Annotated in this window: 55 protein-coding genes and 1 tRNA gene (2 of these 56 running past the window's edge); 35 read left to right on the top strand and 21 right to left on the bottom strand. The window is 34.4% G+C overall.

The window, feature by feature from the left end:
* The 3 genes in view from ACTF54_RS04795 to ACTF54_RS04805 are tightly spaced (each overlapping or abutting the next) and all read left to right on the top strand, a layout consistent with a single transcriptional unit that may run on beyond the window.
* Nucleotides 1-47, top strand: partial view of a UDP-glucuronic acid decarboxylase family protein gene (locus ACTF54_RS04795; RefSeq protein ID WP_347202415.1) — the 3' portion only. 943 nt of this gene lie to the left of the window's left edge; only the last 47 of its 990 coding nucleotides appear in the window; its start codon lies beyond the left edge, outside the window; the stop codon is at nt 45-47.
* On the top strand, nt 10-1,401 hold the full coding sequence (locus ACTF54_RS04800) for an exopolysaccharide biosynthesis polyprenyl glycosylphosphotransferase (protein WP_347195315.1): 1,392 nt from the start codon (nt 10-12) through the stop codon (nt 1,399-1,401). Before ACTF54_RS04795 ends, ACTF54_RS04800 begins: the two co-directional genes overlap by 38 nt.
* Complete coding sequence (locus ACTF54_RS04805; RefSeq protein ID WP_347195314.1) at nt 1,402-2,175, top strand: glycosyltransferase family 2 protein; 774 nt, start codon at nt 1,402-1,404, stop codon at nt 2,173-2,175.
* 21 nt (nt 2,176-2,196) lie between these two features.
* Here ACTF54_RS04805 and ACTF54_RS04810 read toward each other — a convergent pair whose 3' ends face one another.
* The gene (locus ACTF54_RS04810) at nt 2,197-3,495 is read right to left on the bottom strand and encodes a phenylacetate--CoA ligase family protein (protein WP_438968855.1); all 1,299 of its coding nucleotides are present in this window, start codon (nt 3,493-3,495) and stop codon (nt 2,197-2,199) included.
* Nucleotides 3,496-3,558: 63 nt separating this feature from the next.
* On the opposite strand from ACTF54_RS04810, the gene purD reads away from it, so the two are divergent.
* Nucleotides 3,559-4,827: a phosphoribosylamine--glycine ligase gene (gene purD / locus ACTF54_RS04815; protein ID WP_438968856.1), complete on the top strand. Its 1,269-nt coding sequence runs from the start codon at nt 3,559-3,561 to the stop codon at nt 4,825-4,827.
* A gap of 12 nt (nt 4,828-4,839) precedes the next feature.
* Here the strand turns inward: purD and ACTF54_RS04820 are convergent, their stop codons facing one another.
* On the bottom strand, nt 4,840-5,061 hold the full coding sequence (locus ACTF54_RS04820; protein WP_347195311.1) for a DUF6341 family protein: 222 nt from the start codon (nt 5,059-5,061) through the stop codon (nt 4,840-4,842).
* 46 nt (nt 5,062-5,107) lie between these two features.
* Between ACTF54_RS04820 and ACTF54_RS04825 the strand changes: the two genes are divergently transcribed.
* The 3 genes from ACTF54_RS04825 to ACTF54_RS04835 are packed head-to-tail and all read left to right on the top strand — an operon-like array spanning nt 5,108 to nt 7,690.
* Entirely contained in the window at nt 5,108-5,998 is an 891-nt protein-coding gene (locus ACTF54_RS04825; RefSeq protein ID WP_347195310.1) for a hypothetical protein, read from the top strand.
* Nucleotides 5,999-6,046: 48 nt separating this feature from the next.
* Nucleotides 6,047-6,655: a DUF4254 domain-containing protein gene (locus ACTF54_RS04830; RefSeq protein ID WP_347195309.1), complete on the top strand. Its 609-nt coding sequence runs from the start codon at nt 6,047-6,049 to the stop codon at nt 6,653-6,655.
* A 3-nt stretch (nt 6,656-6,658) separates the two neighbouring features.
* Entirely contained in the window at nt 6,659-7,690 is a 1,032-nt protein-coding gene (locus tag ACTF54_RS04835) for a glycosyltransferase family 9 protein (protein ID WP_347195308.1), read from the top strand.
* 105 nt (nt 7,691-7,795) lie between these two features.
* On the opposite strand, the gene ACTF54_RS04840 is transcribed toward ACTF54_RS04835, so the two are convergent.
* The 3 genes from ACTF54_RS04840 to ACTF54_RS04850 form a co-directional block, all read right to left on the bottom strand.
* Nucleotides 7,796-8,317, bottom strand: a complete 522-nt coding sequence (locus ACTF54_RS04840) for a GRAM domain-containing protein (protein WP_438968857.1) — start codon at nt 8,315-8,317, stop codon at nt 7,796-7,798.
* A gap of 21 nt (nt 8,318-8,338) precedes the next feature.
* Entirely contained in the window at nt 8,339-8,641 is a 303-nt protein-coding gene (locus ACTF54_RS04845; RefSeq protein ID WP_347195306.1) for an antibiotic biosynthesis monooxygenase family protein, read from the bottom strand.
* Between the two features lie 211 nt (nt 8,642-8,852).
* Nucleotides 8,853-14,375, bottom strand: a complete 5,523-nt coding sequence (locus ACTF54_RS04850; RefSeq protein WP_438968858.1) for an alpha-2-macroglobulin family protein — start codon at nt 14,373-14,375, stop codon at nt 8,853-8,855.
* Nucleotides 14,376-14,606: 231 nt separating this feature from the next.
* Between ACTF54_RS04850 and ACTF54_RS04855 the strand changes: the two genes are divergently transcribed.
* Both ACTF54_RS04855 and ACTF54_RS04860 read left to right on the top strand, forming a co-directional pair.
* Nucleotides 14,607-15,305, top strand: coding sequence for a hypothetical protein (locus ACTF54_RS04855; protein ID WP_438968859.1), 699 nt, complete (start codon nt 14,607-14,609; stop codon nt 15,303-15,305).
* A gap of 9 nt (nt 15,306-15,314) precedes the next feature.
* Nucleotides 15,315-15,518, top strand: coding sequence for a hypothetical protein (locus ACTF54_RS04860; RefSeq protein WP_438968860.1), 204 nt, complete (start codon nt 15,315-15,317; stop codon nt 15,516-15,518).
* A gap of 342 nt (nt 15,519-15,860) precedes the next feature.
* Here ACTF54_RS04860 and ACTF54_RS04865 read toward each other — a convergent pair whose 3' ends face one another.
* Nucleotides 15,861-16,475 carry a hypothetical protein gene (locus ACTF54_RS04865; protein WP_438968861.1) on the bottom strand — a complete coding sequence of 205 codons (615 nt, stop codon included), beginning with the start codon at nt 16,473-16,475 and terminating at the stop codon, nt 15,861-15,863.
* A 102-nt stretch (nt 16,476-16,577) separates the two neighbouring features.
* A complete protein-coding gene (locus ACTF54_RS04870) occupies nt 16,578-18,722 on the bottom strand; it encodes a TonB-dependent receptor (RefSeq protein ID WP_438968862.1) in 2,145 nt (714 codons plus the stop codon).
* A 358-nt stretch (nt 18,723-19,080) separates the two neighbouring features.
* On the opposite strand from ACTF54_RS04870, the gene ACTF54_RS04875 reads away from it, so the two are divergent.
* The 10 genes from ACTF54_RS04875 (at nt 19,081) to ACTF54_RS04920 (ending at nt 28,754) form a co-directional block, all read left to right on the top strand.
* Nucleotides 19,081-20,943, top strand: a complete 1,863-nt coding sequence (locus ACTF54_RS04875) for a M1 family metallopeptidase (RefSeq protein ID WP_347195300.1) — start codon at nt 19,081-19,083, stop codon at nt 20,941-20,943.
* A gap of 199 nt (nt 20,944-21,142) precedes the next feature.
* Nucleotides 21,143-21,517 carry a ribonuclease P protein component gene (gene rnpA / locus ACTF54_RS04880; RefSeq protein WP_347195299.1) on the top strand — a complete coding sequence of 125 codons (375 nt, stop codon included), beginning with the start codon at nt 21,143-21,145 and terminating at the stop codon, nt 21,515-21,517.
* Nucleotides 21,518-21,776: 259 nt separating this feature from the next.
* A complete protein-coding gene (locus tag ACTF54_RS04885; RefSeq protein WP_347195298.1) occupies nt 21,777-22,022 on the top strand; it encodes a hypothetical protein in 246 nt (81 codons plus the stop codon).
* A gap of 191 nt (nt 22,023-22,213) precedes the next feature.
* Nucleotides 22,214-23,857, top strand: coding sequence for a S41 family peptidase (locus tag ACTF54_RS04890; RefSeq protein WP_347195297.1), 1,644 nt, complete (start codon nt 22,214-22,216; stop codon nt 23,855-23,857).
* On the top strand, nt 23,857-24,915 hold the full coding sequence (locus ACTF54_RS04895) for an OmpA family protein (protein ID WP_438968863.1): 1,059 nt from the start codon (nt 23,857-23,859) through the stop codon (nt 24,913-24,915). The genes ACTF54_RS04890 and ACTF54_RS04895 overlap by 1 nt, the downstream gene beginning before the upstream one ends.
* 44 nt (nt 24,916-24,959) lie before the next feature.
* A complete protein-coding gene (locus ACTF54_RS04900) occupies nt 24,960-25,292 on the top strand; it encodes an ArsR/SmtB family transcription factor (protein WP_347195295.1) in 333 nt (110 codons plus the stop codon).
* A 49-nt stretch (nt 25,293-25,341) separates the two neighbouring features.
* Nucleotides 25,342-25,809 carry a DUF6428 family protein gene (locus tag ACTF54_RS04905; protein ID WP_438968864.1) on the top strand — a complete coding sequence of 156 codons (468 nt, stop codon included), beginning with the start codon at nt 25,342-25,344 and terminating at the stop codon, nt 25,807-25,809.
* An 11-nt stretch (nt 25,810-25,820) separates the two neighbouring features.
* Entirely contained in the window at nt 25,821-26,435 is a 615-nt protein-coding gene (locus ACTF54_RS04910) for a protein-tyrosine-phosphatase (protein WP_347195293.1), read from the top strand.
* Nucleotides 26,436-26,438: 3 nt separating this feature from the next.
* Nucleotides 26,439-27,467: an ACR3 family arsenite efflux transporter gene (arsB, locus tag ACTF54_RS04915; protein ID WP_347195292.1), complete on the top strand. Its 1,029-nt coding sequence runs from the start codon at nt 26,439-26,441 to the stop codon at nt 27,465-27,467.
* 330 nt (nt 27,468-27,797) lie between these two features.
* Nucleotides 27,798-28,754 (top strand): L-threonylcarbamoyladenylate synthase, encoded by a 957-nt coding sequence (locus ACTF54_RS04920; protein ID WP_438968939.1) that lies wholly within the window; start codon nt 27,798-27,800, stop codon nt 28,752-28,754.
* A gap of 7 nt (nt 28,755-28,761) precedes the next feature.
* Here the strand turns inward: ACTF54_RS04920 and ACTF54_RS04925 are convergent, their stop codons facing one another.
* The 7 genes from ACTF54_RS04925 to ACTF54_RS04955 all read right to left on the bottom strand — a co-directional run bounded on the left by ACTF54_RS04925 (nt 28,762) and on the right by ACTF54_RS04955 (nt 32,314).
* Nucleotides 28,762-28,968, bottom strand: coding sequence for a YgaP family membrane protein (locus ACTF54_RS04925; protein WP_347195291.1), 207 nt, complete (start codon nt 28,966-28,968; stop codon nt 28,762-28,764).
* Nucleotides 28,969-29,032: 64 nt separating this feature from the next.
* On the bottom strand, nt 29,033-29,464 hold the full coding sequence (locus ACTF54_RS04930; RefSeq protein WP_347203270.1) for a Crp/Fnr family transcriptional regulator: 432 nt from the start codon (nt 29,462-29,464) through the stop codon (nt 29,033-29,035).
* Nucleotides 29,465-29,660: 196 nt separating this feature from the next.
* Nucleotides 29,661-30,101 (bottom strand): GNAT family N-acetyltransferase, encoded by a 441-nt coding sequence (locus ACTF54_RS04935; RefSeq protein WP_347195289.1) that lies wholly within the window; start codon nt 30,099-30,101, stop codon nt 29,661-29,663.
* On the bottom strand, nt 30,102-30,362 hold the full coding sequence (locus ACTF54_RS04940) for a hypothetical protein (RefSeq protein WP_347195288.1): 261 nt from the start codon (nt 30,360-30,362) through the stop codon (nt 30,102-30,104). It abuts the gene before it with no gap.
* Between the two features lie 115 nt (nt 30,363-30,477).
* The gene (locus tag ACTF54_RS04945) at nt 30,478-30,753 is read right to left on the bottom strand and encodes an acetyltransferase (RefSeq protein WP_347195287.1); all 276 of its coding nucleotides are present in this window, start codon (nt 30,751-30,753) and stop codon (nt 30,478-30,480) included.
* A 109-nt stretch (nt 30,754-30,862) separates the two neighbouring features.
* Nucleotides 30,863-31,294 (bottom strand): ribose 5-phosphate isomerase B, encoded by a 432-nt coding sequence (gene rpiB, locus ACTF54_RS04950; protein ID WP_347195286.1) that lies wholly within the window; start codon nt 31,292-31,294, stop codon nt 30,863-30,865.
* 855 nt (nt 31,295-32,149) lie between these two features.
* On the bottom strand, nt 32,150-32,314 hold the full coding sequence (locus ACTF54_RS04955; protein WP_347195285.1) for a hypothetical protein: 165 nt from the start codon (nt 32,312-32,314) through the stop codon (nt 32,150-32,152).
* A 155-nt stretch (nt 32,315-32,469) separates the two neighbouring features.
* Here ACTF54_RS04955 and rnr point away from each other — a divergent pair, with 155 nt between their 5' ends.
* From rnr to ACTF54_RS04975, 4 genes are all read left to right on the top strand, one after another.
* On the top strand, nt 32,470-34,668 hold the full coding sequence (rnr, locus tag ACTF54_RS04960) for a ribonuclease R (RefSeq protein WP_438968865.1): 2,199 nt from the start codon (nt 32,470-32,472) through the stop codon (nt 34,666-34,668).
* Nucleotides 34,669-34,852: 184 nt separating this feature from the next.
* The gene (locus ACTF54_RS04965) at nt 34,853-35,020 is read left to right on the top strand and encodes a hypothetical protein (protein ID WP_347195283.1); all 168 of its coding nucleotides are present in this window, start codon (nt 34,853-34,855) and stop codon (nt 35,018-35,020) included.
* 512 nt (nt 35,021-35,532) lie between these two features.
* Entirely contained in the window at nt 35,533-36,213 is a 681-nt protein-coding gene (locus tag ACTF54_RS04970; RefSeq protein ID WP_438968866.1) for a head GIN domain-containing protein, read from the top strand.
* 146 nt (nt 36,214-36,359) lie between these two features.
* The gene (locus tag ACTF54_RS04975; protein WP_347195281.1) at nt 36,360-37,112 is read left to right on the top strand and encodes a LysE family translocator; all 753 of its coding nucleotides are present in this window, start codon (nt 36,360-36,362) and stop codon (nt 37,110-37,112) included.
* A 257-nt stretch (nt 37,113-37,369) separates the two neighbouring features.
* On the opposite strand, the gene ACTF54_RS04980 is transcribed toward ACTF54_RS04975, so the two are convergent.
* Nucleotides 37,370-37,440: transfer RNA gene (locus ACTF54_RS04980), tRNA-Cys, on the bottom strand.
* Nucleotides 37,441-37,516: 76 nt separating this feature from the next.
* Nucleotides 37,517-37,876: a dihydroneopterin aldolase gene (folB, locus tag ACTF54_RS04985; RefSeq protein WP_347195280.1), complete on the bottom strand. Its 360-nt coding sequence runs from the start codon at nt 37,874-37,876 to the stop codon at nt 37,517-37,519.
* Between the two features lie 70 nt (nt 37,877-37,946).
* Here folB and ACTF54_RS04990 point away from each other — a divergent pair, with 70 nt between their 5' ends.
* From ACTF54_RS04990 to ACTF54_RS05005, 4 genes are all read left to right on the top strand, one after another.
* Nucleotides 37,947-39,626 carry a glutamine--tRNA ligase/YqeY domain fusion protein gene (locus tag ACTF54_RS04990; RefSeq protein WP_438968867.1) on the top strand — a complete coding sequence of 560 codons (1,680 nt, stop codon included), beginning with the start codon at nt 37,947-37,949 and terminating at the stop codon, nt 39,624-39,626.
* A 263-nt stretch (nt 39,627-39,889) separates the two neighbouring features.
* Nucleotides 39,890-40,300 (top strand): YtxH domain-containing protein, encoded by a 411-nt coding sequence (locus tag ACTF54_RS04995; protein WP_347195278.1) that lies wholly within the window; start codon nt 39,890-39,892, stop codon nt 40,298-40,300.
* Nucleotides 40,301-40,309: 9 nt separating this feature from the next.
* Entirely contained in the window at nt 40,310-40,696 is a 387-nt protein-coding gene (locus tag ACTF54_RS05000) for a phage holin family protein (RefSeq protein WP_347195277.1), read from the top strand.
* Complete coding sequence (locus ACTF54_RS05005) at nt 40,680-40,892, top strand: DUF6327 family protein (protein WP_347195276.1); 213 nt, start codon at nt 40,680-40,682, stop codon at nt 40,890-40,892. Before ACTF54_RS05000 ends, ACTF54_RS05005 begins: the two co-directional genes overlap by 17 nt.
* Nucleotides 40,893-40,967: 75 nt before the next feature.
* Here ACTF54_RS05005 and ACTF54_RS05010 read toward each other — a convergent pair whose 3' ends face one another.
* On the bottom strand, nt 40,968-41,963 hold the full coding sequence (locus tag ACTF54_RS05010; RefSeq protein WP_347195275.1) for an SPFH domain-containing protein: 996 nt from the start codon (nt 41,961-41,963) through the stop codon (nt 40,968-40,970).
* 340 nt (nt 41,964-42,303) lie between these two features.
* Between ACTF54_RS05010 and ACTF54_RS05015 the strand changes: the two genes are divergently transcribed.
* Nucleotides 42,304-42,465 carry a hypothetical protein gene (locus ACTF54_RS05015; RefSeq protein ID WP_347195274.1) on the top strand — a complete coding sequence of 54 codons (162 nt, stop codon included), beginning with the start codon at nt 42,304-42,306 and terminating at the stop codon, nt 42,463-42,465.
* Between the two features lie 319 nt (nt 42,466-42,784).
* On the opposite strand, the gene gltX is transcribed toward ACTF54_RS05015, so the two are convergent.
* Together gltX and ACTF54_RS05025 are read right to left on the bottom strand one after the other, a co-directional pair.
* Nucleotides 42,785-44,302 carry a glutamate--tRNA ligase gene (gltX, locus tag ACTF54_RS05020; RefSeq protein WP_347195273.1) on the bottom strand — a complete coding sequence of 506 codons (1,518 nt, stop codon included), beginning with the start codon at nt 44,300-44,302 and terminating at the stop codon, nt 42,785-42,787.
* 72 nt (nt 44,303-44,374) lie between these two features.
* Nucleotides 44,375-45,427, bottom strand: coding sequence for an alkane 1-monooxygenase (locus ACTF54_RS05025; protein WP_438968868.1), 1,053 nt, complete (start codon nt 45,425-45,427; stop codon nt 44,375-44,377).
* A gap of 196 nt (nt 45,428-45,623) precedes the next feature.
* Between ACTF54_RS05025 and ACTF54_RS05030 the strand changes: the two genes are divergently transcribed.
* From ACTF54_RS05030 to ACTF54_RS05045, 4 genes are read left to right on the top strand one after another with little or no spacing between them, the layout of a single operon-like run.
* Nucleotides 45,624-49,085, top strand: coding sequence for a coiled-coil domain-containing protein (locus ACTF54_RS05030; protein ID WP_347202049.1), 3,462 nt, complete (start codon nt 45,624-45,626; stop codon nt 49,083-49,085).
* Nucleotides 49,078-49,497 carry an rRNA maturation RNase YbeY gene (ybeY, locus tag ACTF54_RS05035; RefSeq protein WP_347195218.1) on the top strand — a complete coding sequence of 140 codons (420 nt, stop codon included), beginning with the start codon at nt 49,078-49,080 and terminating at the stop codon, nt 49,495-49,497. Before ACTF54_RS05030 ends, ybeY begins: the two co-directional genes overlap by 8 nt.
* A 3-nt stretch (nt 49,498-49,500) precedes the next feature.
* Complete coding sequence (mnmG, locus tag ACTF54_RS05040) at nt 49,501-51,372, top strand: tRNA uridine-5-carboxymethylaminomethyl(34) synthesis enzyme MnmG (protein WP_347195219.1); 1,872 nt, start codon at nt 49,501-49,503, stop codon at nt 51,370-51,372.
* Between the two features lie 6 nt (nt 51,373-51,378).
* Nucleotides 51,379-52,230: a class I SAM-dependent methyltransferase gene (locus ACTF54_RS05045; RefSeq protein WP_438968869.1), complete on the top strand. Its 852-nt coding sequence runs from the start codon at nt 51,379-51,381 to the stop codon at nt 52,228-52,230.
* A gap of 127 nt (nt 52,231-52,357) precedes the next feature.
* On the opposite strand, the gene ACTF54_RS05050 is transcribed toward ACTF54_RS05045, so the two are convergent.
* Both ACTF54_RS05050 and ACTF54_RS05055 read right to left on the bottom strand, forming a co-directional pair.
* On the bottom strand, nt 52,358-52,753 hold the full coding sequence (locus ACTF54_RS05050; RefSeq protein WP_347195221.1) for a hypothetical protein: 396 nt from the start codon (nt 52,751-52,753) through the stop codon (nt 52,358-52,360).
* 76 nt (nt 52,754-52,829) lie between these two features.
* Nucleotides 52,830-53,957 carry an ATP-binding protein gene (locus ACTF54_RS05055; protein WP_438968870.1) on the bottom strand — a complete coding sequence of 376 codons (1,128 nt, stop codon included), beginning with the start codon at nt 53,955-53,957 and terminating at the stop codon, nt 52,830-52,832.
* A gap of 291 nt (nt 53,958-54,248) precedes the next feature.
* Here ACTF54_RS05055 and ACTF54_RS05060 point away from each other — a divergent pair, with 291 nt between their 5' ends.
* The 3 genes from ACTF54_RS05060 to ACTF54_RS05070 form a co-directional block, all read left to right on the top strand.
* Nucleotides 54,249-55,430 carry a phosphoglycerate kinase gene (locus ACTF54_RS05060; protein WP_347203277.1) on the top strand — a complete coding sequence of 394 codons (1,182 nt, stop codon included), beginning with the start codon at nt 54,249-54,251 and terminating at the stop codon, nt 55,428-55,430.
* 140 nt (nt 55,431-55,570) lie between these two features.
* Complete coding sequence (locus ACTF54_RS05065; RefSeq protein WP_347196387.1) at nt 55,571-57,133, top strand: lytic transglycosylase domain-containing protein; 1,563 nt, start codon at nt 55,571-55,573, stop codon at nt 57,131-57,133.
* 1 nt (nt 57,134) lies between these two features.
* On the top strand, nt 57,135-57,671 hold the 5' portion of the coding sequence (locus tag ACTF54_RS05070; RefSeq protein WP_438968871.1) for a DUF4837 family protein. 453 nt of this gene lie beyond the right edge of the window; only the first 537 of its 990 coding nucleotides appear in the window; its start codon is at nt 57,135-57,137; its stop codon lies beyond the right edge, outside the window.

Consider the following 57,671-nt stretch of genomic DNA (forward strand, 5'->3'; position numbering starts at 1 on the left):
TAAACAAGCGTGACCACAAAGACTTTACCAAACATATCCGCAGATAGTATTGCCTATCGCAATGGCCGTTTTTCTGGTTTCATAAAACCTATTTCCTACATCGTGGATTTAGGTTTGATCATGCTTGCTGCGTCTTATTTTTTTGTAGAAAGCTTTGATCTACTGACCTATAGTATTTTTATAGGTATTTGCTGGGTGATTGTTTCTATGCAATTAGATTTTTATAAAATACGTAGAAATACCAGATTTACCACTTTACTCATGCGACTCGCAAAGCAATCTGTATTTTTTGCTTTTGTGGTATTTGCCTTTTTTGGATATTACTATGAACTCAATAGAGAGTCAACCTATATCTTTAATTATATCGCGGCAACAGTTGGAAGTATTGGTATTGTTAAGATAGGTTTATTCTTCATTCTTAAAAACTATCGCAGCTCGTTAGGAGGTAACTTTAGAAACGTCGCTATTTTAGGGAAAAATGACGAGACCGAACAATTACATCAGTTTTTTGAAACACATACCGACTATGGCTATCGTTCTAAAAAACTAGTAGATGTTCACTCTGTAGGTTTTACCGTATCTGATTTTCAACAATGGGTTATAGAAAATAAAATAGACGAGATTTTTTGTTCGGTAAAAGAGTTGAACAACGAGCAACTGATAGAATTGACAGATTTTGCAGATAATAACTTAAGAACACTCAAGTTTATTCCAGATACTGATGCTGTATTATCACATCAACTGCATTATGATTATTATGGACTTACTCCTGTTCTTGCATTAAGAGAAATACCTCTAGATGATATTGCTAATAAAGTAACTAAAAGAGGTTTTGACATTGTCTTTTCTTTATTTGTAATTATAGGTGTTATGTCGTGGCTTACACCATTAGTGGCCGTAATAATTAAACTAGAATCTAAAGGACCTGTTTTCTTTAAACAAGCTCGTAATGGACTAGATTACAAAGAATTTATTTGTTTTAAATTTAGGTCGATGGTGCCTAATAAAACCGCTCATTTACATCAAGTAAGACGTGGTGATCATAGAATTACTAAAATAGGTAAGTTTTTACGCAAGACCAGTGTTGATGAATTACCACAGTTCTTTAACGTGCTTCTAGGAGATATGAGCGTGGTAGGACCACGACCACATATGGTAAGCCACACACATATGTATGCAGAGCGTATTGATAAATTTATGGTACGTCATTTTGTAAAACCAGGAATAACTGGACTGGCTCAAGTAAGCGGCTATCGTGGAGAAGTAGAGACAGAAGAAGATATCAAAGGCCGTGTGCGCAATGATATTTATTATATAGAAAACTGGAATATCGCTCAAGATGTGGTTATTATATTTAAAACGATTGCAAACGTTTTCAAAGGTGAAGAAAAAGCTTACTAGATGAGTCTTGTTTCTGTCATTATGCCTACTTATAACAGTGTAAAAACGGTAAAGGAATCCATAGACAGTATAGTATCTCAAACATATCGACCTTTAGAAATTATTACAATAGATGATGGTAGTGATGATGAGAGTTACGCTTTCGCGAAAGCCTATGCACTTAAAAATTCCTCTTCAGAAATATCTTTTATCACCTTAAAAAACACCTCAAATAGTGGTGCAGGAATTACTCGCAACAAAGGCATAGAAGCCGCAACAGGAACTTACATAGCCTTCCTAGATGCAGATGATTTATGGAAACCTAAAAAACTAGAAATACAAATTGAGGCAATGAAATCTCAAAATGCGCTGGCTTGCTATGGCGCTTATGAGATTTTTAAATCGGCTCCAGATCAACCAGATCAATTCCATCAGGTTGTAAGGAAACTAACATTTGAAAAACTTCTAAAAGCTAATTACTTAGGCAACCTAACAGGAATTTATAATGCTGAAAAGCTAGGTAAATTTTACATGCCTGCGTTGCGCAAAAGACAAGACTGGGCGATGTGGCTGGATGTTTTAAAAAAGGCTGGTTTTGCCATAGGAATTCAAGAACCTATTGCTAGTTATCGATTGAGCAATGGACTTTCTGCTAATAAATTGGATTTGATCAAATACAATTATGCTGTTTATAGATCGCATTTAGGGTATTCGGTTATAAAAAGTACGATTTTGATGGTACGGTTTTTTTATGAACAGTTTTTTGTAAAGAATAGAATGAAAATTACTTTTTAATTAATGAGATTAATAGCAAGTTTATTTCACCTCGCTTATAAACTGCCTTAACTTCCCGCGTTTGCTTCTATCCAGAACTGCTAATCTTGTAAATTTTACTTTAAGTACAGGTTCTAGATATTCGTCCATTACCTTTTGTATGCTTGTCTTTAAAGTATCACTCATTTCACTGCCACTCACGTACTGAATCTCAAAAAAAGAAGGTTTTTTCTGTTTCACTACAAATTCTAAAATCTCTATATCTTCCTTTATCACTGTTTTGGTTACGTAGTAAAAAGTCAATCCAGGAACTACTTTGCCACTAGGTAAACGAGCAATATCACTGGTACGGCCTTGAAGTTCTTTTAGAATTCTGGTGCCATTTTCCAAGGTTTCTAGACTTCCTAAATCACCTATTTCATAACGTATCATAGGATGTGCTTTATTATATAAATCAGTTACTAGAATGCGTCCTACTACTCCATCTTGCAGCGGTTGATTATTCTCATCAACCACCTCAATAAAAAGATTTTGCTGATTTACTTCAAAATCATCTTTACTATTTTGCATGGCAATCAGTCCTACCTCACTAGCGCCATATTCATTAACAACAGGTATTCCTAACCACTCTTCAAGAAGTAATCTATCGTCTGGAAAAAGCATCTCGCTAGTCACAATACAAATTTTAAGTGATGGACAAATACTCTTTAAAGTCAATTTTTGGCGTTTACAATAGTTAGCCAGCAATACAATGCTGCTGGTGTAACCATTGATATAATCAAACTTGTGTTTTTTAAATCGGTTGACAAAACTCTCAAGAACCTCATCATTCATATTGAAAATAGGAAAACGCTTGCGGTTACTAACAAAATCCTTTGCTAGCTCGATATACTTTCCTTTTCCACTAAGCGGCATTCCATAAAAGCGCGCTTGCAATGAAATGTTTAAATTGATCCCATGTTGATCATATGCCTCATGAAAAGCTGCCCAAGTCATTGCATGAGCATATTTATTCTTTGCAAACGTAAATGGATGGCCACTAGAACCACTGGTTTTACCTTTAAAAACTTTTCTTAAAGTAAAGCCTTTACCTAATCTCCTATACAAAGGTTGTTGTAAGTTTCTTTTAGATAGAACAGGTAATTCTGACCAACTAGAACTTTTGTTAGCAACTAAAGAGTTGTAAAAATGATTATGTGTAAGATGATATTTCACGATTGCTTGTTTGCGATCTTCTATGTCATCTGTGTTACATAATTTCAGATCTTCAAATTCTTTTCTAGCCTTGGTGATCTTAAAACCTTGTAGTCTTAATATGTTGTCAAAAAGTTTTAGAGGCATTTTAATAATTAAAGCAATCTTGAGCAAGGTAAAACTTATTTTTGCATTCCATAAACACAACCTATGAATGTCCTTATTTTAGGAAGCGGTGGCCGCGAGCACGCTTTTGCACACTCTTTTATCAAAAGTCCATTACTATCAAAATTATTTGTAGCCCCAGGAAATGCTGGAACAGATCAAATAGCAACTAACGTAAATTTAGGAGTAACCGATTTTGCTGCAATAAAGACCTTTGTATTAGATAATAATATAGAAATGGTTGTTGTAGGTCCAGAAGCTCCACTTGTAGACGGAATTTATGACTTTTTTCAAAGCGAGGACTTAAAACATGTCAACGTCATAGGTCCATCAAAACAAGGTGCTGTTCTTGAAGGTTCTAAAGAATTTGCTAAAGAGTTTATGCAACGCAATAACGTGCCTACTGCGGCTTATCAAAGCTTTACAAAAGAATCCCTTAAAGAAGGAATGGCCTTCATTGATACGTTAAAACCACCATACGTTCTTAAAGCAGATGGACTCGCTGGTGGAAAAGGAGTACTTATAATTCCTCATGCAAGTGAGGCAAAAGAGTCTCTTGAAGAAATGCTGGTAGGAGGAAAATTTGGCGCGGCGTCTAATAAAGTCGTGATAGAAGAATTTCTAGACGGTATCGAGATGAGCGTATTTGTAATGACAGACGGCGATTCTTACAAGGTGATGCCTACAGCAAAAGACTACAAACGTATAGGTGAAGGCGATACTGGTCTAAATACTGGCGGTATGGGCGCTGTTTCTCCAGTTCCATTTGCAGATGCTGTTCTAATGGAAAAAATTGAAAGTCGAATTATAAAACCAACCATTGAAGGTTTTAAAAAAGAAAATATTACTTACAAGGGTTTTGTGTTCATAGGTTTAATGATTGTAGATGGAGAACCAGAAGTTATCGAGTATAATGTAAGAATGGGCGATCCAGAGACTGAAGTAGTATTGCCTCGTATTTCTAGCGATTTATTGAGTCATTTACACGCTTTCGCGAAAGCGGAACTAAGCCAAGAAAACCTAACCATAGATCCTAGAAGTGCCACAACGGTTATGTGTGTTGCAGGCGGATATCCAGAAGCCTATAACAAAGGAATGGAAATAACAGGTTTAGAAAACATAGAAAACAGTATCGTTTTTCATGCAGGAACTACTGTTAAAGAAGGGAAAATAGTAACTAGTGGTGGTCGTGTAATGGCGATTACCAGCTATGGAAATGATTTCAAACAAGCACTAAAAAAATCTTATCAAAATGTAGAAAAACTACAATTTGATAAGATGTATTATAGAACTGATATAGGTTTTGACCTATAAAAGTTTAATTATTTAACCTAGAAAAGAATGACCTGTTTGAGTCTTATCCTCATCCTTATCAAATTCTTTTAATTTTCTCATCCAGTAAACAACAGCAACACATAGAATAAGTATGCAAAGCCAGCTAACTGCATTTGCAGCAAACCAACTTGTGTCTTCTAATTCTCTAAGAGCCTCAAAAGGGATTAAAATAAGTTCAAATAAGGCTACTATTCCATCTATTAAAGTTTCCATTTCTGTAAATTGCTATTTATTGAGGCAAAAATAGTTAAAAATCTCTATGCTTACCAGCTTTTTTAAAACAAGTAAACCCATTCATTACATCATCACTTTATTGATGGTAGGAATAATCACGGGATATTTTGTTGTTAGCCATCCACATTTAGGTTGGCGCTTTATCTGGATTCCATTGGCTACCATAGTATCTGTAGCTGTTTTCCAGTTCATTACATTAAAAAATGATTTAACCCAAAGCAGTTCTTATTCTTTATGGGTATATAGTTGTTTGATTATTATAGGCATTATTTACACTACTGATAATTTTAGTTTTGTGGCTTTTTTACTAAGTCTTTTAGCTTTGAGAAGGTTAATAAGTATGCGCTCAGGAAGTGGATTAGTAAAAAAGATATTTGATGCCTCGTTTTGGATAGCTGTGGCAACTCTATTTTACTCTTGGTCATCCCTTTTTTTTATTGTCATATTTTTAAGTATCGTTATTTATTCCTTTAAGAACTTAAAGTACTGGACTATTCCATTTATAGCAGTATGTTGTGTAGCTATATTAACCTTTACTTTAGACCAGCTTTCAGGAACCAACCATCTTTTTAATGCCTTAACGGGATACGATCATAGGGTCGATTTAGAAACCTTTAAAATAAGTCTATCCTTTATCGTTTCTTCCATTATAGCAGTATTAGGATTTCTTTTCGCTCTTATTACATTATTTGGATTTCCTAATATTTCTTTAAGTGCTCGATCACGTTTTTCTATATTAGGATTTACTGGTATATGCAGTTCTATATTTATGATTATTAGTGGTATAGCAATATTCACTATTCCAATAGTTGCCATTTTTTTATCGAGACTCATACAAGAAACAGCTAACAAAGCGCTTAAAGAAACACTTTTATGGCTACCATTTATAAGCATGCTTATACTATTATTTCTATGATTCTAGAGCGATCTTAAATCTTTATATTTGCAGTTCAAAATAATCATTATGTTCTCAGATAAAGCCAATAAAATCTTCCAAACTGTAATCGATCAATACCACGTAATCAACACGGTAGATCAAAGTTTTGAAAATCCATATGATCGTAATTCACATCTAATAGAACATTTATTATATCGTAAGTGCTGGATTGATACGGTACAATGGCATTATGAAGACATCATTAGAGATCCACAAATAGATCCAGTGGCAGCACTTACTCTAAAACGTAAAATCGACGCCAGTAATCAAGATCGTACCGATATGGTTGAATTTGTAGACAGCTACTTTTTAGATAAGTACAGTGATGTATCTATTAAAAATGGTGCTAGAATCAATACAGAAAGTCCGGCTTGGGCAGTAGATCGTATGTCTATTCTTGCCTTAAAAATATATCACATGAATGAGGAAGCTACTCGTACTGACGCTTCTCAAGATCATATCAACGCTTGTAAAAAGAAACTTGATATTCTTTTAGAACAACGCGTGGATTTATCGACAGCTTTAGATCAATTATTAGAAGATATTTCTAATGGCGATAAGTATATGAAAGTGTACAAACAAATGAAGATGTATAATGATGACGAACTGAATCCGGTTCTAAGAGCATTAAAATAACACATGCCATTACCTCAACGCATACTCGTCATTAGACTTAGCGCTATGGGCGATGTTGCCATGTGTGTTCCTGTGTTATTAGCATTGAAAAGAGACTATCCGACTGTTGAGATAGTTGCGCTTTCTCGAAAGCGATTCAAATCCATTCTAAAGAACATTCCTGACATTACTTTTATAGAAGTAGATGTTGATAATAAACACAAAGGAGTATCTGGTCTTTACCGACTTTCAAAAGAAATTAAGGCTCTAGAGATTGATGCAGTAGCCGACTTTCATAACGTACTGCGCAGTAAGATTCTGAGAACATTTTTGACAGGAATTCCTAAAGCTAACATAGATAAAGGAAGATCAGACAAAAAGCGCCTTGTAAACGATCCAAACTTTTTTGAACCATTAAAGCACAGTACAGAACGCTATGCAGATGTTTTGCGAGAATTAGGTTTTAAAATCGAATTACAAGGAAATGAATTTTTATCAAAAGAGGCTGTTTTACCTCAAATTCATGATAAAATAGGCCGAAAAACATCAAAATGGGTAGGTTTTGCTCCATTTGCTGCTCATAAGACAAAAGCGCTCACAGTTAAAAAAGCTAAGAAAATAGTGCAAGTCATTGCAAAAAATGAGCAGGTAACTATTATCCTTTTTGGTGGTGGGAAAAAAGAAGAAAAACAACTGCAAATTATTGCTGGGACGACAACTAATGTGATCAATCTAGCTGGACTAACCAGTTTTGAAAATGAGCTGACGATTATGTCTCAGTTAGATGCAATGATAGCAATGGATAGTGGTAACGGCCATCTTGCGGCATTGTATGGTGTTCCGGTAATTACGTTATGGGGAAATACGCATCCTTACGCTGGTTTTGCTCCGTATGGTCAACCTGAGGAAAATCAATTGACCGTAGATAGAGAAAAATTTCCTTTAGTTCCTACTTCCATTTTTGGAAATAAAGTAATGAAAGGTTACAAAAAAGCGACGAGTTCTCTCAAAGTAAAAGCTGTTGTAAGTAGATTGAATGAGATTTTAAATACATAATATTCATATCTCAAAAAAAGAATAGCATTTCCCTTCAGACGAAGGGAAAGAGTTTTGGAAACGTCGGCGACAAACGAAAAGGGTTTGACGTGATGATCCTTTTATCTAAATACTCATATTTAACTTTTTCAACTCTGTAATAAACTCATCTCTACCTTGAATTATAAACCGGTAATCTTTCTCGGTAGTTTTTAAGGTTACATCATTTTTAAGAAGATTAAAAAGACCGTTTTTAACCTCATAACTTATAATATCCTCAATCTTAATTACTGTTTCTCCAGTCTGAATATTGATTTTATGAGATTTGAAAAGCACGCTTTTATCAGTTAAGGCTATTTTTCCACCTACGCCCTCTTTACCTCTAAAAAGATTTGCGCCAAATTCTTTAATTAAGGTTTCATTTTCTGGGATTGTGATGGTGATTTTCTTAAAAGAATAACGAGCAAACAATATCATTAAAGTAGCAAATAGTGGTCCTGCTATGATTACAAAAGCTATGAAGTTTATAAGCAGTGCCGTTAAGGAGAATTCATCAGTAACTCCATAAAATAGTGTCATTATAATCCACATCGGGATTCCAAATCCCATGGCGGTAATCCAAAACTCTTTATTGAACATTTTTATCATAGAACTAAGATAACTTGAGGTTTACATTTTTCCAAAACTATATTCTCTTTCCACTTTACAAATTCTCACATGATACCATTTGTACCAATTGTCCCGACCTAATTTTTGAGCAACTTGATGATCGATTTGTTCTTTCCATTTAGAAATCGCTTCTAAATTTTTCCAATAAGAAACAGTAATGCCTACTTCGCTTCTAGCACTATCATGGTGCATATAACCTTCTTGTTGCACAGCGAGTTCTTCCATAAGATTTGCCATTTCATTATAAGCTGGATCATTATTCTTTTTAATAGATGTGAAAATTACGGCGTAGTATGGTATCATTTTATCAAAGAGTTCTGTGTCAAAATAAAATTCGAATGTAGCTTATAGAAAATAGTTCTCATTGTCTAACTGAGCCTGTCAAAGTTGGGTTGAAATCGAGATTTAAACTCGTCTTCGACAAGCTCAGACTGAAATCTTGTACGTTATTATTAATCAAACCCCAAAGGTTTTAGAAACCTTTGGGGTTGGCTTTATCATCGAATACTCACTTTTACCTCACCACCTCAATCCATTGTCCTTTATTACGCACAATATAATCTGCGTCATACATGGCTTCACATTGTATTCCTGGTAGGTAATACCTTCCTAAATAACTAGCGTTAATCGTGGTTTTAAAAGTAAGTGTTTCTCTTGCTTTTAAATCAAAATAGTAGTTGACACGATCATCTTTAATGTCCGTGTATTCGATGCTGGTGTTAGCTTCTTCAGCTCCATAATCTGTGAATCTGGTATTGATTATTTCCCAACCAGAAGGCAAGATTTGAGTCAGTGCCACATCTTCTATTCTAGAACCAGTGGTATTTGTTATCGTAGTGATCGCAGTAAGTTCTGTTCCTTGATTCACTTTACTCACGTTGACTGGTTTTCCTTCTTTGTCTACATAAGTAATCGTGGCATTCAATTTACTCTGAGCTGTTTTTTCATTTCCTACAGGCAATTTACCAGTCATTGCATTAGTGATAAAAATCATGTTATCACCAGTATTAGTCACCGTAAAAGAAGTAGCTTGTTCATCAATATCGAGATCGCGATTTGCCAAACTTTTGGCACTTGAAACAGTAGATGTTTTACCATTAAAAGTATAGCTCACGTTGACTCCTTTTCCTCCTACATGATTTGCATATTTACTAATGGCAATAAAACTATAAGCCAGTGCTTGCGTGTTGTAATAACGATCAGAATCTAGGTTTTTTGCTAATTCTTCCATGATTTGTCTTGCACGCTCATCCTTTTTCATGATCGTGTAGGTTTCTAATGCCATCGCACGATTACGTTGTGGAGAACCATAAGTTCTATAGTCATAACGATTAGGCTGGAAATCTATATTACTCTTTGATAGAAGTTCTTCTGCCGCCTTGTTCTGTCCTACTAATGCATAGGCCGCAGCTAGTCTTAACTTACTATCGTTAGAAAGGTTTGCGTTTTCGCGTAAGCGGTTCATAGAAGATAAATCTGGCGCTCCTGCCACTGCTAGCGAGTACAATCTGTAGGCTTGATATAAGTCGTTACGATCATTATAACGCCACTGTTTTGCCACTCGTTTTTGATAAGCGATCCAATTAGACTTGAACGAAATAGGCACCGTATAACCTGCAGTTTCTGCTTCAATCATAAAATGTCCTGCATAAGTTGTTCCCCAATCGTTCACACTACCGCTGCCAGGCCAGTAAGAGAAACCACCATTTGCCTTCTGATAATAACCCAATTTATTGATCGCAGCTTTAATATTGTGACTAATCTGCTTTTGCTGATTGCTATTCAAATCTACCACACTAGCAAGATGTAATTGTGGGAAAGCAGCACTGGTCGTTTGCTCTACACATCCATGCGGATAACGGATCAAGTAGTTCAATCTACGACCGAGATCCATAGGTGGTAAACTAGAAAAAGTTACTGTAGATGCATTACTTCCTTTAGTTCCAAAAGGACTAATCGCTATAGTGGCCGTCTCGCCAGGTTTTACAATTGCTTTTTCAGAAATCGTGCTGTACGGATTAGGATTTACCACATCTATTTCTGTCTCATAAGCAGCGGTTTCTCCGTTTCCTTTTGCAGAAAGTTTCAGTTTTGCAATTCCCATAGCTTCCTTCACTTTTACGTCAAAATATGCTATTTGATCACTAGTTTCTGTGAATTTTAAATCTTGGGTATTGCCATTTAATAATTCAAAAAACGGTGAGTTTTCTAGCGTCACTTTTACGTCCTTTACCTTATCATCCATCGCAAAAACAGTTACCGGTAATTTTACTGTTTCTCCTGGAGACAGCTTTCGCGGAAGCGAGGCAAGCATCATTAATGGTTTCTTTACTGGTGTCGCAATTTCGGCACTACCGTAAGCTTCAGTGCGGTCGTTACCAGCAACCAACATCGTGCGAACAGAACCAACATACTGTGGAATGTCTATCTTGTGTGTTTTGCTCTCACCTGATTTTAAAGTAAATGGACCTAAATGAATGACCATAGGTTTAAAACGGTTGGCTTTTTTTGCTTTAGAAGCTGCTGCGCTTCCATCTCCACCTATCGCAAATGCGGCGTCAATACGACCGCCATAAGCACCGATCACATCATCAAAAATATCCCAAGTTTTTACTCCTAAAGCTTCTCGTGCAAAGAACGTATCCCAAGCATCAGGTGTTTTGAAATTAGTGAGGTCCAGCAAGCCTTCATCTACAACAGCTAGTGTGTAGGTCATGGCTTTGTTGTTTTTCTCACTTACAGTAATCTTTGCACTGGTTTTAGGTGCGAGTTCTTTAGGCATCTTAATTTCTGGCTCTAAATGCGTCGCCTCGTTTTCTACTAACAATGGTATCACACCATACATCCTCAACGGTAAGTCGTTTGCCGTTTGTGAGTGTTTTTGTAGATAGGTAATATGTACGTAAACATTAGGAACGTAGAGATTATTAAGTGGTATAGAAATTTCTGTTTGTTTATCTGTAGTTTCTGCCCATTGAGCATCAAGAACTTCTGTTCCATTTTCTACGGTAATTAAAGCACGTCCACCAGCACTAGATGGGAACGTGATTTTTGCATTTTCTCCTACTTTATAGGTTTTTTTATCGGCATTAAAAACAAGCATGGATGCCATTTCTGGATCTACTTTTCGGCTTTTTCCGGCCCATCCTGGCCAGTCTACATAAATAATTTTACCAGTAGAATGACCTGATGCTGGATCGTAAACACGTACCAAATATCTTCCCCATTCTGGATATTTAAGAGAGAATTTAAAATTCCCTTTTCCGCTGGAATTGGTGTTTATGGTATTGCTATACACTTGCTGACGGTATTCTCTGGCTTCATATCTGGAAAGGCTTCCAGACTGTGATTGCCACCACCATCTCCAGTTCACTTTATAGACTTTTACCTCTAACTCTTTAGTTGCTTTAGGATTACCGGATTGATCCAAAGTTACTACGTCAAAATTATGGTCGGTATCTGTAAGTAGCATACCTCTTTGTTTGTCGCCTGGTGGCACGTCAATTCCTACATAAGTATCATATGGAGAATAGGTCTTTGTGGTGACGTTTGTACTGAAATCACCACCGTTTTCATACACCTTAGTTAGGAAACTAGCTTTTAACATTCCTGGCGCTTCAGCATCCATGTTCGGTGCAAAGTTAAAAGTAGCATCGCCACTTTGATCTAGGTTTCCATCAAAAACTTCAGATTCTTGTAAATCAAAAAATCTAGAAGGATCGTCAAAAACATAACTATCATATTTTTTAAACTTTGTAGTTGTCGCATAATACTTTGCCGTAACGTTTGCTTTAAGACCTTTAGCAGTTGCGCCGTGCAACCATATCGCATTTAAAGAACCTCTTACGTTCTGTCCAGATTTGATAATCTCTTCATCAAAGTCAAGTGTCACTTTTAAACGATTAGGTTTAATAGTTTCAATCTTCAACGTCTTATTAAAAGTTACGCCTCCTACTTCTACTTTTGCATTCCAGTTTCCTGTAGGTGCATTATCATCGGTTTCAAGATCAAACTGATAGAAGTTATTCAATCCATTTTTTTGAACTTCCTTATGAGTGATTTTTCCATTAGGATTTCTTAATTCTAATTTGATAGGGTGACCGTTAGGTAATTTATTATCGGCATCGTTGAGGATAAAAGTGAGGTAGATATGATCTCCTGGACGCCACACACCACGCTCACCATAGATATAACCTTTGATTCCTTTTTTCAATCGTTTTCCAGAAGTATCAAACTTACTTACTGAAAGTGCATTACCATCATCTAATCGTACATATCCATGCTGATTGTTATAGGTAACCTTTGCAAAAAATGCAGGATTATCTAATTTGATATCTAAAAGACCTCTTGCGTCAGTGCGCGAACTAACAATTTCTTGTTGTTGAAAATTGAATAGTGTTACTTGAGCACCGCCTAAAGGTTTTGTGGTAATAATATTATTTACCGCAATTAAATAACCATTTCCTTCACCTCTTTTTACAGTAATTCCTAAATCGCTGGCTAGCACATTTGTACTAACTGACTTATTTCTATAAAAAGAATGAGTACAAGGGTCTTCACGATCTCTCCAGTTGTAATCATAATAACCGTACTCATCATCATAATAGTAATTTTGAGCACCATCCCAATTACTTACTTCAAAGGAGTCGTCATAATCTACTTCTTCTATTTCTGGTTGATTATCTGCTGTGTACTCACATTTGTAAGCACTGTAAGCTAATTTGTACTTGAATTCTACTCTATAAATAGCGCCAGGATCTGTGGCGATAATTTCGTTTAAATCTACTGAATAGGTATTCCATCTGTTGACATCATTTCCAGTTCCTTTTAAATCAATCACTTTACGAGCGACTGGTCTTCCTACATCTCTCATACGACCTGTAGAACCTATATTATTATTCTGTAAAAATTGAAGTACATTATTATTATAGATTTTATAAACCCAAACGTCCACAGCATTAAGATTTACAGCTTTAAAATTGATTTTAGAATTTTGAGAAGATGGTAAAATCGTACCAGATCTTACCAATTTCACTTCTGGATTAACTTGTTCAAAAGCTATATAACTAGAGAATCCGTTTTTTAATTTATAACCATCTATGCTGGTAATACCGGTGAAAACCTCCACTTTTTTAGATCCAGTGACTGTTTTTGAAGGATAGACTTTTAACTCATTTCCTTTACTTTCAAATTTCATTTTGTCCACGCCTTCTATCTGGATCATTCCATCCAGATTTTGAGACGTTTCTAATGGATCTGAAAAATTGATTAAAATATATTGAACATCTCCATTTACTAACTCCATATCAGTAACTGAAAAACTGTTTTTCCCTGGAAGAGTGATCGTATTATTTCCTTTGCTGTTTACTCCTATGCTTTTCCCCTTCCATGAAATTTCTACTTTTTCATCTTCTACAGGACGCTTGATACTATCAATTTTAAATTCAAAATACTTACCTAAAGTAATTGAGTTTTCAAATTTTAGCAGTAGGTCTTTACCGTTTAATTTTGCTGTTACAATTTGCTTTGCATTTTCCAGCTCCATAATATCACTGGATTTGATAGCTCCAGTAACGTATTGATAATCTGATGTATATGAACCTACTGGATCTGTACTTATAATAAAATCTTGAGCTAGTGTCTTAAAATTAAAGGTAAACTCATTAAGATCCTTTGCCACCTCTTTTACTTTACCTAGTTTAAATATAACTTCATATTCTTCATCTTGTTTCAGTGGTTTTTCTGGTAGAAATGAAATAGTTTGAGCATCTAAAGCCGTTAATTTTCCTGAAGCACTTGGTTTTAAATTTATCAAATTAGCATCCAGCTCTTTTCCAGTTGCCCATCCTTCTACAGGTGTTGTTAGTTGGATCACGATTGATTCTCTAGTTGAAATAACTTGATCAGAAACTTGAGATACGTGTTCCCTAAACTTGAATAATTCGTTTTGCTGCTCTTGTAGTTTTTCTTCGGCTGTTTTTGTATTACAGGAGACAATAAATAATAGCGAAAACAGAAATAATAAGACCTTTTTCATCAAAACAGAGCAAAAATTAGTGGTTAGTATATATTTTCCTTAAAATTATAGAAACTTATTGAGGAACATTGAAATAACGTTAAAGAATTTAAAAATATTTTAGGCTTTAAAATATCAGTAATTTTTGTGTGATTCTCGCTTTCGCGAAAGCAAAATTGAAAGCAAAACTGCTTTATACTAAAATGATATTTTTCAAAAGCTTATGATTTTAAAATAATCAAACTACTACCTTTGAAAATAAGAAAGAGAAACAACATGTATCAAGACAAAAGTGATCACCAATTATTAGAATTAGTATCTATTCATAAAAAATTGACTTTTCAAGCACAATTATACTTGAAACGCGAGATTGATAAGCGTCAACTGGATGTAGATTTTACGAACTTTCATCAAACTATTGAAGATAAACGATCTAAAATCAATAATCTAGACTATCTTGAAAACTTGGGGTTTCAATCTCTTAACTCTAATGATTCTATAGAAATTACCAGAACAAAAAGCGCGGTAATTATGGATGTGGTTGCTATTGTCGTTGGTTTATTATTTGTTCTTATTGGGGTTTATGCCATAGTAACTTTAGTAGATTCTTTTAACAGCGATGAAGCGTTTAATATTTTTGAATTGTTATTAAATGTAGGACTGGCCTATTTAGGGATTCTAGGTTTTCAGTTCTTAAGTGGTATCAATCGTTTAATTGATCATTCTGGTTTTAAATTATTAGGGTTAGGTCAAATGATTACTTTGAGAAAACGCTTTGATATGACATTGAGCGAGGTTCAAAAAGAGCCTTCTTCTATACATCTTCATAATTCTGAAGAAGAAATCACATTACAAATGGATGATGTAAATATTATAAGCACTTACAGTGACAATAACATTCACAAAATAACCTTGAAAAAGCTGAAGGAAAAGTTGCAAAAGGTTTCTTAAAAGCTAATAATGAATCTTCAAGAAATATATGATAAAGCTAATCAAGTCAAATTGGAAAACAATGCTTTGACCGTAAATGAGCGTCTTTATCAATCTGGATTAATGGAACCTTTTGACAATGCTCTAATTAATAACAAAACACTTGCTGTGGAAATTTTAAAAGCTCTGAAAGTAGGTTCAAAATCCATAGAACAAATAGTTTATACTAAATAAATGTTTTGTTTTTTGCTTTTAAATAAATATTGATTTTACGATATTATTAAGACGATGCCAAGACAAATACTTAGCATACCACATCTTAAAAAGACAAAGACACAAGAGTAAAGGTGTTTCCCTTCAGCCGCTTGCATCCGACGAGTGAAGTTTACGAAACGAGAGCAATGCATAAAAAAAATGAAGTAGTGCCAGCGATGAAAGCAAAGGGTTTGGTGCGATGCTAATTCATAAAAATAACCTTGATTTTAATTTCATTTCTAACTCCGCAAACCCCTTATTTAATTCGTTTACGAATTAAATTTTCCCCTTTAAAAAAGGGGAAATCTTTTAATAATAATTCTACTCACATTCCTTTTTGGCATCAAGAGCTCCTTTTTTGCCCCAGCGAGGTTCAAAACCTTTTACGGTTTCTTTTTCAAATAATTCGATAGCTTTATCAATCTCACCGCAATATGGAGCAATATCTTTACCAAAGAATTTTGCACTTCCCATCATCCATCTTGCTCTGTTTGCTATGACTCTTGGGTTTTCTGGTGCGATTTGTATCGCTTTTTCATATAATGCGGTTGTCGGGCCAGATAATTTCATTCCGTAAACGCGGCTGTCGTAAGTGATCCAGCACGTATTTAACATGCCTTGTAATACCATTATTTCTGGATTGTTTTCTGATATCAACTCAGCATCATTGATAAATTCTTGAGCTTTGTTCATGTGTTGCAAAGTTTTTTCTTTAGGTAATTGTCCCCAAGAATTATTCACGTTGCACAAGGCTGCATAATACGCTGGTAGCCAATTTTCTTTTTCGGCTTTTGCAACACGTTCAAATTGTTGTGATGCTGCCTGCAAGTCAGTTTGCATTAATTCCAGTCCTTTTTTCATGGCTTTTTCATAGCCCGATTGTGCTGTAAGACTTAGTGATAAAAAGAGTACAAAAGTTGTGATTATAGTTTTCATGAGTAAGCGTTTAATTGATTTATGATACAATGATAGTGGCGATCTCGCTTTCGCGAAAGCGGAACTAACCCAACTGTAATAACTAGTGACTGAGTTGTAGATTTATAAATTATCCAACTGGTTATCGCTGCCGCCAATGGTCCAAAAGAAGCCCACGAAAAAGAAACGATCTGCCGCCTGACCTATCTCACGACGGTTGAATTGCCCTTGAACATCTGGTGTGTTGCTGTACTGATATCCGAAAACATTATCTCTACCCAATACATTAGAAACCGAGAAGTATAAGATCTTTTGCTGATCAATCAAGTAAGCCCAATTGAAATCTAGGCTTTGGAAAGAGCTGGTTCTATCGTTTAAAAAACCAGTTTCATTTGCATTTGTAAAAGGACGACCGCTGGAGTAATTGAAAGTAGCGCCTATTTGTGACTGCCAGTCTTCTATCCAGTATTTTGTGACAAGACTGAAATTGTGGTCGGTAGCAAAATTAGGAGTCGCCTCCACAGGAAAATTACGAAACTGTCTTTTAGTATCTAGATAAGAATAACTTACCCAATAATCAAGGTTCTTAATCGAGGTCTCATCTCTCCAGAACAAATCTAGTCCAGCTGCATAACCACTACCGTCGTTGCCTAAATCACTATCAAATTGAACACGTTGCGTGTCATAAGTAAGTAACTGATCGTACTTTTTATAATACGCCTCTGCTCGCAACATGCGGTTGTTCTTTTTAAACAGAAAGTTTGCGATGTAATGTTGGGCATTTTCAGGTTTTAGGTTTTCGTCATATTGCTGTACGTTGTTTTGCGCACTTTGATAAAAATTACCATAAGCCAGAGAAAATTGAGATGCTGGGTTGATACTTATAGCAGCACTTAATCGTGGCGATACTCTAAATTGATCGCTGGCTCCATAATAATCACCACGTATTCCAGCTTTAAATGCGAGATCTTTAGATGCAAAAACCTCAGCCTCTGTAAATGTACCGGTTATTCCATGGTTGATTCCCGTTTCAAAAGTCTCTGTTTCTAGCTGGATGTCTTCATCATAATTGATCACAAATTGCTCCACACCCATGTTTAACTTAAAGTAATTGTTATATCGTTTTTGAAGTTTAAGTTTGGCATGTAATGCGTTTTCCACAGCTTTAATTTTTGTGGTTGCCACGTTTACATCATTATTATCGTGAGCGAGACTTACACCAGTTTCTATCTTCCAACTGTCAGATAAATAGCCGTTGTAATTTAAATTACCGTAATAATTTCTATTTCTTAAACCAAAATAGAATCCTTCTTCTACATCAATATCTTCTTGAATGATCGCAAAGTCACTATAAGAATAGGCGCTGTAAGCTTTAAAAAGTCCTTTATCAAACTCGCGTCTATAAACCGCTTCTCCATTAATGCTTTGGAAAGGCTTTTCAAATCGGTTGTTTTGTGGGATCAATTCATTGTATGGCGCCAGATTGATGTATTGTGCATTTACACTCAAGCTATTTTTACCCCAAATTTGTGTATTACCGATGTTGCCGCCTACGCTCATGATTCCTATATCAGTTTTTTCTTCTTTGGGAAAATCGGTTGTATTAAGAAGTAACACACTTGAAAGAGCATCTCCATACTCAGCACTATAACCACCGGTAGAAAAGGTAATGCCATCAAAAAGAAATGGAGAAAATCTACCTCTCGTTGGTATATTTCCTGTGGTAGGAGAAAATGGTCTGAAAACTCGGCTTCCATCTATAAAGATCTGCGTTTCATCTGCACTTCCACCGCGTACAAAAAGACGACCATCATCTGCATTATTAGAAGTTCCAGGAAGTGTTTGCAGCGCACCTACAAAATCGCCAACTGCTCCTGCGGTAGTGACAATATCAAGCGGTTTCAAAACGCTTGCCTTAGAACTATCTCCTGCACTAAAACTTCCTGCGCTCAAGACTACGGTGTTTAATGCGTTCATGCTTTCGCGAAAGCGTAACTTCAATCCTACCATTTCATTAATAGGAGCTTCTAGCTTATAATCTTCATAACCTATATAGCTGGCGATCAATTTACCGTAACCTGTTTCTTCTGTGGTAAAGGAAAATTTTCCATCGATATCAGTTGTGGTACCGTCATATGTTCCTTCTAGATAAACATTAACGCCCATAACTGGCTCGTTTTGTTCATCGAGAATTATTCCTGAAATAGTAGTTTGTGCAAAAGTGATGTAACTAAAGAATAATGTAAAAAATGTAAAAAGCGTTTTCATGTTGGTTGTTTTGATGGTACAAACATGCCACCATTGCAGGCTTTTAAAAATTAAGAACTACTGAGTTGTAGGATTTTTAGGATGGGTTGTAAAAATGAAATTTTTGAAAACGAATTTGAACTCGAACCTGAATTTAAAAAAGTTTCTTGTAAGAATTTCTATTTGAAAGTTTACAATGAATTTGCCTATCTGTAAAATCGATTTGATCTATTGCACATCAAATATTCCGTCACATTTAAAAACCAACACTGGATCATATTTAAATGAATCCATAAATCAACTTTTAACCTCTTCAAATTCGAGTTCGATTTCAGGTTCAGTTTGGTAATCCTTATCTTAGCAGCAATAAATAGATCTCATGAAAAAAATTGCTCTAATTCTTACAGCAGCTGTTTTATTAGCTAGCTGTAATTCTTCAAAAAATGTAGTCTCAGATCAGTCGTCTAGTAGTGGCACTTACTGGCAACAACATGTTAATTATGATATGGATGTGAACATGGATGTAGACCGTTATCAGTATACTGGTAAACAAACACTGGTGTATACTAACAATTCTCCAGAAACATTAGACCGCGTTTATTATCATTTATTTTTTAATGCCTTCCAGCCAGAAAGTCAAATGGATGTGCGTTCTCGTACCATAGCAGATCCTGATCCTAGAGTAGGTTCTCGTATCGCGTCATTAGAGCCTAATGAAATAGGTTATCTGTTTGTTAGTAATATGAAACAAGATGGAGTTGCTTTAAATCCAGAGCGAGAAGGAACTATTCTAGTAGTAAAATTAAACAAAGCTCTAGCGCCAGGTCAGTCTACTACTTTAGAACTAGATTTTAATGGACAGGTTCCTAAACAAATAAGAAGAAGTGGACGTAATAATAGTGAAGGCGTTGCTCTTTCCATGACCCAATGGTTTCCTAAAATGGCCGAATTTGATAAATACGGATGGAATACAGCTCCTTATGTAGGAAGAGAATTTCATGGTGTTTGGGGTGATTTTGACGTAAAACTTACCATTGATAAAGAATATACTGTAGGTGGAACAGGTTATCTTCAAAACCCTAATGAAATAGGTCATGGCTATGACAAAGCAAATTCTGGTCCTGCAGAAGGAAAGAATGGTAAATTAACATGGCATTTTAAAGCTCCACAAGTGCATGATTTTGCATGGGGCGCAGATAAAGATTTTATTCACGATATCTATAAAGGTGCAAATGGTGTTGATCTTCATTTTTTCTATAAAGACAATGATGCTATCAAAGAGAACTGGAAAAAATTACAACCAGTTACTAATGACTTTTTGAAATATTTTAATGAAAATATAGGAGAATATCCTTACAAGCAGTACTCTGTTATTCAAGGTGGTGATGGTGGTATGGAGTACGCGATGTGTACTTTGATCACTGGTGAGCGTTCTTTTGGAAGTCTTGCAGGAGTTACGGCACATGAATTTGCGCATTCCTGGTTCAACCATGTTCTTGCAACAAACGAGTCTAAAGATGAATGGATGGATGAAGGTTTTACTACCTATATTTCTAACTATGCTATGAACGAAGTTTTTAATGGTGGAAAAGAAAATCCTAACGATGGCTCTTACAGAGGTTATATAGGTCTGGCAAAATCTGGTAAAGAACAACCACAAACTACTCATGCAGACCGCTACGAGTACAATGGCGCTTATGGAACTAGTGCTTATTCAAAAGGTGCTGTTTTTATGGCACAACTAGGTTATATAGTAGGTGAAGAAGTACGCAATGACATCATTAAAGAATATTACAATACTTGGAAATTTAAACATCCAGATCCTAATGATTTTAAAAGAGTTGCAGAGCGCGTAAGTGGTTTTGATCTAGAATGGTATTTGAGAGACTGGACAATGACTACTAACACTATCGATTATTCTGTTGAAGATATGAGTAATCTGGACGGTAAAAACATCATTTCACTTAAAAGAAATGGATTAATGCCTATGCCACTTGATATAGAAGTTACTATGAATGATGGTAGCACAAAAATGTATTACATTCCTTTAGAAGAAATGAGAGGAGAAAAAGCAGTTGGAAATAATGTAACCACTCTTGCAGACTGGGCTTGGTCATACCCTACTTATGAGTTAGTACTTGACGGTATCAATATGAGTAACGTAAAAAGTGTTACTATAGATCCTAAAGGCATGATGGCAGATGTAAATAAAGAAAACAATACCTGGCAACTAGAAGAGTAATTTTCAGTCTAAGTCACAGTTTTCAGTAGGCAGTAATTCTAATACTAGAGTTGCTGCCTATTTTTTTTAGTTATTTTTTCGCTTTCGCGAAAGCGGATAAATCAAAAATACCTTTTCATTGTTGGGCAACCTCATTGAATTTACCTGCTCATTCCAAGACTCACTGACTAACCAACTCAAAGACTATCTTTGCAACCTAATGAAACTCACTCTAGGAAGAAATAAAAAGCTGAAAAGTAAAAAAGCTACTGATCTTCTTTTCTCTGATGGTAAATCCATAAGAAAAGGACCTTTGCGCGTGGTTTATTTTTTAGAAACTACTGGTGGCGACCATCAAATAGGCGTGAGCGTAGGAAAACGTTTTTTCAAAAGTGCTGTAGATCGCAATCGTGTAAAACGATTGATGAGAGAATCCTATCGTTTGCATCAAGAATTACTTCCTATTTCTAAGGACAAGCATCTTAAAACCATGTTCATTTACCAATCTGTAAAAATGCCAGACTACAACTACATCGAGCAGCTTACTAAGAAGCTGTTGAAGGAATTGAGTAAGAAATTGGATACTCTGGTTTAGCTCAGTTTAGAAAACAATCAGTCTAATAAAATAATGTATGAGTTCAGAAGTCCCAATCATACTTTTAATAATTTCAATACCTGTATTTTTTATAATTAGAAGAATTATGAAAAAGCGTGTAAACAATAATTGACGAAGAAATTTAATTTCTGTAATTATAACTGCAATTACTACTCCATTTCTTTATGGTATTACTGTAATAACTTTCTTTAGTATTTTATTTTACGAGCCACAATATGATTTTAATAAAGAAAGGTGGATGAAAATTGAACAAGGAAGATATAAAATGCGAGATTACCTAGTAGATAGTAAAATTTTGAATGGGAAGACAAAAAAAGAAGTGATTGATTTAATTGGTAGATCTAGGAGTGCAGATTCTACCAATGTGTGGACTTATGATTTAGGAAATTCAGGAGCTGGTCTAGGATGGCAGTTTAATGATCTAGAAATAAAATTCGTAAATGATAAAGTAAATACGGTGAAAAAAATAGAAATCGTTGACTAGTAAATTGTAAATAAATTCGTTTTTAGATTAAAAGACTAACAACATACCTCATACCCAAAACCTCATACCTAATATTCTGGCATTAATCTTGAAAGCAATGGAAAATAAATTCCAGCGTTATGCTTTACATGGTGCTTACTAGTATTTATGCTATATTTAAAGAATTCTATACTTAAGTTGTACAAAAGAAAATGAGCAAAAAGATCAATATAAAAAGACAAATCCTACTGCCTATCGCAGCAGCTGGATTACTCTTCACTACCGCTAGTTTCCAAAACGATTTCTTTGAGATCGCAAAACAGATTGAGATCTTTACAGAAATGTATAAACAACTCAATATGAACTATGTGGATGATACTAATCCAGCAGACCTTATGGACAATGCCATAGAAGGAATGATGGAAGGTCTCGATCCATATACCGTTTATTGGACAGAGCAAGAAGTAGAAAAATCAAAGATTAATCGTCGTGGATCTTATACTGGTATAGGTGCAAACGTGCGCACTTTTAACGATAAAATCATGATTATTGAACCGTGGAAAGATTATCCGGCAGATAAAGCTGGACTAAAAGCAGGTGACGAAATCATAGAAATAGACGGTGTTAAAATTGCCGACTACAAAGAAAATGCTGGTGATTTACTACAGGGATCTCAAGGAACTGAACTTTCCTTGAAATACACACGTCAGGGAAAAACAAGGACGACAACTCTTAAAAGGGAAGGCGTAGAAGTAAAAGCGGTACCTTTTTATGAAATGGCAACTCCAGATATAGGTTATGTCGTGCTTTCTAAGTTTAATGAAAAAGCCTCTAGAGAAACTAAAGCGGCCATCAAAGAGCTTCAAGAAAAAGGCGCCAAAAAAGTGATTCTTGATCTAAGAGGTAATCCTGGTGGACTATTGAGTGAGGCTGTAAACGTATCTAATTTATTTATTCCTAAAGGGAAACTCATTACCAGCACACAATCGGTCGTGGATAAATACAATAAAACCTACCTCACAAAACGCAGTGAAGAATTTGAAGGAATGCCAGTAGCAGTTTTAATTAACGGTCGTAGCGCAAGTGCGAGCGAGATAGTAAGCGGTAGTATTCAAGATTACGATCGTGGTGTAATTATAGGCGCTAGAAGTTTTGGAAAAGGACTTGTACAACGTCCTAAACCACTTTCTTATGGGACACAAGTAAAGATTACCATTTCTAGATATTACACGCCTAGTGGTCGCTGTATTCAGGCCTTAGATTACTGGAATCGTGATGAAAATGGCGATGCTGTACGTACTAAAAAAGAAGATTACAAAGCTTTTAAAACTGTAAATAGCGGTCGTACCGTTTATGACGGTGGTGGCGTAGAGCCAGACATTACACTGGAATCTGCAGCCTACTCTCCTATCACTACGGCGCTTTTAAAGGAAAATTCCATCTTTGATTATGCGACAGATTACTATTATAAGCATCAATACAATTCTATAGATGAGATCCAATTTACCGATGCAGACTTTCAAGATTTTGTTTCATGGATAGAAAAACGTGGTTTTGAATTTGAAACGGTTACAGAATCCGCTTTCGCGAAAGCGTACCAATCAGCTACTAATGAAGAACTAGATGATGATATTAAAACTTCATATGATTCTATGCTAGATGCCATCAAGAAAGCAAAAAAGAAAGAAGTTATTGATAAAAAAGCAGAGTTAAAAAGCCTGCTTACTGACGAGATTGTGAAAAGATACTTTTATAAAGAAGGACTTTACAACTACCAGATCAAATATAATCCAGAAATAAGAGCAGCCATAGAAGTCCTTAATGATGAGGTAAAGTACCTTCGCATTCTTAAATAATGAATTTTAAAAATTACATAGCATCCATTTTTCTTTTACTCGGTTTTGCTGGTCATGCACAACTTACAGAAACGCATTCTGTTTACTTTGATGTAGATAAAGACCAGTTCTCCTTTAGTGAAGGAAAACAACTCAACTCTTTTTTTGATGATCTATTATACAAACCACTCTTAGATGTGAAAATTCTAGGTTATTGTGATGATCGTGGATCTTATGAATACAATCTTGATTTATCTAACAGACGTGTAGAAACTGTTTCTGAGTGGCTTCAAGAACATAAAATTACAATAGAAAATATATCAAAGACGATAGAAGGTCGTGGTGAGGTAGCATTAGAAGAAGGATCTGAAGAATTAACTATAGATGATGAGCGTGCGCAAAATCGCCGTGTAGATGTGGTGTTTTCTTTGAAAGAAGAGATTACACAACGCATAGAGATTAAAAAATTAAGTTCTAATGACCTTACAGAAGCAGAAGCTAAGGAGATTAAAAACTATGAAAAAAAAGTAGTCAAAGCTGTTTTAAAAGAAGAAGGAAGTACAGCACTTATTCCTACCTCAAAAAGCTTAAAAAATGACATAAAAGAACCGGTAGTTGAAGTAGAAGAATATCTAGAAATACCTACAAATCTGGATCTACCAGTAGATAATACACAAGAACCTTTTAAATCCCTTTTAAGTAAAAACTTGAAAAAAGGTCAAGTGATACGATTAGAAAATATACTTTTTTACAAAGGAAGATCAACCGTATTAGAAGAATCACAACCACTTCTAGATCGTGTTGCAGAAATTCTAGTGGCTAGAGAAGATATTCATTTTGAAATTCACGGTCATGTATGTTGTATCAATCCGGTTTATAAAGATGCATATAATCGCGATACAAAAAAGTCCAACCTATCTTTTGATCGAGCAAAAGCCATATTTCAAATCCTTAGAAATAGAGGTGTAGATTATAATAGAATGAGGTACAAAGGCTATGGACGTACTAAACCTCTAGGTGGTATCGATAAACTAGACCGTCGTGTAGAATTATATATTACAAAGATTGAGATGAAGTAAATTATAAAAAGATTTATTTATCGTATTTTTGCGATCAAAGAAATATGGGACTTACTAAAACAGAAAAATTTACTGCTGAGCAAAATCAAGTTGCACAGATGGCCAAAGCACTTGCACATCCAGCAAGAGTGGCTATTTTGCAGTATTTATTTTCTATAGATTCTTGTGTTTGTGGTGATATCGTGAATGAAATCGGCCTGGCACAACCTACTATTTCTCAACATTTAAAAGAACTAAAATCTGTCGGACTTATTAAAGGCAGCGTCGAGGGTACAACTGTTTGTTATTGCATCGATCATGAAAACTGGTCATCAATGAAGAACTTGCTTTCCCCAATATTGAACCTCGATACTGTTACTTTAAACAACTGTTGCTAAAAAAAATTATTATTATTGATCGTAATATTGCAATTAAATAAAAAGAACTATGAAATTATCTCAATTTAAAAATCAATTGATCCAATTAGATAAAATCGCTTTTGAATTACCAGACGGGAATCTTGTACCTTCACATTTTCATGTGACTGAAGTTGGTAAAGTCATCAAACATTTTATCGATTGTGGCGGCAAGGAACGCTTAGAAACAGTAATTAATTTTCAATTGTGGGAAGCAAATGATTATGATCATAGATTACACCCAGAAAAATTAGCTTCCATTATAGATCTTTCAAAAGAAAAGCTAGGTCTTCCAGATGCCGAAATTGAAGTAGAATATCAAGCCGGTACGATTGGCAAATACGGTATCGATTTTAATGGAAAGCACTTTGTTTTAACCAACAAATTAACCAATTGTCTTGCACCAGACTCTTGCGGTATTCCGCAAGAAAAACCTAAATTGAAAATATCAGAAATCCCAGCTCAAAATTCTTGTGCTCCAGGTTCTGGTTGTTGTTAAATCTTGATCTTATGTTTTTACCAATCAAAAATTTATTAGAAGGATTAGATGTTGATTCTATTCCGCTTTCGCGAAAGCGAGAACTAGACCAGCTTACTAATTATGTAAATGAAAGTCTTAACAAACATCAAAAAGCACAGTTGACTTTTATTTGCACTCATAATTCAAGACGTAGTCATCTGTGTCAGATATGGGCGCAAATAGCTGCTCGATTTTATGAAATAACAGATGTACATTGCTATTCTGGTGGTACAGAAACTACCGCACTGTATCCTAGAGTGGTAAAAACACTGAAAAAACAAGGATTAGAAATCACTAAAAATAACAAAAAAGAAAATCCAAAATATTACATAGAATACAGCGAGGTAATGCCACCTATAAAAGCTTTTTCTAAACTATTTAATCATGAGTCTAACCCTACAGCCAATTTTATTGCGGTAATGACATGTGATCATGCATCAGAAAACTGTCCTTTTGTTCCCGGAGCAGAACAGCGCATCGCTCTAACTTATCTAGATCCAAAAGTTAGCGATGGAACGCCAGAGCAAAAAGCTGTTTACGAAGAACGTAGTATTCAGATCGCTACTGAAATGAAGTATGTTTTTTCTAATGTTACAACTCGCTAAATCATGAAGAAACAACTCTCTTTTCTTAATCAATACCTAACCTTATGGATCTTTCTAGCCATGGCAATAGGTGTAGGATTAGGCTATGCGATTCCTGATATGGCGACTTATATCAACTCCATGAGCTCTGGAACAACAAATATTCCCATTGCTATAGGATTGATTCTTATGATGTATCCACCACTCGCAAAAGCCGATTATAAACTGCTACCTAAGGTTTTTAAGAACACTAAAATATTAAGCATATCACTGTTGTTGAATTGGATTATCGGTCCTGTTTTAATGTTTGCACTCGCGTTGGTTTTCCTTCAAAACCATCCTGAATACATGGTTGGGCTTATTTTAATAGGTTTAGCACGTTGTATTGCTATGGTATTAGTGTGGAATGATCTTGCAGATGGTTCTCCAGAATATGGCGCAGGATTAGTAGCTTTGAACAGTGTTTTTCAAGTTTTCGGTTATTCCTTCTATGCGTGGTTGTTTATTACGGTGTTACCACCTTATTTTGGTTTTGATGGTGCTATTGTAGACATCTCTATTGCCACCATTGCAAAAAGTGTTGCAATCTATCTAGGAATCCCTTTTCTTATGGGAATATTGAGTCGCTATTTCTTAGTAAAAGCAAGAGGGAAAGAGTGGTATGAAAACGTATTTATTCCAGCGATTTCACCCATTACTCTAGTGGCATTATTGCTTACTATTGTTTTGATGTTTTCGCTTAAAGGAGAATTGATTGTAGAAATTCCGTTTGATGTGTTATTGATCGCTGTTCCTTTATTGATCTACTTTATAGTGATGTTTTTAATAGGATTCTTTATCAGTAAATACCGTGGTGCGACGTACAGCGAGAATGCGGCTATTTCTTTTACTGCAGCAGGTAATAATTTTGAACTTGCCATCGCGGTAGCGATTGCGGTTTTTGGATTGAATTCTGGTCAGGCGTTTACTGGTGTGATTGGGCCGCTGGTTGAGGTTCCTGCATTGATATTACTGGTAAGAGTGGCGTTTTGGTTGAAGAAGAGGTATTATTAAAAAGAGTAAAGATCGCTACGCTGTTAGAATATAGAATAAAGATTTTTATTTTTCCTCCGAAGTGGTAATTATTGTTATTGGGGTTTTGTAAAAACTAATAGAAATATTTTTGAGAACTGATTTATCGATGGTTTTTAGATAATCAAAAAAAATCTCGATTATACCAAACATGCCAAGACGAATACTTGGCATGTTAGTTTTTACATAGCTTTCTAGATTTGACATGCCAACTATTAGTGTTGGCATCGTCTAAATCTAATCTAGTTGCTTTTTATAAACATAAGGTTTAACGATATTTGCACCACCTAAAAATCATTTAGGAATACCATGATGACACTCGTTTCAAAAGACCTATTAAAAGCCTCCGAAATTCTTAATAGAGAAGAACTCGTTGCTATTCCCACAGAGACCGTTTATGGACTTGCTGGAAATATTTATAGCGATACGGCAATCAAGAAGATCTTTGAGATGAAGAAGCGTCCGTTTTTTAATCCGCTGATTGTGCATATTCATAGTGTGGAACAAGTTAAAGATCTTGCAGTTGATTTTCCCGAGAAAGCGCAACAGCTAGCAAAAGTATTTTGGCCAGGTTCACTAACTCTTATTTTACCTAAAAATGATACTGTTCCAGACCTCATCACAGCAGGAAATAATACGGTTGGGATTAGAATGCCAGATCATGCATTAACTTTAGAATTATTAAAGAATTTACCGTTTCCATTAGCTGCTCCTAGTGCAAATCCTTTTACACATATCAGTCCAACAAAAGCGCAACATGTTAAAAATTATTTTGATGGAAAGCTAGAAATGGTTCTTGATGGTGGTAATTGTGCAAATGGTATAGAATCTACCATAGTAGGTTTTGAAAATGATGAACCTGTTGTTTATAGACTAGGTTCTATTTCTACTGAAGAAATAGAAAAAGTTATTGGTAATGTATCTGTCAGAAATAATAAAGAGCAAGCACCCAACGCTCCAGGGATGTTAGAAAAGCATTATTCACCGCGTACAAAAACCTATTTAGTACAGGATATTACAGATTTCATTAAGCAACATCCTGAAAAAAAAATCGGACTTTTACTACATTCTACAGATCATAAAAATTTCAATGTTTCTAATGTAATTTATCTTACCAAAACTGGTAATTTAAAAGAGGCAGCCTCAAATTTATACAGCGCGATGCATAAAATGGATCAACTAGATCTAGATATGATTATCGCGCAACGATTACCTAATTATGATTTAGGGCAATCTATTAATGACCGATTAGAACGAGCCACAAAGTAAACTAAGATTATTTCTTGACTGGACAGCTGTTGATACCTAAAATGGCGTACAATGGACAGAAATTAATAAAACTAGTAGCTAATAAAACTGCTCCAGCAACGAGTAGTACTATACCTAAAGTTCCTGTTACCACGTCTGTAAAAAACAATACAGCTACTACCACCGCAAATAATATTCTGATAATTCTATCGATACTTCCTACATTCTTTTTCATAATACTTGATTTAAAAGTGAATTACAATGGTAGGCTAAGAATATTTACTAGGAAGTGACTTTTGTCATAAGTCTAGTATTTTAATGGATTGATGGGATAAAATAAGTTTTCCTTCGCGTTCTAATTTCTTTAAAACACGACTGATCACTTCTCTAGAAGTCGCAAGATCATCTGCAAGAGCTTGATGGGAGATTTTAATAACGTTAGAAGCTATCAAAACAGCTTTATCTTTTAGTATAAGCAAAATACGCTCGTCCATTTTATGAAAAACCATATTTTCTAGTGTATGCAACAAGTCTGCATAGCGCATGTCATACTGTGCATTAAATAATACATTCAGTTGAGGATAGTTTTTGAGCCAAGTCTTTAAAGAATTTGCTGGTATTAAAAGTAACTCTGTTTCTTCTAAAGTTTGAGCAAAAATATCGCTCGTACTATTTTTAATTCCAGCTGCAAACGACATAACACAACTTTCACTCGCTTTAATATAATACAAGAGTAATTCTTTATCTTCATGGGTTATATAAACGCGTAAAAAACCAGTTAAAACTACTGGAATTACTTTTACTTGCTGGCCTTTTCTTAAAATTTGCTCCTGAGCAGGAACGGTGATGATATCGCATTCTTTTTATAAAACCTCTAGAAGTTCAGCATCAAAAAAAGGGAATTGTTTATTTAAATTCATTTTTATTTCATAATTCTAAAACCATCGCCTGATGCGGGATGCCATCTTCCAGATACTTTTCACCAGTAGAAATAAAACCTAGATCTGTATAAAATTTATCGAGATAACACTGTGCAGATATCCTAATAGATGGAAGATTTTCCGCTTTCGCGAAAGCGATACTAGCCTTCATAATTTCCTGACCATAAGATTTACCACGATGTTGTGGACTTACTACAACTCTTCCTATGCTCGATTGCTCAAAATAATCACCTGGTTTGAAAAAACGAGTGTAAGCGAGTAACTGGTCTTTTTCATAACCTAAAATATGAGTGGCATTTTGATCCTTTCCATCCATATCCTGATAGACACAATCTTGTTCAACTACAAAAACTGCTGTACGCAATTGGAGAACCTTATAAAGCTCTTCAATATCAAAATCTGAAAATGATTTTATTACTACTTTCATTTAAAATTGTTTGGGCACTACCTTAGGTTTTGGTGGCTTAACTCCTATCCTTATATCAGTAATGATCTTCTCTAGCATATTACCAAATTCTTCATCACCAGTAGCCATGAAATCCTGACGTCTCGCATCTAGATCATCGAGAGTCTCTTCTCTATCCTTTTCATCAAACTCTTCTAGATCACGCCAGATTTCCATCAACTTTTTATGTGGATGCACCGCAGTTCTTAACTGGTGTATTATAATAGTAGCTTCTTTTCTCATGAATTCCCACGAAGGTGGGAATCTCTGGGATCCAACACCTACTTTTAATTAATTACAATTTTTACTCAAATAACAACACTAAAGAATAGGGTAGTGACTCTGTCCAAAAATACCATCATTTCTTACCGCGAAAACTTAAAGAAATCTTATTATGTTCCATCAATAACTGTTCATCATTTTTATAACTTTTCAGTAAATGCAGGACAAAATCCAGTTGTTCCTCTGTTAGGTTTCTATAAGCCGGCGAGGGAATCTTATCTTTCCACTTTGCTTTTAAAGTATTATCTAAAGCAATACGCCAGTAACAGTGATTATCAAAATTAAGGTGTTGATGCTTTCTAGGTAATTCATTTCCTAAGTCAAAATACTGCTGGCGTTTGTTAAGGTTCATCTACTGAGAATATGCATTTTAAGAGTCTCGCTTTCGCGAAAGCATAAAAATAATAACAACTTAAATTATTAAAAACTTTGAACTTATAACTCTGAACTCATAACTTTATTTACGAACAAGCTATCTTATTCACACGATTTGCGTGACGTCCACCAGCAAATTCTGTTTCTAAAAATACCTCAACCATAGCAAGCACTTGTGGAATAGAAGTATAACGTGCTGGAATACAAATCACATTTGCATTATTATGCTCTCGAGCAAGTCCAGCTATCTCTTTGATCCAACATACGGCACCACGTACATTTTGATACTTATTAACTGTCATAGAAACACCTTGTGCACTACCACAAATAACTATTCCTAATTCTGAGCGGTTTTCTTCAATATCTTGAGCAACTTTATGAGCAAAATCTGGATAATCTACACTATCAAAAGTATCAGTTCCATGGTTGGTAATTTGATGACCTTTTTCTTTAAGCATTTTAACTACTGCGTGTTTGTAATCTGGTCCAGCGTGATCGTTTCCTATAGAGATTTTCATGAGTAGAGTGTTTTTACAAAAGTAATTTTATAATGTAAATAGAAGGATTAAATTTAAATAGTTTCATTAACAATATTACTGCTTAAAGTTCTATGTTAACAACCTTATATAACTGTGTATAACCTCAATTTACTATAAGTTAAATAATTGTTTATCAAATTTTTATATATTTTATTTAAAGAATTTTAATTTGTGAATACTGGTAATTGAGAGTTTAAAAAATTATAGAATTAAGGTTATTAACAATGCTTATTTTTTAAGTAGTATAAGCTATAAATAACCTGTTGATAGAAAAGGAAAGATGGTATTAGGAAAATTAAATTAAAAATTCAATATAGATTTTAATTTGAGAAAACCTAAATATAAGTCCAGTATTTTCAAATGAGTTTTAAGACCTAAAATGGAAGAAATACACATTAAAAATGACATCTAGTTTTTTACATTTATATGTGGATAAGGCTTGTTAACAAATGTCGATAACCATAACCTAAAAGTGATAGTAATTTACTTTACAACTAGTTAACATTAGGATAATATGTGCATAACTGAGCATAAGTTTATAAATTATAAAATAACTAATATTATTAGATAAAGTTATACCGCTATTCACACTATAATATAACCATCAATTTTATTTAAATTTTAAAAAAGAAAAAATGATTTTGTTTATATATGTTAATAACAGCAGATAATAGAATTTATATTATAAATCAAAAATGAAGTTTCAGTTTATAAGGGTTCAGTAAATTATTTTAAAGACTTACTTAAAAAAGAAGTATTTCCATATAAGATGATATCAAATATGATAATAAAACCTATCAAAGTTAATTTTTAAGAAAAATGAATGAGTGTTTTTTAAGAAGTACGTTCTATGTCTTCCATTTGAGATACGGTATCTCCATTTAAATTACTGACATCAGTTTCTAAAGCTTTAGAAACAAGAATGTAGAGTACCGCTATTCCAACAAGAAGAATTCCTGCAAAAAGAATGGTAGATACTAAAGGTTTTTTGATACGCATGTATAATTTTTAACTCTTTTTAATGTAAAAAAGTTATACAAAGATAACTTAATTTCTTAAAGGAATGTTAAGAAACGTTAACTGCTATGTTATTTAATTGGTTTTTACAAGTAATTAAGAGCTTATAATTCTAAAAGACTAACTTTGTGAACAATATGAATAGAAAGAAAAAAAGAAGCTCAAAAACTAAATTTTCAAATTTGAGCCAGTCCGTCCTAAATACGATAAAACAGGACCCTAATAAAACTTACAACTACAAACAAATTTGCGCTCAACTTAATATCACTGATTCTAGTGGCCGCAATCAGGTAATTAAAAAACTACATCTACTTAAATCTAAAGGTAAAATTGAAGAAATAGATCGAGGAAAGTTTAAGATGATCAAAGCTATTGATTATTATACGGGAAGAATTGATGTTAGTACTCGTGGTACCGGTTATGTCATTACTGAAGAACTAGAAGAAGATATCATGATTCCTAAACGTTCTTTAGGTCAGGCTTTAAATGGTGATGAAGTAGAAGTTTATGTATATCAACGTCGTAGAGGACAACAGCCAGAAGGTGAGATTACTCGTGTCATTAAACGCAAGAAAACAGAATTTGTAGGAGAGATACAAGTACATGACAAGTTTGCCTTTGTTAACGTAACCGATCCTAAAATATCTACAGATTTCTTTATTCCAGGTCGTGAGATCAATGGTGCAAAAGATGGTCAAGTTGTTCTGGTAGAATTTGTAGAATGGAATGATAAACAAGATTCTCCTAATGGTCGTGTAAAAGATATACTAGGTGAACCTGGAGAACATGATACAGAAATACATGCTATTCTAGCACAATATGGACTTCCTTATGAATTTCCTGCAGCAGTAGAAGAATATACAGAGCAGTTAGATAAATCCATTCCAACTCAAGAAGTAGAAAAACGTCGTGATATGCGCGACACGCTTACTTATACTATTGATCCAGCAGATGCTAAGGATTTTGATGACGCATTATCATTTAAAGTTTTAGAAAATGGTAATTATGAAATAGGAATTCACATTGCAGATGTCTCTCATTATGTAAAAGAAGGAACTGTTCTAGATGATGAAGCTTATGAACGTGCAACATCGGTTTACCTAGTTGATCGTGTGGTACCTATGCTTCCAGAAGTTCTATCTAATGGTGTTTGTTCTTTAAATCCGCATGAGGATAAATTGTGTTTTTCAGCAGTTTTTGAAATGGATCAGGACTGTAAAATTCACAAAGAATGGTTCGGTCGTACAGTGATCCACTCAGACCAGCGATTTGCTTATGAAGAAGCACAACACATTATAGAAACTGGTAAAGGAGATATTCCTGCTGAGATCTCGCTTTTGCGAAAGCAAACTTCTATAAAACCAGAGATCGTAGAAGCCACTTTAAAACTAGATGAATTGGCCAAAAAAATGCGTGCACAGCGCATGGTAGACGGAGCTCTAAGTTTTGATAAAACAGAAGTGAAATTTAATCTCAATGATAAAGCAGAACCAGTAGGTGTTTATTTTAAAACATCTCGCGACGCTAATAAATTGATTGAAGAATTTATGTTGCTAGCTAATAGAAAGGTGGCAGGATTTATTGGTAAAAAACAACCTAAAAAGACATTTATATACCGTATTCATGACGAACCTAATGATGAAAAGTTAGGAGCATTGAAAAATATTGTAGTAAAATTTGGCCATACTTTAGATCTTAGAGATCGCAAAACAGTAACTAGTTCACTCAATAAATTATTGAGTGATGTAAAAGGTGCCAAAGAGCAAAATATGGTAGATACACTTGCTATTCGAACCATGTCTAAAGCCGTTTATTCTACTAATAATATAGGTCATTATGGTCTTGCTTTTGATTATTATTCGCACTTTACAAGTCCTATACGTCGTTATCCAGATGTAATGGTACATCGCTTGTTACAGCATTATCTAGATGGTGGAAAAACAGCAAGTGAAGATTTGTATGAAGAAAAATGTGAACACTCTTCAGAAATGGAGATACTTGCTTCTAAAGCAGAGCGTGATTCTATCAAATACATGCAAGTTAAATACATGAAGGATCATGCAGATGAGGAATTCTTAGGTGTAATTTCTGGTGTTACCGATTGGGGAATTTATGTAGAGATCATTTCTAACAAGTGTGAAGGAATGATACGCCTGGGCGATCTAGATGACGATAGTTATGAATATGTAGAAGAAGAATTTGCTGTAGTAGGTCGTAAGACTAAAAATACGTACACGCTAGGTGATGAGGTCTACGTAAAAGTGAAAAACGCAGATCTGGTTAAGAAACATCTAGATTTCTGGATGATAGGAAGTAGGGAAGAGGTAGATAAATAGATTTTTTACAACCTTTTTTTTCTTCAAGTGAAATTCATTTTACTTCATCCAATGATACTTAAAATGACATAATTTATAAAAAGAGGCAGTCGTAAATCTGCCTTTTTTATTTTAGAATTACATTAATAATCAAAATAAATCAGGTGTAAGTATCATAATGATTCCTATCATTTCCTAAGCTATTATGAAAACAAAGGTTTGTGCTAGTTGCGATAAAGAATATTCAGTCATGTACAGAGTACAAATTACAGCTGGAAAGAAATGGGTTTTTTGCTGTGAATCTTGTACAAAACATCATCAATCATTTCCTAATTATAAATATGGTGGTACCTGGAAAGGAAAAAGACATTAGCTGTCAGACAGATAATTTTACTATCATGATTGTTCATAGTTAAACAATGACGTAAAAATTATTTTTTGTTTATAATCGAGATTAAATCACTTTTAATCGAACCACCTTAATTAATAATATTTTACTTTCATTAAGTATCATTCACGTACAGATATTTATGAGTTAGATAGAGTGTGAGAAGCTCTAGGTCAAATTTCTATAATGGGTTTCACATCAATTTTATTTCTTTTGAGATAAAAGTGGAACAGATTATTGTTTTTTTGGTTGGTTAATATGAAATCCCGAACTGTCTTCATGGCGTTTGGGATTTTTTCTTCACTAATTATGCATGCATAATAGTTTAGCATAAGATTTGGTCCTAGTGTACGGAAGATTATTAAGAGTAATTTTTTTAAAGTTTTTTTGGTTGGTTATTAAAGAGCGGTATTTAGAAATAAATATCGCTTTTTCATGTTTATAAATATGTACTGTAACAACTAGATAAAATTGATGTCCTTTGAAAAAATACTTTCATGAAACAATTCTTATTTATTACCACGATTCTTTTTTCAATTATCACTGGTGCACAAAATCCAATTGAAATGGTAGTTTCTGATTTTGATATGATCAAATCTTATGATTTAATAACAGTTAATCTTATAAAATCGTCAGAAAACAAAATTATTATCTCTGGTAGAGATGCCCAAGATGTTGAGTATGTTCAAAAAAACGGGATTTTAAAAATACGCATGCGATCAGAAAAGATCTTTGATGGAACAGAAACCTTTGTACATGTGTATTATAAAAATCTCTTAACAATAGATGCAAATGAAGGGTCTGTTATTTTATCTAATGAATTGATAGAACAAGATCGATTAGAAATAAAAGTTCAAGAAGGTGCTACCGTAAAAGCTGGTTTACAGGTTAAAAATATTGATGTAAGAGCTGTTACCGGTGGTATTGTGCAATTATCAGGTCAGGTAGAAGATCAAATCATTGTAGTAAATACAGGTGGTATTGTAGAGAACGCAAATCTTAGATCTGATTATACAAAAGTAAAAGTTCAAGCTGGTGGCGAGGTAGAGGTATTTGCTTCACAAACAGCAGATGTAAACGTACGTGCGGGTGGCGATGTTTTGGTTTATGGCAATCCTAAAAATGTAAAAAAGAAGACCTTATTTGGTGGAAGGATTAAGATTATGGATAAGGATTAAAGTTTTTATCTCGCTTTCGCGAAAGCGAAACAACAATAACATCTGTTGTATTATAATCTTTAATCAAAAGAGCGTTTAACAAACTATAGGCTATCATTTGAAAACCTTTTGTGTTTTCCTACCTTTGAGCATCAACATAAAAATGAATGCTTGACGATATTCTTGCAGCCTTACCGATAGGATTGGTAATGGCTTTTCTTATAGGACCTGTTTTCTTTGCTTTGCTAGAGACTAGCGCTATTAAAGGATTTAGAGCAGCGATTGCCCTAGATGCAGGAGTTATTATTGCTGATATTCTTTTCCTTCTTGCAGCATATTTTATGACCTCAAGTATACTTGAAAAATTAAAGGATGATCCTAGTTTATTTATTTTTGGAGGTAGTATTCTTTGTGTTTACGGTATTATTTCATTTGTAAAAACAAAGAAAACCTTCCTTAAAGAGGTAGATACAGATGTTCTTATCGTTCAAAAGAATAATTACCTGACTTTATTTATTAAAGGCTTCTTACTTAATTTTATCAATATAGGAGTATTGGGATTTTGGTTAGGATTGATAGTTGTATTTAGTCCACAATTGGATAATGATAGTGAGCGTATAACGGTTTTTTTCTCTTCTGTATTAATAACTTATTTTATTGTAGATATAGGTAAGATTATTTTAGCAAAGAGTTTGAATCGATATTTAACGCCTCTCAGAATTTACTGGTTAAAACGACTGATAGCTATTATCATGTTTATTTGTGGTGCAGTATTAATATTTAAGGGTGCTTTTCCTAATGCAACTGAGGAAATAGAAAGTCAGTTTCATTTATTACCAGAACAAGAAGGACCTATAGATCCAGAGCTGGAAAAAGTGGAAGGGTTTAAGGAAAATCTAATTCCTAATAGTGAGGCTTAAAAACCTATTATAAATAATTCTCTAGCTGTTGTAATGTTACTAGCAGTATAATTTATTTATAATGATCTATTGAAATACTTGCGATTTCCAGCCATGTTGTAAAAAACGTGGTTTTCTAGATGAATATTTCTTTGATGGAGCGCACGCTATTCCCAATGCTTTGATTTTATTATACTTGAATGCATCGGAACTATAATTTGATTACTTTAATTCTACTAAACAAAAAATCCCCAACCGATTAAGATTGAGGATTTAAGAGGTACCAAGCGGATTCGAACCGCTGTACTAGGTTTTGCAGACCCATGCCTAGCCGCTCGGCCATGGTACCATGAATGGATGGCAAAAATAACAATTAATTCTTCTATTCCTATTTTATTATTTTGAAATTAAAGAAAACCACTCCATCAATCTCTTTCTTGACGCATTATAATAACTACACTTTGTACATCACCACCTATAGGTGGATTGATTTTAGCTACTTTAACTTCAGCGGTTTGTACTAAAGATTCTTCTTTGAGAACACGATTTAAAATACGCTGTGCAACATGTTCTAAAAGTTTAGAGCGTATAGCCATTTCTTCTACAATGATTTTATTTAAAGAAACATAATCTACGGTATCTGCCAGTTCGTCGCTTTGAGCACTTTTAGAAAGATTAGCAATTACTTCTAGATCTACTCTGTATTCACTGCCTATTAAATCTTCTTCATGAAGACAGCCATGATTGGTATAAACTCGTACGTTTTCTAGTTGGATTTTATGCATGTAACAAAGATACTCTGTAAGATGTTAGCAGTAAAATAATCAGTAAATTTGTACTATTAAAATGAATAAGATGAGCGAAGAAAAAAGGCCTAATAATTTTATAGAAGATATTATTGAAGACGATATACAAAATGGTCTTTCTACAGATCATCTACGTTTTCGTTTTCCACCAGAACCTAATGGGTTTTTGCACATAGGACATGCGAGTGCTATCTGCTTAAATTTTGGGTTAGGAGAGAAGTTTAATAGACCGGTCAACCTACGTTTTGATGATACAAATCCGGCAAAAGAGGAAGCAAAATATGTTGATGCTATCCAGGAAGATGTAAAATGGTTGGGCTATGAATGGGATAATTTGTGTTTTGCATCAGATTATTTTCAAGAATTATACGATTGGGCCGTTCAAATGATAAAAGATGGTAAAGCTTATGTAGACTCTCAATCTAGTGAAGAAATGGCAGCCCAAAAAGGAACACCAACAGAGCCTGGAGTTGATGGACCATATCGCAATAGAAGTCTGGAAGAAAACCTAGCGCTTTTTGAAGGTATGAAGAATGGAGAATATGGTGAAGGAGAACATATCCTACGTGCTAAAATAAACATGCAGTCTAACAACATGTTGATGCGCGATCCTATCATGTATCGTGTTGTAAATCGTGACCACCATAGAACAGGTAGTGACTGGAAAATTTATCCTATGTACGATTGGACACATGGTGAAAGTGATTATCTAGAACAAATCTCTCATTCTTTTTGTACACTAGAATTTAAACCTCACAGAGAACTTTACGATTGGTTTTTAGATCAAGTTGTAGTAGAGGATAAAATACGTCCTAAACAACGTGAATTTGCGCGTAGAAACGTTTCTCATACGGTTACTAGTAAACGTAAACTACAAAAACTAGTAGAAGCAGGAATTGTTAATGGATGGGATGATCCTCGCATGACCACTATTTCTGGTTTAAGACGTCGTGGTTATACTGCAAACGCAATTAAAAACTTTGCTGCGTCTATTGGTATAGGAAAAAGAGATAACCTCGTAGACATGAATCATCTAGAATTTCACTTGCGAGATGATTTAAATAAAAACGCAGATCGTGTGATGTGTGTCCTTGATCCTGTAAAACTGGTGATTACTAATTATCCTGAAGATAAAGTAGAAATACTTCAGGCAGAAAATAGCCAGGAAGATGAATCTAGAGGTTTCAGAGAAGTTCCTTTTTCAAGAGAATTGTATATAGAAAGAGAAGATTACAGAGAAGAAGCAAATAAGAAATTTTTCCGTTTGAAGAATGGAAAAGAAGTACGTCTTAAGAATGGTTATATCATTAAAGGTGAAGGTTGTAAAAAAGATGAAAACGGTGTAATAACTGAAATTCATGCTACTTACGATCCAGATTCTAAGAGTGGTAGTGGCACAGAAGCCAGTATGCGCCGTGTAAAAGGTACCCTTCATTGGGTAAGTGCAGCACATGCGATACCTGTAGAAGTAAGATTGTACGATAGACTGTTTACAGTTCCATCTCCAGATACAGATAAGGAAAAGGATTTTATGGAATTTATCAATCCTGATTCTTTAAATATCATAACTGCGATGGCAGAGCCTGCTATGAAAAACCTAGAAATAGGAGAGACCGTACAATTTCAACGTATGGGATATTTTTGTGTAGATCCAGATACTACAGACGATAAAATGGTATTTAATCGCACGGTTACTTTGCGAGATACTTGGGTAAAGTTAGATGTGTAGAAAAGTTTTTATAGGTATTCCGCTTTCGCGAAAGCGGAATACTTAACCATCACCTTATACAGTTGTATAGTTCTTTCTGTATTTATTTTTAAATATGATATTTTATTAATATTATTATCATTTAGTTATGATATTAACTATTATTAACAGAAAATTTATCAAATTAATAAGGATTTAGTAATAATGTATGTAAGCTTAACTCGCCATTAACCTTACTTAATTGACATTAATTATAGTTTTGTATTAAACAAAAAACAAAATATATGTCAAAGTCATCAAATACATTAATAGCATTAGTAGCAGGAGCAGCAATAGGAGTAGCAGCAGGAATGTTATATGCACCAGATAGTGGTGAGAAAACAAGAAAGAAATTAAAAAAACAGGCTAAAAAAGCCCAAAAAGACATCGATGCACAAGCGCGTAAAACGTATGCACAGGTTTCTGATAAAGCTTCACAGCTTACTTCAACCGTATCTTCTAAAGCAACTGAGTTAAGAGGTAATGTAGGTGATCGTATTGAAACTGCATTATCAAGTGCAAGTTATAAAGCAGATGACGCCATTGTAGCACTAGAAGCAAAACTTGAGCAGTTACGTGAGCAAAATGCAAAGTTGCAAAAGCCTGATACGGTACAGAATGCAATTAAGAAAGCATCTGCAAAAGTTAACGTATAAATCTAAGATTTGGGAAACAACTTAACCGATAATTTTAGAGAATTTACTACGGCGACTCAAGATTATATAGAGTCGTCGATTAGTTACCACAAATTAGACCTTTTTAAAAAGGTCATGAAAGGAGTGGTTTCTGGTACTTATAAACTTATTTTTGGTTTCTTCTTGCTTATTGCTTTGTTGTTTTTAAGCGTATCCTTAGCCATTTATTTAGGTGAATTATTAGATAATATTGCTTTAGGTTATTTAATTGTTGGAGGATTCTATTTGATTTTAATGTTTGTCCTTTCTTTATTCTTGAAAAAGTTTTTAGAAAAGAAAATTTTAAATAAAGCAAGTGCTCAATTTTTTAATAAAAATGAGGATATAAAAACTGAGAAGTATGAGAGTTTACAATAGCTTTGACGAAATGGATCGTGATTTAAGATATCTTAAATTACAACAACAAGTCCATCAAGAAACAATGAAACTTCAAATAAATGAAGTAAAAGAAAGTTTATCTGCCGTTTCTATATTATCTAATATAGTTGGTTCTATTGCAAAGAAAGCGGTGGTTCTTAAGGTGGTAAATAAACTTATAGGTCCCAAGAAATAAATTGAAAAAAGGAAATAAAAAATGCGATCAATTTTGATCGCATTTTCTATTAAAACTATTTTTCTAAACTATCTTCTACATATCATTGTCATCATCATATCCTGATTCCCGATCTCTAGATGGACGTTCTCTTTTTGTTTCTCCATCTTTTTTTGCTGCAGTTTTTTTCATTTGCTCTCCTATTTGAGCACTTGCAGTAAAACTAGCTATCATGTTGTTAAGCATGTCGCTACCAGCTTGTGGAGAGTTAGGTAATAATATTAAGTTAGAGTTCGTTTCTTCACCTAATGACTGTAATGTATCATAGTGCTGTGTTACTACAATTAAAGCACTTGCCTCTTGAGAATTGATACCTACATTGTTAAGAACATCAACACTTTCTTCAAGACCACGAGCGATTTCACGGCGTTGGTCTGCGATACCTTGACCTTGTAAGCGCTTAGATTCTGCTTCAGCACGTGCTTTTGCAACTATTTTAATACGATCTGCTTCTGCCTCATATTCTGCAGCTGTTTTCTCGCGTTCTGCTGCGTTAATTCTATTCATTGCTGCCTTTACCTGTATATCTGGATCAATATCTGTTACAAGCGTTTTAATGATGTCATAACCATAATCCATCATGGCTTCATTCAATTCACGTTTTACAGCGATTGCAATATCATCTTTCTTTTCAAATACGTAGTCCAGTTTCATTTTAGGAACTTCAGCACGTACGACATCAAATACATAAGCCGTAATCTGATCATGCGGATTTTGCAGTCTATAAAAAGCGTCATAAACTTTCTCTCTTCGTACTTGAAATTGTACAGAGATTTTAAGACGCACAAATACATCGTCTTTTGTTTTAGTCTCTACAATTACATCCAGTTGTTGGATTTTTAAATTGATTCTACCAGCAATCTTATCAATTACAGGTATCTTAAGTTGAAGTCCTGACTGTCGCATACTAGTAAATTTCCCAAAACGTTCTACTACTGCAGCGGTTTGTTGTTTCACGGTAAAAAATGTTCCTAATAATAGAAAAAACCCTATTACTAGAACGATAGGTATTAAAAATACTCCAAGATCCATATTTAAATATTTTAATGGTTAGAAAAAGTGATCGATATAAATGTAATCTAGTTACTCTTTATAAGTGGTACTTTTGTGTAGATTGTTACATATTGTCATGAAATATACACTTTTTACGTCTTTACTCGTTATCTTATTTTTTACTTCAACCGCTCAAAATTAATTTACTGACTCAAATCCTATTCTTATTTATCAGAATAGTTTTCAAACAACGGATCAACTAGCAAATACCACATATTTTTCAAACTATAGTTTATCTGCTCCCAAAAAATCTTATAATAATAGTATTGGGCTAGGAGTAGATGCTACTTTTTTCAACATCTCTAGTGACGATGTTAAGGTGACTCAGGGAACAGGTTTTTCAGGTGGAGTAAGAAACTTTAGAGTCACTGCTCATTATCACTATTCCTTTCTCGATGCATTATCTGGTACAAACGATGCTGATCAAGATATTGATGGAAATTTCAGTTTCATAAGTGTAGGAGCAAGGTTCTATTTTTAATCTTAGAAAATTTAGCTTTACATAATATTCCTATAGATAGAGTATTTCTAAATTTATCTAAGATCTTCTATTTATATAGTTAACTAACCTAATAATAAGATTTGATATGCTAACTATTTGTGTTGGCATTGTCTAAATCACTTCTCAGTACTCGATATTAGAATCCATCTTATACGGTTTCAACCAAATATGCCAAGAGAAATACTTTGCATGTTGGTTTATAAAACTTTTTATAATAATAAAGTGAATTAAAAAGAAAAACCCCAAAGGTCTACAAACCTTTGGGGCTGAATTACTTAAAATATATCATAATTGACTTCTATCCCAACTTTTCCATCGCCGTTTCAATCCTTCTTACCGTTTCTTTTTTACCGACCATAGAAGCAATTTCAAAAACATCTGGTCCCATAAGACTACCTACTAAAGCAAGTCTTAAAGGCATCATCACCTTTCCAAAACCCATTTCCTGAGATGTGATCCAGCCTTTTATTGCAGTACTTAAACCAGCTGCACTATCATCTTCAGTTTCATTAATCACTTCAATTACTTTTTGCATGATTTCGTTAGTATCTTCTTTCCATGATTTTTTAGCATTTTTCTCATCATAAGAATCTGGAGCGGTGAAAAAGAATCCAGCCAATTCAAAAAGATCTTCTGTAAAAATCGCGCGTTCTTTTACCATACCAGCAACCATACTCACATATTCCTCACTGCCGTACGAGATGTTTTTTTCTTGTAACGCTTTCGCGAAAGCGGCACCTATAACAGCATCATCTTGTTTTACATACCATTGCTGCTGGAACCATTTTGCTTTTTCTGGATCATATTTAGCACCAGAACTATTCACTTTTTCTAAACTAAAAGCCTGAACTAACTCGTTTAAACTAAAGATTTCCTGTTCGGTTCCTGGATTCCAGCCTAAGAAAGCAAGAATATTCACCATAGCTTCTGGTAAGAAACCATCTTCCCTAAAACCTGTAGATATTTCGCCACTTTTAGGATCTTTCCACTCTAATGGAAATACTGAAAAACCCATTTTATCACCATCACGCTTACTCAGTTTTCCTTTCCCTGTAGGTTTTAAAATCAACGGTAAGTGTGCAAATTTAGGACGTTCCCAACCGAAACTTTCATATAACAAAACGTGTAGCGCCATACTGGGCAACCACTCTTCACCACGTATCACATGAGAAATTTTCATTTCATGATCATCTACCACGTTTGCAAGGTGGTAAGTAGGCATTCCATCGCTTTTAAAAAGTACCTTATCATCTAGAAGACTGGTGTCGATCTCAATCCCTTTACGGATTTCATCGTACATGTGTAACGTCTTCAATTCTGGTTTAAAACGTACTGTATAGTCATCACCACGGTTGATTCTTTCTTGAACCTCTTCTTTAGAAAGCGTCAATGAATTGGTAAAATTGAGCCTATTATTATGATTGTAAATAAAGGTTTCTTTGTTTGCTTCAGCAGTTGCGCGAGCTTGAGTAAGTTCTTCGGCAGTGTCAAATGCGTAATAGGCTGTATCTTTTTCAATCAATTCTTCTGCAAAAGCGCGGTACATATCTTTGCGTTCACTTTGACGGTATGGCCCGCAAGTTCCTTCTTTATTAGGTCCTTCATCATAAGGAATGTTGCACCAATTCAATGCTTTTACGATATAATCTTCTGCACCTTCTACATACCTATTTTGATCGGTATCTTCTATACGCAGAATAAAAGTTCCGTTGTGTTTTTTGGCAAATAAATAGTTGAAAAGTGCTGTTCTTACACCACCTATATGAAGTGGTCCAGTAGGACTAGGAGCAAATCTTACACGTACATCTGTACTCATTTCTTAGCATTTTTTAATGGAATGCAAAGTTAGTGGTTAAATCTAAACTTAAACTTAAACTTAAGTTTAGGTTTAAATTTTACTTAACGCCACCATTTCTTTAGGAACATGTTTATTCACAATAGAAAACCACAACGGTGGAATGGTAGCAATTATCATCATCGTAGGATAGCCGTAGGGAAGTTGCGGACTTTCTGTATGATAATCTAGAACCTGATATTTTTTATTTGCTCTGAAATGGTGATCACTGTGTCGCGTCAATTCATATAAAAAAATTCTGCCTATTGCATGATTAGAATTCCAACTGTGAATTTCTCGTACTACTTCATAACGACCTGACTTTTTTTTTGCTCTGCGCAGACCGTAATGTTCTAAGTAATTGATAATTTCAAGCAATGAAAAGCCTACAAAACCAATTCCTAAAGCTACAAACATAGTAGGCCAAGAAAGAATGAAACCTATGAGTAATAAATAAGATATTTGAATAATGGTATACCAAAACATATCATTCTTTAATGAAAGGAATGACCTTCCTGCTTCTTTGTTGCGTTGTCCTTGAATCTTCCAGGAACTGGTATATTGAGTAGTGACTGATCGCAACCAGAAAGCGTAAAGATTTTCATTATACCGGGCGCTTGCAGGATCTTCTGGTGTTGCTGCGTTCAAATGATGATTGTAATTATGCTCAATATAGAAATGCATGTATAAACTGGGCAACAAAAGAATTTTTCCTAAAAAGCGCTCCCATGTTTCCTGACGATGACCTAGCTCATGAGCGACATTAATTCCATTGCTTCCTGCAACAATCCCCAAAGAAAATATCAAACCTATTGTTTCATAAGTCTCATAAATTTGTGTAGAGTAGGAGTACAATCCATAAAATAAGATACCAAAAATGATAGGAACATTAAGCCAAAGCAAAATATCAAAGAATTTATTTATTGATTTACTTTGTTTCTCTTCCTCAGTTAAATTTGACTTTAACGATGGCATCCATAATTCAATTAAAGGAACTATAATAAATATAACAAATGGCGTCAAAAACAACCATAAACCACCATTAGTAATTCCTACGATGCAAAATAAGGGAACAATATATGCAGATAAATACTTAAGATCTTTCATTTATTACAAAAAGAATGATTAGATAAATATACAACATAGTCGTAATTGTTTAGAATTGAGTAAAAATATCATTAGGAATACTGATTTTATAGTATCTAAGACCATATTCCTTATATGATAGCCTTTGATAAGGGATAGCATCATAAACTTCAGTCTAATCCGTTATATTTACGACTAGTACACGACAAAAAGTAAAATGACAAATTTTGAAATTATAGAGCAAAAGCTCAACCGATTTATAAGTAAATATTATCGTAACGCGTTAATAAGAGGTATTATTTTATTTATTGCGCTTGGTCTACTTTACTTTTTATTTACAGTGGTACTTGAGTATTTTCTTTGGTTGAATCCTTTGGGACGAACCATTCTTTTTTCACTTTTTATAATTACAGAGGCATTTTTACTCATTCGTTTTATCGGAATTCCGTTAGCAAGATTGTTTAAATTATCTAAAAGAATAAACTTCAGAGATGCCAGTACAATTATAGGAACACATTTTCCAGAAGTTTCTGATAAATTGATCAACGTATTGCAGCTTCATAAAAATGGAGGCGATGATGAATTGACCTGGGCAAGCATCAATCAAAAGAGTGAAGACTTAAAACCCATTCCATTTTCCCTAGCTATAGATTACAAAAGGAATAAAAAGTTTTTACCCTATTTGGCAATTCCACTTGTTATTATTGCTGGTTTGTTTTTTACAGGTAATAATGAAGTGTTGACTGATAGTGCAAAACGTGTAGCAGATTTTAATAACGAGTACATTCCGCCAGCACCATTTACTTTTAGAATACTTAATGAAGATTTAAATACGTTACAAAGACGTGATTTTAAATTAAACATTGAGGTTAGTGGGCGCAAGTTGCCAGAAAATGCAAGTATTAATTTTAATGATCAGACTTATTTCTTGACTCAAGAAGCTCCTGGTAAATACAGCTTCATTTTTTCAAAGCCTACTAGCTCTACAGAGTTTTATCTTTCAGCAAATGAAGTTAGAAGTAAGAGGTTTAGGTTAAGTGTTGATGAAGTTCCTGTTTTAAATGGATTTGAACTGTTCTTCGATTATCCATCACATACAGGTAAGCGTGATGATAAATTATCTAGTACCGGTAATGCCATTGTTCCACAAGGAACTAAAATTACCTGGAAATTGAATACTTCAAAAACCACTCAGGTAGATTTTATTTCTTCAGATGATAGAAATGCGTTTCAACAGAGGGATGATAGTTTCGCTTTCGCGAAAGCGGTATTGCAACCATTTAAATATTCTATAGCAACCTCAAACGATAATATTAAAGATTTTGAGGTCCTTAGTTTCAAGATTGATGTTGTTAAAGATGAGTATCCAGAATTAGATTTGGAGGTGAAAAAGGATAGCATTGATACTGATGTTGTGTATTTCAAAGGTCAGGCATCAGATGATTATGGGATTCGTAAAATGCAATTGGTATTTTATCCGTCTGATGATGTATCACAAATCAAAACCTATGATTTAGGAACAAATCGAGGCACTTTTGATCAATTTTTGCTCACTTTTCCTGGAAATGTTCCATTAGAGGCAGGAAATAGTTATCAATATTACTTTGAAATCATTGATAATGATGCTGTTAACAGTTATAAATCAACTAAATCAGAGGTTTTTTCTTATCGTAAGTTGACCATTGATGAATTTCAGGATAAACAGCTCTCTAAACAAAAGGAATCTCTTTCTAATGTGGAAGAAGCGATTAAAGAACAAGAGAAACAACAAGAAAAATTAGATGAGCTCTCAAAAGAGCAATTGCAAAAAAAGGAACGTAGTTTCAATGATAAACGCAAGCTTAAACAAGCGTTAAAAAATCAGCAGAAGCAAGAACAAAAAATGCGTCAGGAATTAGATAAGATGAAGGATAATCTTGAAAAGTCTAATCCAGAAGAAGATCCTATGAAGGAGCTACTTGAAGACCGAATGGAGAAAAGTGCGGAAGAATTAAAGAAGAATGAAGAGCTTCTAAAGGAACTTCAAGAGTATCAAGATAAGCTGGACCCAGAAGAATTGAAAGACAAAATGGATAAAGCAAAGAACAATTCTAAAAAGCAGAAGAGGAATCTAGAGCAGCTATTAGAGTTAACTAAAAGATATTATGTCCAGCAAAAGTTTGAAAAGTTAGGTAAGGATTTGCAAAAGCTTGCTCAAAAGCAAAAAGAACAATCCGAAAAGGATGGTCTTGATAATAAAAAAGAAGATCAAGATAAACTGAATGAAGAGTTCAAGGATTGGGAGAAGGAACTTGAGGAATTGGAGAAAGAAAATGATGATCTTAAAGACCCTATGTCCATGGAATTTGAGCCAGAAGAATCTGAAGAAATCAAAGAGGATCAAGAACAATCTAGTGAAGATCTACAGAAGTCCGAAACTTCTAAAGCAAAGAAAAAACAAAAAAGTGCTGCTGAAAAAATGAAAAAAGCTGCGGCAGCTATGTCCGCTCAGATGGCTCAAATGTCACAAGAAGGAATGGAAGAGGATGCGGAGAGTCTTCGTCAGATAATGGACAATTTAATTGTATTCTCAGTTAATGAAGAAGATTTAATGTTATCTACTAAAGGGATGAATCGATTAAGTCCTAATCTAGGGAAGAAGTTAAAAATGCAAAAGGATCTGGAACGAGCTTTTAAACATGTGGATGATAGTCTTTTTTCCCTAGCCACTCGGAATCCTAAAATAGGACAAGACATAAATAAAGAAGTAACCGATATTTATTACTATCTAGATAAATCTTTAGAACAAATTGCCGAGTTTCGCATGAATGAAGGACAAGTGTCGCAGCAGTTTGTTTTTAAAGGAGCGAATACCTTGGCAGATATGTTGAGCAATACTTTGGACGCATTGAATAACGCTATTTCTAAACCAGGAATGGGAAAAGGTGGTAAACCTGGTGAAGGTTTTCAGTTGCCTAATATTATAAAAAAACAGGAAAGTCTTTCTAAACAAGGTAAAGGTAAAAAACCTGGTAAAGAAGGGTCTGAAGGCCAAGAAGGAGAAAGTGGTGAGGCAGGTCAAGGTGGTGAACAAGGAGAAACAGGTGAGAGTGGTGATTCTGGGAAATCAGGAGAGAATGGTAATTCAGGTGAAGATGGCCAATCTGGCGAAGGAGAAGGGCAAGGTAAAGAAGGAAATAATGGCAATGGTGGTGATAATGGTTCAGGAAATGGCAACGGATCTGGAGGTAATGAGGATGGCGAAAAGGAAGGATACCGTGAGAGCGAAGAAGAAGCTAAACGTATTTATGATATTTACAAGCAACAACAAGAATTGCGTAACGAATTAGAAGATATGATTCGTCGTGAAGGTCTTGAAGATAAGGTAGGTGATATCATTGATAAGATGAAAGCTGTGGAGCGTAAGTTGTTAGATCAAGGTTTTAATCGGGAAGTGCAACAGCGTATGATCGATATACAACATGATCTTTTAAAATTAAAGGATGCTGGATTGGAACAAGGTGAGGAGAATCAACGAGAAGCTAGAACAAACCTTAGGGATTTCAATAACAATACAAATGCTAAAATTCCTGACGCTGCTAAGTACTTCAATAACAAGGAAATTTTAAATAGACAAGTATTACCTTTGCAGCCGCAATTCCGTAACAAAGTAAAGGAGTATTTTAAAGCCAATGATTGAATTTAATTATCAGAATGATTTCATTCCTATTGATGAGGTTGTTTATTCTAAATGGTTGGAACAAGTAGCTTTGTCTGAAGGTAAAACCATAGGTGATTTATCTTATGTTTTTTGTTCTGACGAGTATCTTTTAAAAATTAATCAAGATCACTTGAATCATGACACTTATACAGATATTATCACTTTTGATTACTGTCAGAATGGTTTGGTCAATGGTGAAATTTATATCAGTACGGATCGCGTAAAAGAAAATGCGGTTAGCTTTCGCGAAAGCGAAACCAATGAACTGCATCGTGTCATGTCACATGGTTTATTGCATCTCTGTGGTTATCTTGATAAAACGGAGGGAGAATCTGATATTATGCGTGCGAAAGAGAATGAAAAAATTAAAATGTTTCACGTGAAACAATAGGTAATGTTTGATAAAGAATACGATGTAATTGTAGTTGGTGCAGGTCACGCAGGTAGTGAAGCTGCCGCTGTCGCTGCTAATATGGGTTCCAGGACTTTATTAGTAACTATGAATCTAGAGACCATAGGACAGATGTCTTGTAATCCTGCTATGGGCGGAATCGCTAAAGGCCAGATTGTACGTGAGATCGATGCCTTAGGTGGTTTAAGCGGGATTGTATCTGATAAAAGCGCGATACAATTCAAAATGCTGAATCTTTCTAAAGGTCCAGCCATGTGGTCGCCTAGAACACAGAATGATCGCATGCGTTTTTCTGAGGAATGGAGAATGCAATTGGAAGCAATCCCTTTGTTGGATTTCTATCAAGAAATGATAGTTGGTCTGATCGTAGAAGGAGGTAAGGTTGTTGGTGTAAAGTCATCTTTAGGTATTGAAATTAGATCTAAAGCTGTTGTTTTAACCAACGGTACTTTCTTAAATGGTTTGATTCATATAGGAGATAAGCAATTCGGTGGTGGAAGAGCTGGTGAAAGAGCCTCTACAGGAATAACAGGTCAATTGATTGATTTAGGTTTTGAAGCCGGAAGGATGAAAACAGGAACTCCACCTAGGGTAGATGGAAGGTCATTAGATTATTCTGTTATGGAACCACAGCCAGGTGATCAATTTACCTCCAAATTTAGTTACAGTAATTTAACGACCACGTTGAAACAGCAACGTGATTGTCACATGACTTATACCAGTCCAGAAGTTCACAATTTACTTAGGGAAGGTTTTGATCGTTCTCCTATGTTTAATGGTCGAATAAAATCTGTTGGACCTAGATATTGTCCAAGTATTGAAGATAAAATTGACCGTTTTGCAGATAAGGACAGACACCAATTATTCGTAGAACCCGAAGGATGGAATACTTGCGAGGTTTATGTAAATGGATTTAGTACTTCACTACCAGAGGATGTTCAATATAAAGCTTTGCGTAGTGTTGTAGGATTTGAAAACGTAAAGTTTTTTAGACCAGGTTATGCAATTGAATATGATTATTTTCCACCTACTCAATTAAAACATACTTTAGAAACTAAGTTAGTGGATGGTCTTTATTTTGCTGGTCAGATTAATGGAACGACGGGTTATGAAGAGGCAGCTTCTCAAGGTTTAATGGCAGGAATTAATGCCGTACGAAAGATTAGGGAAGAAGAGGCGTTTATATTGAATAGGGATGAGGCTTATATAGGTGTTTTGGTGGATGATTTAATTACAAAAGGTACAGAAGAGCCTTATAGAATGTTTACATCGCGAGCTGAGTATAGAACTTTATTAAGACAGGACAATGCAGATTTACGTCTAACACCTCGTGCGGTAGAATTAGGTATTGTTACTGACGAGGCGTTAAAAAGAGTAGAACGTAAACAAAATGAATCTGAAAAAATGGTTCAGTTTTTAAAAAATACGAGTTACGACTTTAATGAAATGAATGTTTTGTTAGAAAAAAAAGGTAGTAAAGTGGTTACTCAAAATGATAAATTATTTAAAGTTTTTGCTAGACCTCAAATTAATTTAGAGGATATTAAAACCATTTCACAGGTAAAGGATTATTTAAATGATAATGATTTGAACGACGATATTTTAGAGCAAGTAGAAGTTCATGTTAAGTATTCTGGTTATATTGATAAAGAAAAAAATAACGCAGATAAGCTTCATAGATTAGAGAATGTAAAGATTCCGCCTAATTATGATTTCAAAAGTATCAAGTCGCTTTCTTATGAAGCGAGAGAAAAATTAACTAGAATACAACCGGTAACAGTTTCTCAGGCAAGTCGTATTTCAGGGGTTTCACCTAGTGATATTTCTGTCTTATTGGTTCATATGGGTCGATAGTTTCACGTGAAACAATTTATAAAATTGAATTTTTCAAAACGCTTTTTACAACTCAATGACTACTTTCTTACGCAAGAAAAGTTTGAACTTTACATAGATCCTAAAACAGAATTAATTAAAACCATTCCGCAACCGGAGCAATTAGATCGTTATTATGAGAGTGAAGATTATCTTTCTCACGACGATACTCAAAAATCGTTTTTTGCACGATGTTATAATTTTGCTAAGGTATTTAATCTGAAATCTAAAACTTCACTTATTAAGAAATTTGCTCAGAACGGATCTGTTTTAGACATTGGTGCTGGAGTAGGAGATCTTGTAAAGTCTCTAAAACAAAATGGAGTAAAGGCGAGAGGTTTTGAACCTAGTGAAAAAGCAAGACTGTTTGCTAAAGAAAAGGGAATTGATCTTCATACAAGCTTAGATGAATTTGAGTCGAATACATTTGATTTGATTTCTATGTATCATGTTCTGGAACATGTTCGAGATGTGAAAAAACAAAAACAAGAAATCTTAGAGTTATTAAAACCTAATGGTGTTTTAATTCTTGCTCTGCCCAATTATGAGTCGTATGATGCTAAATTCTATGGAAAGTTTTGGGCTGGTTATGATGTGCCACGACACCTATTTCATTTCAATAAAAAAGCAGTTGAAAGTTTATTTCATGAAGAATTTGAAATCCTAAAAATGCAACCGATGTGGTTTGATAGTTTTTATGTTTCTATTTTATCAGCTAGATATAAAAAAACTGGCATACCATTTTTAAGTGGAATTCTTGTTGGTCTACTTTCAAATGTCAAAGCAATCTTTACTAAAGAGCCTAGTTCAATTACTTATGTGTTAAAAAAGCGTTTTTAGATGTTTTAAAACGCAATTCAAGTGATATATCTATAAAGTTATTAGTATTTTTTAAAAGATCCTTAAAACGCTTTATTTGGATTATTTTATAATAGAGATTACTAATTGGAAACTAAATAATAATAAGTTATAGATATTGTGTCCAAAATAGTCCCATCAAACTAATTATAAAGTAAATTCCTATTCCCGATGCTCCGGGATAATCTTTTATCAACCTTAAGCCTATTAATAATATTATCAATAAAATACTAGAAAGAATAAACGCATATTCTGCGAGTAATAAATTTCCTAAGGCTATAGAATCAAATAGGGCAAACCCAATTAGGACAACTAGAATGAATTCAAAGCTCAAAATAAACAGAATACTTGCCTGTATCAATAATGGTGTAAAAATACCTTTGTACATTTCTTGATAGAAAGTGCCAGTATTTTTCCATTCGGCTACTTTTTCGTAGGCAGATATAAAATAGGTGATTAATAGAAAAAGAAGAATGAGGATAATACCAATGTTAGATAGGATCATTTATTTGTAATTTATTCAAATCAGATATTAAAAGTCATCCAATGTGTTTTATAAGAAGGTAAGTGTTATATTCAGACTACTTAGAATGAAGAATACGAGTCATTCCTATGCTTAAGTCTGTCATAACGATTTTACCATTTGCGTTACGTTCTATATGGTAAATGGCTTCTTGAAGTTGCTTCTGTACTTCTAGCATTCTATTTCCATCTACAAACGGCGCAAATTTTGTCAAATCAAAACCACTTTGTGGAGATAAATAAACAGCACTGTCTGCTTTGTAGTTTTTCAACATGGCCTGTCTAAAGAACTCTATACAATAATTAAGAAAACGTATTTGTGTTTCACGATTTACGGCTGCTATGGTATTTGCCCATTCCATCAATTCATTAATGGCAGTCATTTTAGTTTTGGCAACAAAAGCTGTTCGTACCCATTGTACAAACCATTGTTCAAATTGAAGGTCTTCAGCACTATTTTGTGAAAATTGAACTGCTTTTCTGTAATCACCATCTGCTTGTCTAGCAACTGTAGAGCTTTGACTTTCAGATAAATGAAGGTTCTTTTGTAACCCTTGTGCAATTACTGCAGCATTTAATTTAGGCACATGAATGATCTGACATCTGGACTTTATTGTATTGATAATACGATCTTCAGATTCTGCAACCAACAGTATAATGGTCTGTTTAGGAGGCTCTTCAATAAGTTTTAAGAGCTTATTTGCTGCCTCTGTATTCATTTTATCTGCACCCCAAATAACTACCACTTTGTAGCCGCCTTCATAGGATTTGAGACTCAGTTTTTTCATGATCAGTTGCGCCTCGGCAACACGTATTTCTGCATTTTTCTTTTCAATATCTATGGCCTTGTACCAATCTGGTAAACTTCCATATGGATTATTTAATAAGAATGCTCTAAACTCTTGCAAAAACACGTCAGATGTAGCTTTTGTACTACTACTGCCTATAGTAGAAGGCATAGGGAATGAAAAATGCAAATCTGGATGAGCAAGGTTATTTAATTGAGCATGACAACTATCATTATCGATACCACATAAAATATTACGAGCATAAGCAACTGCTAGAGGTAAAACGCCACTTCCAGTTGGTCCTACTAATAATTGTGCATGAGCGATACGGCCATTTTGCACTGTAGATTGTAAGTGCTTTTTAATATGATCCAGTCCTAAAACGTCTTGATATTGCATGATGCAAATATAAGTGGATCACTTGTTTTTTAGATTATACATTGACTCAACCTTAATTTTCCATAAGTTTTGACTTGTGTTGATGTAATGGATGGTTGTATGCCATTTTTTTAAAACAATTTGAATATTTGAAACTAATCAAAGTATTGCTAGAAAGATTTTTTTTCATGTTATGATTATCAGTTGAGAATTTAGTAAAACGACTTAATCATATATTCTTTATTCCACGATATCGTTATTGTAAAACCATATCCATTATATTTGTTTTTAATCCATTTTGAATATTATAAGATGACCATAGACCAAATTAATTTTGAGAATAAAAAAGCTTTAATAAGAGTAGATTTTAATGTGCCACTAGATGAGGATCATAATGTAACAGATGCTACTAGAATTGAGGCAGCAAAAGACACTATTATTCATGTTTTAGAACATGGTGGCTCTGTAATTCTTATGTCTCATTTGGGACGTCCTAAAAATAAAGAAGAAGAGTTTTCTTTGCGTCACGTTTGTGCAAAAGCAAGTGATATTTTGGGAGTTCAAATTAAATTTGTAGAGGATTGTATTGGTCAGGCAGCTGAGAATGCTTCTCAAAAATTAGAGCCTGGTGAAGTATTGTTGTTAGAAAACCTAAGATATTATAGTGAAGAGACTGCTGGAGATGCCGCTTTCGCGAAAGCGTTATCACAACTAGGCGATATCTATATTAACGATGCCTTTGGAACTGCGCATAGAGCTCATGCAAGTACCGCAATTATCGCCGATTACTTTGAAGAAAAATGCTTTGGAACGCTTATGAATCGTGAGATCGAGAGCTTAGATAAAGTAATGAAAACACCAGAAAGACCCTTGGTTGCTATTTTGGGAGGTGCAAAGGTATCTTCAAAAATTACCGTGATTGAAAACATTCTTACTAAGGTAGATGACTTGATTATCGCTGGTGGCATGGCCTACACTTTTATTAAAGCGCAAGGTGGTAAAATAGGAGATTCTCTTGTAGAAGATGACAAACAAGAACTTGCTTTAGATATTCTAGCCAAGGCAAAAGAAACCAATACCAATGTTCATTTACCGGTAGATGTGGTGATTGCAAATTCTTTTTCAGAACTTGCTTCTACAGATCATGCAGCTATCGATCAAGTTCCAGACGGTTGGATGGGGCTGGACATAGGAGAAAAATCTCGTGAAATTTTTCATAATGTACTGCAAAGTGCTAAAACCATTTTATGGAACGGTCCTGCAGGAGTTTTTGAAATGGAACCATTTGCAAAAGGAACTATCGCTTTAGGTGATTCGGTTGCAATGGCAACAAAAAATGGTGCGTTCTCGTTAGTAGGTGGCGGCGATAGCGTTGCAGCTGTAAAACAATTTGGTTTTGAGAATCAAGTAAGTTATGTGTCCACTGGCGGTGGCGCCATGCTAGAGATGCTAGAAGGAAAAACACTGCCAGGTATTGCAGTGATAAAAGGATAATATAAAGCCATAAATGAAACTCGCCAAAGCTCTAAATTAATAGCTAAAAGGCGAGTTTTTTTATCAGGATGACTAAGAAATGTTCTCAAAATGATAGGAGTAGTAAGTTTTATCCTTTTGATAATTATTAAAAATATAAAATGATCAAATACCTTCTTTTTTTCTTTTCGTCTTTTTTCTTTTTACAAGGATTTGCTCAGGTAGAACAGGACTCTACAAAAGTGCAAGGAAAAGTAGTTACTTATGAAGAATACAAAAAACAGCAGGCGCAAAAAGACTCTATAGAGAACGATTTAATCCTTTCCGGAGAAATTCCTGTACAAGAAATTGCGTTAGATACGACTGTTTCAGGAGCACCATTAAAAGTGTATCCAGAAGTGGATGATCTAGATGAAAAGTTGCTTAATGAATTGTATAATAACGATCTATATGATTACATGCATGATGAATTAGTGCAAATGGATTATAGTGAGATCGTGAATCAAACGTTACCTACAGATACTCTTAAAGCAAGACTAGCAGCCATTAATGAAAGTACGCCGTTTCAAATAGACTACAATCCAGTTCTTGAAAAGCTTATTAATAAAAAGCTCGGTTACAAGCGTGTTTATATGGAACGTTTAATGACCTTAAGCGATTATTACTTTCCATTATTTGAACCTTATTTAGATCAGTACGACATTCCGTTAGAGATGAAGTATCTGGCCATTGTAGAAAGTGCACTAGATCCACGTATCAAGAGTCGAGTAGGAGCAACAGGATTATGGCAATTTATGTTTACTACAGGTCGTAATTATGATCTAGAAGTAAATTCTTATGTAGACGAGCGCATGGATCCTATTAAGTCCACCATTGCAGCTTGTAAATTTATGAGCAGCCTGTATAAAATATATGGAGATTGGGACTTAGTACTAGCAGCATATAATTCTGGTCCAGGAAATGTCAATAAAGCAATACGCCGCAGTGGTGGCTATAAAAATTACTGGAACATACGACCGTATTTACCTAGAGAAACCGCTGGTTATGTGCCTGCTTTTCAGGCTACCATGTATTTATTTACTTATGCAGCACAGCATGGTTTCCAGCCGCAACAAACCCTTTATAAAACTATTGCTACAGATACAATTAGGGTTAAAAAGATGATTTCTTTAGAACATGTTGCACAATTTACAGATCAAGATCTAGAGGTGATACAATTTCATAATCCTTCTTATAAGTTAGATATCATCCCAGTTATTAAAGGAAAGGTGCATAACCTAAGACTGCCTATAAGAGATGCAGCAAAATTTGTCAGTAATGAAGATGCTGTGTACGCTTTCGCGAAAGCGGAATTTGAAAAAATAGAAAAACCTTTACCAGACCTAGTCAAAGCTGAAAGTCGAATCACGTATCGTGTTAAAAACGGTGATTATTTAGGGAAAATAGCAAATCGATACGGTGTAAGAGTAAGCCAAATAAAACGATGGAATAGTTTAAGAAGCAATAACTTACGTATAGGACAAAGATTATATATTCATTCTAGAAACCCTATTACAAGTAAAAGCTCTACTGCAGGTAAAACACCTGGGACTTATAAAATAAAAAGCGGTGATAGTTTATGGAAAATAGCCGATAAATATGGCATATCTATTGCAAGCATACGTAAATTGAATCCTACTACAACCGATGATTTAAAGGTAGGTGACACATTAAAATTAAAGTAAAATGAATAAAATCTATGTAATACTTGCGGTATGTCTAGCTTTCATAAGTTGTGATGATAAAGCAATTGTAGTTCAAGATAGTTCTGGAAGATTGAACGATATATTAATAGTTATTGAAAATAGCGACTGGGATGGAGCATTAGGCGATTCTATTAGAAAAGAGTTTGCTAGACCGTTAGACGGTATTGTAAGAGAAGAACCTATGTTTACACTTAATCATGTAAAACCTAGTGCTTTTAAAGGAATGTTGAAGAAATCTCGCAATTATTTGTTGGTCAAAAGATCAGATAGTAGTGGTGTCTCTATTAAGAAGGATGTATATGCAAATCCGCAATTAGGAATTATAGTACGAGGAAAGGATAAAAAAGAGCTTGCTAGAGTAATTTCAGAAAATGCAGATAATATGATCGCTGTATACAATCAAGGTGAAGTAGAACGAAAGCAATATCTTATGGATAAAGTAGCTCTCAATACGGATCGATTGAAAGAGCGTTTTGGCTTTGATATAATTATACCTCGCGCATATCGATTTGCAACT

Origin of the sequence: Nonlabens sp. (assembly GCF_965657255.1) — a bacterium.
Classification (GTDB): domain Bacteria; phylum Bacteroidota; class Bacteroidia; order Flavobacteriales; family Flavobacteriaceae; genus Nonlabens.

What these genes read in the sequence shown, in the direction of transcription:
- ACTF54_RS04890 (WP_347195297.1), top strand. Translation starts at nt 22,214, where the DNA reads ATGAGCAAAAAGATCAATATAAAAAGACAAATCCTACTGCCTATCGCA.
- ACTF54_RS04940 (WP_347195288.1), bottom strand. Translation starts at nt 30,362, where the DNA reads ATGAGAAAAGAAGCTACTATTATAATACACCAGTTAAGAACTGCGGTG.
- rnr (WP_438968865.1), top strand. Translation starts at nt 32,470, where the DNA reads ATGAATAGAAAGAAAAAAAGAAGCTCAAAAACTAAATTTTCAAATTTG.
- arsB (WP_347195292.1), top strand. Translation starts at nt 26,439, where the DNA reads ATGAAGAAACAACTCTCTTTTCTTAATCAATACCTAACCTTATGGATC.
- ACTF54_RS05025 (WP_438968868.1), bottom strand. Translation starts at nt 45,427, where the DNA reads ATGAAAGATCTTAAGTATTTATCTGCATATATTGTTCCCTTATTTTGC.
- ACTF54_RS04990 (WP_438968867.1), top strand. Translation starts at nt 37,947, where the DNA reads ATGAGCGAAGAAAAAAGGCCTAATAATTTTATAGAAGATATTATTGAA.
- ACTF54_RS04895 (WP_438968863.1), top strand. Translation starts at nt 23,857, where the DNA reads ATGAATTTTAAAAATTACATAGCATCCATTTTTCTTTTACTCGGTTTT.
- ACTF54_RS05030 (WP_347202049.1), top strand. Translation starts at nt 45,624, where the DNA reads ATGACAAATTTTGAAATTATAGAGCAAAAGCTCAACCGATTTATAAGT.
- ACTF54_RS04945 (WP_347195287.1), bottom strand. Translation starts at nt 30,753, where the DNA reads ATGAACCTTAACAAACGCCAGCAGTATTTTGACTTAGGAAATGAATTA.
- ACTF54_RS04970 (WP_438968866.1), top strand. Translation starts at nt 35,533, where the DNA reads ATGAAACAATTCTTATTTATTACCACGATTCTTTTTTCAATTATCACT.
- ACTF54_RS05060 (WP_347203277.1), top strand. Translation starts at nt 54,249, where the DNA reads ATGACCATAGACCAAATTAATTTTGAGAATAAAAAAGCTTTAATAAGA.
- ACTF54_RS04810 (WP_438968855.1), bottom strand. Translation starts at nt 3,495, where the DNA reads ATGCCTCTAAAACTTTTTGACAACATATTAAGACTACAAGGTTTTAAG.
- ACTF54_RS04835 (WP_347195308.1), top strand. Translation starts at nt 6,659, where the DNA reads ATGCCATTACCTCAACGCATACTCGTCATTAGACTTAGCGCTATGGGC.
- ACTF54_RS04840 (WP_438968857.1), bottom strand. Translation starts at nt 8,317, where the DNA reads ATGATAAAAATGTTCAATAAAGAGTTTTGGATTACCGCCATGGGATTT.
- ACTF54_RS04875 (WP_347195300.1), top strand. Translation starts at nt 19,081, where the DNA reads ATGAAAAAAATTGCTCTAATTCTTACAGCAGCTGTTTTATTAGCTAGC.
- ACTF54_RS05005 (WP_347195276.1), top strand. Translation starts at nt 40,680, where the DNA reads ATGAGAGTTTACAATAGCTTTGACGAAATGGATCGTGATTTAAGATAT.
- ACTF54_RS04995 (WP_347195278.1), top strand. Translation starts at nt 39,890, where the DNA reads ATGTCAAAGTCATCAAATACATTAATAGCATTAGTAGCAGGAGCAGCA.
- ACTF54_RS04905 (WP_438968864.1), top strand. Translation starts at nt 25,342, where the DNA reads ATGAAATTATCTCAATTTAAAAATCAATTGATCCAATTAGATAAAATC.
- ACTF54_RS04975 (WP_347195281.1), top strand. Translation starts at nt 36,360, where the DNA reads ATGCTTGACGATATTCTTGCAGCCTTACCGATAGGATTGGTAATGGCT.
- ACTF54_RS04820 (WP_347195311.1), bottom strand. Translation starts at nt 5,061, where the DNA reads ATGGAAACTTTAATAGATGGAATAGTAGCCTTATTTGAACTTATTTTA.
- ACTF54_RS04955 (WP_347195285.1), bottom strand. Translation starts at nt 32,314, where the DNA reads ATGCGTATCAAAAAACCTTTAGTATCTACCATTCTTTTTGCAGGAATT.
- ACTF54_RS05010 (WP_347195275.1), bottom strand. Translation starts at nt 41,963, where the DNA reads ATGGATCTTGGAGTATTTTTAATACCTATCGTTCTAGTAATAGGGTTT.
- ACTF54_RS04920 (WP_438968939.1), top strand. Translation starts at nt 27,798, where the DNA reads ATGACACTCGTTTCAAAAGACCTATTAAAAGCCTCCGAAATTCTTAAT.
- ACTF54_RS04870 (WP_438968862.1), bottom strand. Translation starts at nt 18,722, where the DNA reads ATGAAAACGCTTTTTACATTTTTTACATTATTCTTTAGTTACATCACT.
- gltX (WP_347195273.1), bottom strand. Translation starts at nt 44,302, where the DNA reads ATGAGTACAGATGTACGTGTAAGATTTGCTCCTAGTCCTACTGGACCA.
- ACTF54_RS05065 (WP_347196387.1), top strand. Translation starts at nt 55,571, where the DNA reads ATGATCAAATACCTTCTTTTTTTCTTTTCGTCTTTTTTCTTTTTACAA.
- ACTF54_RS04925 (WP_347195291.1), bottom strand. Translation starts at nt 28,968, where the DNA reads ATGAAAAAGAATGTAGGAAGTATCGATAGAATTATCAGAATATTATTT.
- ACTF54_RS04900 (WP_347195295.1), top strand. Translation starts at nt 24,960, where the DNA reads ATGGGACTTACTAAAACAGAAAAATTTACTGCTGAGCAAAATCAAGTT.
- ACTF54_RS04860 (WP_438968860.1), top strand. Translation starts at nt 15,315, where the DNA reads ATGAATCTTCAAGAAATATATGATAAAGCTAATCAAGTCAAATTGGAA.
- ACTF54_RS04830 (WP_347195309.1), top strand. Translation starts at nt 6,047, where the DNA reads ATGTTCTCAGATAAAGCCAATAAAATCTTCCAAACTGTAATCGATCAA.
- ACTF54_RS04825 (WP_347195310.1), top strand. Translation starts at nt 5,108, where the DNA reads ATGCTTACCAGCTTTTTTAAAACAAGTAAACCCATTCATTACATCATC.
- ACTF54_RS04885 (WP_347195298.1), top strand. Translation starts at nt 21,777, where the DNA reads ATGAAAATTGAACAAGGAAGATATAAAATGCGAGATTACCTAGTAGAT.
- ACTF54_RS04910 (WP_347195293.1), top strand. Translation starts at nt 25,821, where the DNA reads ATGTTTTTACCAATCAAAAATTTATTAGAAGGATTAGATGTTGATTCT.
- ACTF54_RS04865 (WP_438968861.1), bottom strand. Translation starts at nt 16,475, where the DNA reads ATGAAAACTATAATCACAACTTTTGTACTCTTTTTATCACTAAGTCTT.
- rnpA (WP_347195299.1), top strand. Translation starts at nt 21,143, where the DNA reads ATGAAACTCACTCTAGGAAGAAATAAAAAGCTGAAAAGTAAAAAAGCT.
- rpiB (WP_347195286.1), bottom strand. Translation starts at nt 31,294, where the DNA reads ATGAAAATCTCTATAGGAAACGATCACGCTGGACCAGATTACAAACAC.
- ACTF54_RS04965 (WP_347195283.1), top strand. Translation starts at nt 34,853, where the DNA reads ATGAAAACAAAGGTTTGTGCTAGTTGCGATAAAGAATATTCAGTCATG.
- ACTF54_RS04935 (WP_347195289.1), bottom strand. Translation starts at nt 30,101, where the DNA reads ATGAAAGTAGTAATAAAATCATTTTCAGATTTTGATATTGAAGAGCTT.
- ACTF54_RS04850 (WP_438968858.1), bottom strand. Translation starts at nt 14,375, where the DNA reads ATGAAAAAGGTCTTATTATTTCTGTTTTCGCTATTATTTATTGTCTCC.
- ACTF54_RS05055 (WP_438968870.1), bottom strand. Translation starts at nt 53,957, where the DNA reads ATGCAATATCAAGACGTTTTAGGACTGGATCATATTAAAAAGCACTTA.
- ACTF54_RS04845 (WP_347195306.1), bottom strand. Translation starts at nt 8,641, where the DNA reads ATGATACCATACTACGCCGTAATTTTCACATCTATTAAAAAGAATAAT.
- folB (WP_347195280.1), bottom strand. Translation starts at nt 37,876, where the DNA reads ATGCATAAAATCCAACTAGAAAACGTACGAGTTTATACCAATCATGGC.
- ACTF54_RS04805 (WP_347195314.1), top strand. Translation starts at nt 1,402, where the DNA reads ATGAGTCTTGTTTCTGTCATTATGCCTACTTATAACAGTGTAAAAACG.
- ybeY (WP_347195218.1), top strand. Translation starts at nt 49,078, where the DNA reads ATGATTGAATTTAATTATCAGAATGATTTCATTCCTATTGATGAGGTT.
- purD (WP_438968856.1), top strand. Translation starts at nt 3,559, where the DNA reads ATGAATGTCCTTATTTTAGGAAGCGGTGGCCGCGAGCACGCTTTTGCA.
- ACTF54_RS05050 (WP_347195221.1), bottom strand. Translation starts at nt 52,753, where the DNA reads ATGATCCTATCTAACATTGGTATTATCCTCATTCTTCTTTTTCTATTA.
- mnmG (WP_347195219.1), top strand. Translation starts at nt 49,501, where the DNA reads ATGTTTGATAAAGAATACGATGTAATTGTAGTTGGTGCAGGTCACGCA.